The organism is Aurantimonas sp. 22II-16-19i, from assembly GCF_002088275.1.
Taxonomy (GTDB): domain Bacteria; phylum Pseudomonadota; class Alphaproteobacteria; order Rhizobiales; family Rhizobiaceae; genus Jiella.
Genome location: NZ_AQQS01000004.1, coordinates 55,684 through 112,045, shown reverse-complemented (window position 1 = coordinate 112,045; position 56,362 = coordinate 55,684). Strand labels below are relative to the sequence as shown.

Sequence of the window (56,362 nt, the reverse complement as noted above, 5' to 3'; positions counted from 1 at the left end):
GCAGGCCGCCACACCGGCCACCACACCAGCACCCGGGCGTGACCTTTCGTCACCCCCGATTGCCGGGGATCAACGGAAAAAGGTGAGCAGGGTGAACGCAATGCGAATGATATAAACCGATTGGTAAGCGAACGCGGCTTAACCTCCTCGTCATCAAAAGGGCCCAACCAGAGGTTAGTCCCCGCATCCCGGCCGATCGATAGCGGAGGGAACGAAACCTCGCCGTGCCAACAACACGATCGAAGAGTTTTTGCGTGCCATTCGAACTGACGCATCTGAGAAGCACCGCCCGAACCCTGTCCAGGATGCTCGCCATCGCCATCGTCGGCACGGGTCTGTCGCTTGCCGGCGGGATGGGTGACGCTGGCGCCGCCAATCCGAAATATGCCGGTTTCGTGATCGACGCGAACAACGGCAAGGTTCTCTACCAGGACCGCGCCGACGAGTTGCGTTATCCCGCGTCGCTGACCAAGATGATGACGCTCTACCTCGCCTTCGAGGCGCTGAAGGGCGGCAAGATCAAGAAGACCGACAAGATGCCGGTCTCGGCCTATGCCGCCGCCCGGCCGCCCTCGAAGCTCGGGCTTCGCGTCGGCAGCACGCTGACGGTCGACGAGGCGATCAGTTCGCTGGTGACGCGCTCGGCCAACGATGCGGCCGTCGTCATTGCCGAATTCCTGGCGGGGTCGGAAGCGGCGTTCGCCCGGCGAATGACCGACAAGGCCCATCGCCTCGGCATGACGCGCACCGAGTTTCGCAACGCCAATGGCCTGCCGAATTCCGAGCAGAGAACGACCGCCCGCGACATGGCGACGCTGGGCATCGCGCTGCGCGAGCACTTCCCGGAATATTACGGCTACTTCTCCATCCGCTCCTACAATTTCCGCGGCCACCGGATCGGCAACCACAACCGCGTCCTCAACCGCTACGAGGGCGTCGACGGCATCAAGACCGGCTATATCAACGCCTCCGGCTTCAACCTCGTCTCGTCGGTGAAGACCGAGGGCAAGAGCGTCGTCGCCGTCGTCATGGGCGGCACCTCGGGCCGCTCGCGCGACGACCACATGGTGGATCTGCTGAAGCGCACCATGCCGAAGGCCAGCCGCCGCGACGGCGGCCCGCTGATCGCCGCCGCGCCCAATCCGAACGTCCAGGTGGCGGCCGCCATGCCGGATCTGCCGAAGCGCGGGCCCGTGCCCGACTTCCGCCCCGGCGCCGGCGGCATCTCGATCAACGACCGGATCGCCATGGCCTATGGCAGCGACGAGGGCGACCAGGTCGCGGCGCGCATGCCGATGCCGACGGCAAGGCCGCTGATGGGCCGCGACGCGATCAGGGCCGCCCTCACCGAAGAGCGCCCGGGCCGGTCCGGCGCGGCGGCGGCGATCCTGCCGCTGGCCCGTCCGGCCGCCCAGCGGGCGATGCCCCAGACCAGCGCCTCGCTCCTGCGCGAAGCCTCGGTCGACGGCGAGGCCACCGGCTCGATCGATCGCAACACCGCGGCCAAGGTCGTGCAGCAGCAGACGCCCTCCTCGCCCTGGGTCGTGCAGATCGCGGCGACGGATTCAGTCTCCCAGGCGATGGCGATGCTGAAGAAGGCCAAAAGCGCCGCAGGCTCCGAGTTGGCGACGGCCGAGCCCTTCACCGAAAGCGTCGACACCGGTGGCAGCACGCTCTACCGGGCCCGGTTCGCCGGCTTCGGCAGCAAGGACCAGGCGTGGAAGGCCTGCGCGGCGCTGAAGCGCAGCTCCTACAACTGCTACGCCGTCGCGAACTGAGCTTCATTCCCGCCGCCGCGCGGCGGGACGAAATCTAAGAGAACGCGCGGGGCATGACGCCCTGGCGGGGACGGCGCAGGCGTCGGCGGCAAGGCCCGGCGACGACGGCTGGCGCAGTCCGGCAACCGGTCGAACGGCATGACGCCGAATTGCCGGAGAAGACGACGCTTTCGAAAGCCCGTTCACCGGGCGCCCATGGGGGTGGGTGAAGGCGACGATGGCGCCGGGGGGAATTCGTCCACCCGGCCGTTCCGGCGGCGGTCCCGGCACTGCGGGCCGCCACCCTGTGTAGAGTTGCGAGGGGAAGTCATGTCGATCGAGAACCGAAATCTCACCGTTCCGCCCCGTTCCGGCCCCTGGCCGGATGCGGTGCCGGCTGGGGTCCATCCCCTGCAGCAGGCGGCGCTGCGTCTCGGCGAGGCGCGCGACGGCCGCTCGCGGATAAAGGCCAAGGAACTCGTCGGCCTCCTGTTGTCCTATGGCGCCCGCGCCTGGCGCTCGTCGCAGCCGGTGAGCCACACCCGCATCCGGGCGCTGGCGCCGACCGGCACCACCGCGGTGCGCATCCGCTTCCGCTGAGGGCGGCGCGGCCAGCCGGTTGCCGCCGCCGGTTCCTGCCGGCAGCGTCAGAAGACGCCGAGTTCCTGCAATGCGGCGGAGAGTTCCGGCGGCAGGCCGTCGCCGGCCTCGCCGAACGTCCTGACATCGCCCGGCGCATCCTCGCTCTTGAGGTACCGCCAGCCCTGGAATGGCCGCTTCGGCTGCTGGCGGGTGAGCACCAGCGTCGGGTCGAGCAGGATGCGGCAGCGGCCGATGCCGGTCTCGTCGGTGAACGGCTCGATCCCGGCGATCGCCTGACGGGCCTGCACGCTGCCGCGAATCACCCAGTAGAGCGAGCCGCCGTCGACGAGCTCGTCGATGCGCTTCGGCACCATGCGGGTGACGTGCCAGTGTGTTGCCGCACCGGACGTCGCCAGGCGATGCGCGATGAAGGCCGCGAGGTCGTCCACGCTGTCGGCGCCGACGCAGAGCTTGAGAAGATGAAGAGCCATGGCAGGGTTCTGGCGAACTGCGCCGTTCCTGCCAAGGCCGGTTCGGCGAATGGCCACCGAAATCGATGCCGGAAATCGGCGCCGGATACCGGAAGGCAATCGGCGACGGCGGTCGGCAACAGGCCGCCCGGCGAGCACGAGTGGCCGCGCTACGCGCCCAGCGGCCGCAAGCCGCAAGCCGGCCGCACGAGAAGCCACGCGCGAGCGCGATCCGCCGAATGTCGGCCGATGTCCAGCGCAATGAGACTCTTGGGGGAATTTGGTCCGGCTGGCGATGCGGCGGCGGTCTTCGCGGCCTCGCGCCCAGTCCGGCTATCGCCTCAGTTGGCCGCGATCGCGACCGTCTCCGCACTGGTGCAGAGGAAACCGAGCATCATCAATGCCGAAAAGATCGCGACCGTCCAAAGGGTCACGCCCCAGCACGACTTTCGTACGCTGTCATCCATGATCAGAAACTGTCCTGAACCCCAGAAACCAAGCAGGCGATCATTCCCCCCGATCGCGAGCTTGGGCGTTAATTATCGCTTAACATCGACCGCTACAAGCCGGTCCACGCTAAATTTTCCCGTACTGTAGCGGGCTCGCCTTGCACAGGGCTTAACCGGTGCCGGTCTCCCGTTGCAACCGGATGCGCGATACACTTTCACGACGGCGGGTCGGCGACGCCGGCCCCCACCCCGGCCCCCGGGGGGACGGGCGCCCTTCGCTGTGCCGCCTGCCCGCCTGCCCGCCTGCTCGCCTGCTCGCCTGCGACGAAAGTTGCCACCGGAGGATCTGCAGACATGCCCCTTGCCGCTGCCGACACCGTCGCCGTCGTCCTGTTCCTCGTGGCCTGGACCCTCTACAACTTCATGGTCGAGCGGCAGGCGCGCGCCGGCAACGGCCTGTCCGGGGCGATGAACGTCCAGCGCGGGGTGTGGATGCGGGCGATGCTGACCCGCGACCTCAGGATGATCGACACGGCGATCATGGCCGGCCTGCAGCAGGGCACCGCCTTCTTCGCCTCGGCCTGCATCTTCGCCATCGGCGGCTGCTTCGCCCTGCTCGGCTCCGCCGAGCGGATCTCGGCCATCGCCGCGGACCTGCCGTTTTCCGGCGGGCTCGACAAGCCGCTGGTCGAACTGAAGCTGTTCGGCCTCGTGGTGATCTTCTGCTACGCCTTCTTCAAGTTCGGCTGGTCCTACCGGCTGTTCAACTACTGCTCGATCCTGATCGGCGCGGTGCCGATGCGCGACGAGGCGGCCGCAGACATGGCCGCCGCCGAACGGGCGGTCGAGCGGGCCATCATCGTCAACCAGATCGCCGGCCGGCACTTCAATTCCGGGCTGCGGGCGATCTTCTTCTCCGTCGCCTATCTCGGCTGGCTGCTCGGCCCGCTGGTCCTCGTCGGCTCGACCGCCTTCGTCGTAGCGATCCTGCTCAACCGGCAGTTCCGCTCGCCGGCGCTGAAGATCCTGCGGGCGTGACCGTTGCGCCTGCCGGCGCGGGAAACAGCGCGTCGGTCCGGCCCTGCAGCCGGTAGGCGAGAAGGCCGAGATATTCGCGAATGGCGAAATGCACCTTCTCGACGTTGCGCACCGAGGCGCTGGAAGGCCGCCAGACCTCGGCGCCGCCGGGCGTGCGATAGTCCACCGGATAGGGCAGAACCTCGAAATCCGCCTGGCGGAAGCAGCCGACGGCCCGCGCCATATGGAAGGCCGAGGTGATCAGCAGCCAGGTCTCGCCAGGCTTCGGATCGGCGAGTTGTCTCGCGAAGACGGCGTTCTCGAAGGTGTCGCGGGCCTTGTCGTCGAGAATCAGGCGGTCCGGCGACAGGCCGGCACCGAGGAAGAATTCCTTCGCCGACAGGGTCTCGGCAATGTCCTGCGCAAGGATCGCGGCGTCGCCGCCGGAAAACAGGATCTTCGCCTCCGGGTAGCGCCGGGCGAGGATCAGCGCCTCGGTCGCCCGGTCGGCCGCCTCGTTGAATTCCGAGCGGCCCCGCGTCCTTGCGATCCTCGTGTCGAAGGCGCCGCCGAGAACGACGATGCCGGCGATCTTCTCGGGCAGGTCCGGCCGGGGAAAGCGATCCTCCAGCGACGCCATCATCAACAGGCCGAGCGGCGACAGGCTAACGACGGCAAGGCTCGCGAGCGCCAGCGCGACGAGCGTCAGCCCCGACCGCTTCCACCGCAAAAGGACCAGCAGCAGGCCGAGACCGGCGAGAAGCAGGATGGCGACGAGGGGCTGGACGAGAAACCAGACGATCTTGGCGACGACGAAGAACAGGATCTTTCACTCCGGGCGGCGGCCGGGCGTTCGTCGCCCGGCAGGGGCGGTCCGACCATAGCCGCCGCGCCCCGCCCATGCACCGGCGGGATGCGACTTCGCGGCGGCTGTTGCTAGAGCGCCTCGGATGGAGCCGTCTTCGCCGGGCCGGCGGGTCGCGCCGATTGTCGCCGCGCCGTCCTCGTCCCGGCGCTTGCGTCCCCGTCGTCGATCGGCGCTGCCGCCTCGCCCGTCCGATCATCCGGCGCAGCGGCCGGAGCAGCGCCCTCCCCCGCCAGCGTCACCGGCGTCTTCATGAGGATCTCGCGATGCGGGAAGGGAATGGCGATGCCATTCGCCTTGAAGGCGTCCCAGAGCGCCAGAAGCACCTCGCCGCGCACATTCGTGAGGCCCGCCTGCGGATCGCGGATCCAGAAGCGCAGGACGAAATCCAGCGACGAATCGCCAAAGCCCGTCAGCCAGCAGACAGCCGGCTTTTCCGCCACCACGCGCCCGACCGACGCCGTCGCCTCCTTGGCGATCCGGGTCACCTCGTGCGGGTCGGAATCGTAGGAGACGCCGAAGGTGACGTCGATCCGCACGAGGTCGTTGGAGAACGACCAGTTGATCACCTGGTTGGTGATGAAGTCCTCGTTCGGGATCAGGTACTCCCGCCCGTCCCGGGTAATCACCGAGACGAAGCGGGCGCGCAATTCGCGGATCCAGCCGAAGGTGTCGCCGAGCGAGATCGTGTCGCCCGGCTTGATCGACCGGTCGGTCAGGATGATGATCCCGGAGATGAAGTTGGAGACCACCTTCTGCAGGCCGAAGCCGAGGCCGACGCCGAGGGCGCCGGAGAGGACGGTGAGCGCCGTCAGGTCGACGCCGACCGCCGCCAGACCGACGACGCAGGCGACGAAGATCAGGCCGACCTTCAACAGCTTGCCGATCAGCACCCGCAGCGCCGGCGTCAGCTCCTCGCTGCGCTTCACCCGGGTGTCGAGGAAGTTGCCGGCGATCGAGGCGAGCCAGAGGGTGACGGCGAGGACGACGAAGGCCTTGATGACGAAGAGCAGCGAGATGCGGGCGTTGCCGATGTCGATGGCCGTCGCGTCGAGCACCCGCGAGACCGGATCGGCCAGATCGAGGATCGACAGCGCCGCGACGATCCAGGCGCCGGCGGCGATGATCCGGGCGGCGAGCCGGTTGCGCACGATGCGCGAGGCGACGGTGATGACGAGATAGGCCAGCGCCAGATTGAAGACGACGCGGATGATCGAGGATCGCGGCCCGCCGGCGGCGCTGTCGACGAGGGTCAGCAGCCAGACGCAGACGGTGAAGTAGACCAGCGTCATGCGCCGGCGGATGGCGACGATGATGCGCAGCAGGCTCGGGGCGGCGCGGATCTTCCTCGCCTGCGCCTCGATCGGGGCGCGGGTCCAGCGGTCGAGGAGATAGGCGACGAGGGCGCAGGCCGCGATCGCCGCGAACTGCGCCAGGGACGACGGCTGATAGAAGAAGGCGAGGACCGAATTCGCCCATCCGGCGGCTTCGGCGGCGAGCTTCTGCAGCGCCGCCCCGTCCATCAGGTGCGATCCCAGTTCGGCGCGAAGGAGGGATCGACCAGCCGCTCGTTGCGCCGGGTCAGCGCCGTGATCGCCGCCTGCTCGTCCTCATAGAGCTCGAAGTCGAAGATCTGCAGGTTCTCGGCCAGGCGCTCGGGCTTGGACGTGCGCGGAATCGCCCCGACCCCGGCCTGCTCGATCTCCCATCGCAGCACGATCTGCGCCGGCGACTTGCCATGGCGCTCGGCGGCGGAGCGGATCACCGGGTGGTTCAGCACCTCGCCGCCCCGGCCGATCGGCGAATAGGCGACCAGCCCCATGTCGTGCCGGCGGCAGGCGGCCAGCACCTGGGCCTGCGGCAGGAAGGGGTGATATTCGACCTGGTTGCAGACCAGCGGATGGTCCGACATGGCCGCCGCCTCGTCGAGCAGTGTCGAGGTGAAGTTGGCGACGCCGATGTGTCGCGCCAGCCCGTCGTCGACGGTCGACGAGAGGGCGTCGATGGATTCCTCCAGCGCGACGTCCGGGTTCGGCCAGTGGATCAGCATGAGGTCGACGGCGCCGAGGCCGATCCTGTCGATCGAATCGGCCGCGGCGGCCTTCAGATCCTTCTCGGCGAGATCGGTCCACCAGATCTTCGTCGTGACGAAGATGTCGCCGCGGGCGATGCCGCTCTTGCGGATGCCCTCCCCGACCTCGCGCTCGTTGCCGTACATGCGGGCGGTGTCGATGTGGCGATAGCCGGCCTCGATGGCGCGGGCCACCATGTCGACGCAGGCCTCCCCCTCCAGCGTGTAGGTGCCGAGGCCGATGGCCGGGATCCTCGCCGTGCCGGCTTCGATGAACTTCATGATTCGCCTCTCTCGCGCGTTCGGGCGCCGTCGCGGCGCTTGTCGAGAGGAGAAATAGGCGCGGCCGATCGGGTTCCATCAGGGGAAGCTTGCCGACGTTCGGGGCGCCGGCCGTTGCCGCCCGGGACGAGCGGATCGACTTCGCCACCGTCATGCGGCACGCCGTCGCTTTGCCGACACGATCGGACGCTGTAGAGGCAGGCCTCGCGAGACAAGAGGTCGTCGAAGTGCAACAGAACGCCAATCCATCGGCCGCAGGCGCCGCCGGGACCGTCCCGGCCGCAAGCCCGGGCGACAATCCCGTCGCCCGCGGCCGCATCGCGATCATCGACATCGCGCGGGCGCTCGCCATCGTCGCGATGGCGATCTTCCACTTCACCTGGGATCTCGAGCACTTCTCCTATCTGCCCGAGGGGCTGACGGGACAGGGCGGCTGGCGGATCTTCGCCAGGTGCATCGCCTCGAGCTTCCTGTTTCTCGTCGGGTTCTCGCTGGTTCTCGCCCATGGCCGCGAGATCCGCTGGCGGAAGTTCCTGGTGCGGCTGGCGCAGGTCTCGGCCGGTGCGCTGGCGGTGACGGTCGCGACCCTGTTCGCGACGCCCAACAGCTTCGTGTTCTTCGGCATCCTCCAGCACATCGCGCTCGCCAGCCTCCTCGGCCTCGCCTTCCTGCGGCTGCCGGCCCTCGTCACGGGGCTCTGCGGCATCCTCGTCGTCGCCGCGCCCGTCTTCGTCAGCCTTCCCGGCTTCGACAGCCGCTGGCTCGCCTGGATCGGCTGGTTCTCAGACACCATGCCCCTGTCGAACGACCTCGTGCCGATCTTCCCGTTCTTCGGCGCGGTGCTCATCGGCATTTCGGCCGGCCGTCTCGCCGTGGATCGCGGCTTCGTCGCGGTGATGCGCGGCTGGAACGACAGTCTGGCGAGGCTGCGGCCGCTGGAATTCGCCGGCCGCCATGCGCTGGTCATCTATCTCGTCCACCAGCCGCTGCTCTACGGCCTCGTCGCGCTTTTCACCCTCGTCGCGCCGCCGGACCGCGACGCGATCTTCCTCGGCGACTGCACCCGGGCCTGCCTCGCCAGCCAGGACGCGGCCTTCTGCGCCGCCTATTGCGGCTGCGCCGAGCGGCGGCTGAAGGAGGAGGACCTGTTCGACCTGTTGATGAAGAACGATGCCGGACCGGGCGATCTGACGCGCATCCGGCAGATCACCACCGCCTGCAGCTTTGACCCGGCGGGCTGACGCTTTCGATCGGGCGTCGCCGCGACGGGGCGTCGCCGCAATGGGGAGGTCAGCCCGACCGCGACGTCTGGCCGACGCCGAGTTCGGCCATGCGGGTGAGGCAGGCCTCCTCGGCGGCCTCGAGCTCGCCCAGCATGTCGTCGATGTCGCGCTGCTTCTGCTCGAGTTCGGCGCGCCGCTCGGCCACCTTGCGCAGGATCGCCCGCAGCTGCCCCGCCTCACCCGGCGGCTCGCGATACATCTGGACGATCTCGCGGATTTCCGAGATCGCGAAGCCCAGCCGCTTGCCGCGCAGGATGTTGCGCAACAGCTGGCGGTCGGAGGGTCGGAACAGCCGCGTGCGCCCGCGCCGGATCGGATGGATGAGACCCTCGTCCTCGTAGAAGCGGATCGTCCGGGTCGAAATGCCGAATTCGCGCGTCAGCTCGGTGATCGTGTAGTGTTCCCGCATGGTTCCCCGGCTGCAAGCGTGCCCCCCGAACATGCATGCGTCACGACTTACGTAAAAGTCAAATGTCGACGCAGCACGGCAGCCCTGCGCGGTGGCCGGGCCGCGAGCCGGTTGCGGGGGGTCGGCGCGGCGCTGCCGGATGCCGGCACTGCCAGGACGGCGGCCTTGCCATCGGTCCTGATCGTTCATACCGTCGGAGAAACCGGAGCAAATTCCATGGCAGATGCCGAGACGATCAGCGTTGCGCTGACACCCGAGATGGCCGCCACTTTGCACGAGGTCGTAAGGAGCGGCGAATATGCCTCCGCAAGTGACGTGATGCGAGAGGCCCTCCGGCAGTGGCAGATCCGGCGAACCGAGCGCGACAAGGCGATCGAGGAACTGGGACGGCTGTGGGACGAAGGCGTCGCAAGTGGCCCCGCCCGAGACGGAGAAGCGGCTTTCGCCCGGATCAAGGCTTCGCTCGACGCCAAGACGTGCGGCCGGAGCTAGGTCTTGGCGTTCCGTCTCACGCCCCAGGCCGAGATGGACATCGAAGAGATCGCTTCATTCATCGCGGTGGACAGCCCGTCGGCCGCCGCCGGCTGGTACGAGAAGATGCTGAGACGCTGCCGCCGGCTCGGAGAGATGCCCGGCCTGGGCGTGTCGAGGCCGGAGGTGCGGGGCGGTCTCCGCAGCCTTGCCGCAGGCAATTCCCTCATCCTGTACCGCCAGGCGGCGGATGGCGCCGCAGAGATCGTCCGCGTCGTGCATGGCGCACGGAAGTGGCAGGATCTGCTCGACGGATGATCCGGTCGCTAGAGCATGATCCCGAAAAGTGGGAACCGGTTTTCGGGACAGATCATGCGGCCAGAAGAGGAGTGAGCGGGATGATGATCGAAGCTGATTTCATCCCGCTCTAGGCCCTCGCGCAGTCACCGCGCCTCTTCGCCGCGGACCAGATGGGCGAGCATCACCGCTCGCCGCTCGCCCACCGAAGACCTCAGATCCCGAACCACCAGCTCGCGAGGCCGAGAAAGGCGAAGAAGCCGACGACGTCGGTGACGGTGGTGACGAAGGTGCCCGAGGCGATGGCCGGATCGGCGCCGAAATGGTCGAGCACCAGCGGGATGAGGATGCCGGCGAGAGCCGCCGCCAACATGTTGACGATCATCGCGATGGCGATGACCTGGCCGAGCCCGATGTCGTTGAACCATACGGACGCCACGACGCCGATGACGATGGCGAACAGCGCCCCGTTGAGGAGGCCGATCATCACCTCCCTGCGCACGATGCGCCCGGCATTGTAGATGTCGATGTCGCGGGAGGCGAGCGCCCGCACTGTCACCGTCATGGTCTGGGTGCCGGCATTGCCGCCCATCGAGGCGACGATCGGCATCAGGACGGCCAGCGCCACCATCTCATGGATCGAGGCGTCGAACAGGCCGATCACCAGGGATGCGAGGACGGCCGTCGCCAGGTTGATCAACAGCCAGAGGAAACGCGAGCGCGCCGCCGTGACGACGGTATCCGAAATCTCCTCGTCGCCGACGCCGGCCATGCGGCGGATGTCCTCCTCCGCCTCCTGCTGGACGATGTCGATGACGTCGTCGATCGTCAGGATGCCGACGAGCCGTTCGTTCTCGTCGACGACCGCGGCCGAGAGCAGGTCGTACTGCTCGATGATCTGCGCCGCCTCTTCCTGGTCCGTCTCGGCCGGGATGGCGTGGCGCGTCTCGTGCATGATCTCGTCGATCTTGGCGGGACGGCGGGTGCGCAGGATCCGGTCGAGATCGACGGCGCCGAGGAGCTTGAAGGTCGGATCGACGACGAAGATCTGGGCGAAGGATTCCGGCAGGTCCTCCTCGTCGCGCATGTAGTCGATGGTCTGGCCGACGGTCCAGTAGGGCGGCACGGCGACGAACTCCGTCTGCATGCGCCGGCCGGCGGATTCCTCGGGATATTCGAGCGAGCGCCGCAGACGAAGCCGCTCGCGGAACGGCAGCTTGGCGAGGATCTCCTTGCGGTCCTCCTCGTCCAGATCCTCCAGAATGTAGACCGCATCGTCGGAATCGAGCTCCCGCAGCGCCTCGGCCACCCGCTCGTTCGGCATCGCGTCGATGATCGACAGGCGGATCGCCTCGTCGACCTCGGTCAGCGCGGTATAGTCGAACTCGTCGCCCATGAGCCGGACCAGCGACTGACGTGCGTCGTGGCCGAGATTGCGCAGGACGTCGCCGAGCTCGGATTCGTGCAAGGGGACGATGGTCTCGCGCAGGAAGGCGGCGTCCTCCGCCGCGATCGCTTCCTTGATGCGGTCGAGGAAGTCCTCGGCGAGATAGCCGTCCTCGTCGTAGATCCCGGTGCGTTCGGGCACGGGCGCGTCCAAGACATGCTGCGGATCAGCCATGTTGCCCTCCCCGGTGATCGCTGGAATCCATTGGTCGACGTGTTCGCCGCTCCCGCGTCTAACGCAAGCGGCGGCAAACAAAAATGGGCCTTGGAACGATTTGCCGATCGGCGGCGCACACCCCATGTCGGGAGGGGGCCGCCAAGGGCGCGGCGCGCCTTTCCCGCGGGGGCCCGTGCCATCCTTCGGACGTATTGGGGCTCGATAAGCGGGACCGACCATAGCGCCCCGGCGAGCAACCGGAACCGGCCCTCGCAGCGTCCGGAGAACAGCCCGCAGCATCCCGTCGTCGAGCCAGTGCCATCGCCATGCAACGTCCCTCCCCCGCTCTCGCCGCCACCCGCTTCGGCCTCGGCCTGCGTGCGAGCCCTGTCGACCTGTTCGGCGCCGATCCCGTCGCAGCGCTGCTCGACGAGGCCGCGGGCGAATCGGAGCGTCCCCCCGATCGGGATCTCGCGCCGACGAGGAAGATCCTCTTCGACGTCCAGTCGTTCTTCGCCCGCCAGCGCGCGGCGAACCAGGCAATGGAGAAGTCCGGCGCCGATGCGGCAGGGATGGCGGCGGGTATGCCGACGGGGATGCCGGCGGGGATGCCGGCGGGAATGATGGAGCGACCCGCTGCCATGGGGTCCGGCAAGGACGCCGCGCCCGAAGCGGCGCCGGCAAGGCCGGAGCGGCCGCATCTGGCCTATTTCAACGCCGAGTTCGAGGCGCTGATCGCCCGGATGAACGACGCGCCCATCGGCTTCTTCGAGCGGCTCGTCGGCTTCTGGTCGAACCACTTCGCCGTCGAGGCCGACCGCAGCTTCACCACCAAGGCGACCGTCGGCGCCTATGAGCGCGAGGCGATCCGCCCGCATGTGCTCGGCCGCTTCGAGGACATGCTGCTGGCGGTCTCGCAGCATCCGACGATGCTGTCCTATCTCGACAACTTCCTCTCCGCCGGCACCAACAGCCGCCTCGGCAAGAACGGCCGCTACGGGCTCAACGAGAATTACGGCCGCGAGATGCTGGAGCTGCACACGCTCGGCGTTGCCGGCGGCTATGATCAGAGCGACGTGCGGGCGCTTGCCAATGCGCTGAGCGGCTGGGGCATCGTGCGCAACCTGAAGCGCAAGGACTACGGCACCTTCGCCTTCTTCAACGCCATGCACGAGCCCGGCCCGGTCACGGTGCTCGGCAAGCGCTATCCGCAGAAGGGCGAGGCCCAGGCTCGCGCCATCATCGCCGATCTGGCGCATCATCCGGCGACGGCGCGCCATCTCGCCTTCAAGCTGGTCCAGTCCTTCGTCGCCGACGAGCCGCCGAAGGGTCTCGTCGCCCGGCTCGCCGACGTCTACATGAAGACCGGCGGCGATCTCGGGGCGCTGGCGAAGGCGCTGGTCACCGATCCGGCGTCCTGGGAGGCGCCCCGCGCCAAGCTGCGGACACCGCAGGAATTCGTCTGGGCGGCGCTCCGGGCGATCCCCGCCACGACGCAGTTCAACGACGTCCGCCGCGGCCTGACGATCCTCGGACAGCTGCCCTGGTCGCCGATCTCGCCCGCCGGCTATCCCGGCGATTCGCGCTACTGGCTGGCCGCCGACGCCATGACCAACCGGCTCGACTACGCTCAATTTCTCGCCGCCCGCACCCGCCCCGAGGATCCGCAGATGCTGACGGAGGCGGCGCTGGGAGACCTCGTCAGTGCTCCGACGCGGGAGGCGATCCGGCGGGCCGAGAGCCCCGCCCAGGCCTATGCCTTGCTGCTGATGAGCCCCGAATTCCAGCGGAGATAGCGCCATGCAACGCTGCAGCTACCCCACCATCAGCCGCCGCCGCCTGCTCGCCGGGGCCGGCGTCGTCGCCGCCTGGGCGGCGATGCCGAGGGTCGGCTTCGCCGGCACGCGCGATCCGCGCCTCGTCGTCGTCATCCTGCGCGGCGCGCTCGACGGGCTTGCGGCGGTGGCGCCGATCGGCGATCCCAACTACCGCTCGCTGCGCGGCGCCCTGGCGCTGGGCGAAGGCGGCAGGGACGTCCTGCCGCTGGACGGCGGCTTCTTCGCGCTGAACGACGCGATGCCCAAGCTCGCCGGCTATTATCGCAAGGGCGAGGCGACGATCGTCCACGCCGCCGCGACGCCCTATCGCGACCGCTCGCATTTCGACGGACAGAACGTGCTCGAAAGCGGCCTCGAGGGGCCCTCCACTTCCGTTCGCAGCGGCTGGCTGAACCGCGTCGCCGGCGCCCTGCCGGCCGGCGAACGGGTGGGCACCAGCCCGGGCCTTGCCATCGGCCCGACGATCCCGCTGATCCTCGCCGGTCCGGCCGGAACGCTGACATGGTCGCCGCAGACCTTCAACGCGGCCCGCGAGGACACGGCGCTGCGCCTCGCATCGCTCTACGGCGAGACCGACCAGGAGCTCGCGAGGCTGCTGACCGAGGGGCTGGAGACCGACAGGATGATGGCCGGCACGCCCTTCGACGTCGAGAAGGGACCGGCCCGGGCGTTTCGCATCCTCGCCAACGGCGCCGGCAAGCTGCTCGCCAAGGCGGACGGCCCGCGCCTCGCGACGATCAGCTACGAGGGCTGGGACACCCATGTACAGGAAGGCGCCGACAACGGCCGCCTCGCCAAGAATCTGGCCGCTCTCGACGTCTCCCTGGATGATCTGGCGCGAACCCTCGGCCCCGCCTGGAGCGACACGGTCGTCGCCGTCGTCACCGAATTCGGGCGCACGGCCTGGGGCAATGGCGGTGGCGGCACCGACCACGGCACCGCCACCACCGCCTTCCTCCTCGGCGGCGCCGTCAAGGGCGGCCGGGTCATCGCCGACTGGCCCGGCTTGCGTCAGGCCGATCTCCAGGACGGCCGTGACCTCAGGCCGACGACCGACCTGCGCGCCGTCCTGAAGGGCGTCCTCCGGGACCATCTCGGCCTGTCGGAGAAGGTTCTGGCCACCGACGTCTTCCCCGGCAGCATCGGCGTCCGGCCGATGGCCGGGCTGGTCGCCTGACGAGGCCGTCGTCCCTCCCAGGGCTGGCGCTGCGCCCGCAGCGACGCGAACCTCGCGAAAGCGATCCCGCCCTTGCCCGCCGCGCCGGACCCGAACAGTCGAGGCCGACTGCGTCTTGTCCCGTGACAGGCGTCTTTTCACCGGCCGCCAGCTGGGATATTCATCCCCTTGAAGGGACGATGGTCTCGGCGTGATGGCATGCGGCGGCACCGGCATCCCCCGGCGCCCCTGCGCTCTCGACGACGCGATCGCGGCAGTTCGGATCGCCCATGGCAAGCGGCGGTTCACGGCGGTGAAGGGGACGGCATGAGCGCAACCACGAAGGATCTCGACGGCGCGATCAATTCCATCGGCGAGCGGGTCAGCGAGATCTGCGAGTTCCTGCAGGATCTGGAAGACGGCAAGCCGGTCGATCCCGAGGCCCTCGCCGAAGCCCAGCATGACTGCCGCAACGTCAGCCAGTCGATGAACTCGCTGAAGCGCGTCGTCAACCGCGTGCCGAGATGACGGCCCCGGCTTGACGCCGCACCGTCCCGGCCTCCATGAAGCAGATCCCGGCTCCGGACGAGTGCGGGATCGGAGGCATCCGGGGCGAGCCGTCGGCGATCGCCGGTGTGACGGCCGGTGTCCCGAATGACGGTGATCGACGCTCTGCGAGCCTTCGTCCTCCCGGACTCGCACGTCGCCCGGGTTGAGTGAGATGGATCGATGAACGCAATGGTCGCGACGGACATCGCCACGAGGGTCTGGAACCACACCTTCAAGCTCGATCCGATCCTGCGCAGCCTCCTCGATACCGATTTCTACAAGCTCCTGATGCTGCAGATGGTGCGGGGCCGGCATCCGGACGTTTCGGTCACCTTCTCGCTGATCAACCGCTCCCGCAACGTCCGCCTCGCCGACATCGTCGACGAGGGGGAACTGCGCGACCAGCTCGACCATGCGCGCTCCCTGACCTTCTCCAAGCGCGAGATGATCTGGCTCGCCGGCAACTCGTTCTACGGGACGAAGCAGATCTTCCGGCCGGACTTCCTCGAATGGCTGGCCGATTTCCGGCTGCCGGAATACGAGCTGCGGCGGGTCGACGGCCAGTTCGAGCTCGACTTCCACGGCCCCTGGACCCACACGATGATGTGGGAGATCCCGGCGCTGGCGATCATCAACGAGCTGCGTTCGCGCGCCGTGATGCGGACCTTCAAGCGCTTCGAGCTCGACGTTCTCTATGCCCGGGCAAAGGCCAAGATGTGGGAGAAGGTCGAGCGGCTGCAGGCGCTGCCGAACCTTCGGATCACCGACTTCGGCACGCGGCGGCGGCACTCCTTCCTCTGGCAGCGCTGGTGCGTCGAGGCCCTGAAGGAGGGGCTGGGCGAGCGTTTCATCGGCTCCTCCAACGTGCTCCTCGCCATGGAGACCGACCTCGAGGCGATCGGCACCAACGCCCACGAGCTGCCGATGGTGATCGCCGCTCTCGCCGGGAGCGACGCGGAGCTGCGCGAGGCGCCCTACAAGGTGCTCGAGGAGTGGCAGAGCTATTACGGCGGCAATCTCCTGATCGTCCTGCCCGACACCTTCGGCACCGGCTCGTTTCTCGCCAGGGCTCCGGCCTGGATCGCCGACTGGACCGGCTTCAGGCCGGATTCGGCCCCGCCGATCCAGGGCGGCGAGGAGATCATCGCCTGGTGGCGGATGATGGGTCAGGATCCGCGCGAGAAGCTGCTGGTGTTCTCCGACGGGATGGATGCCGACACCATCGAGCGGACGTATCGCCACTTCGACGGCCGGGTGCGGATGAGCTTCGGCTGGGGCACCAATCTCACCAACGACTTCCGCGGCGTCGCCCCCGAGCCGATGGGCGGGCTCGATCCGATCTCGCTGGTCTGCAAGGTGGCGCGGGTCGACGGCCGGCCGGCGGTCAAGCTGTCGGACAATCCGGCCAAGGCCAGCGGCGATCCGGAGGCGGTCGAGCGCTACAGGCGGGTGTTCGGCGAGACGCCTTACGAAGCCCGCGCCCTCGCCGTCTGAGGCCGTCCCTCACGCAAGGTGAAGCGCAAGGGCACGCCGCCGCCGAGGCCCGCGCCTGCCCGGCTCCCATGTCTGCTGGCGTTGACGGCGTTCCAACGCCCGTCCATTCCGGCGATCGGTCGAACGCGCCGCAGCGCTTTCGCGAAGCCTTCACACAGATCGCGCAAGACCCGGCGTCGCCGGCCCGCTGAAGCGTCGTGTCACGTCTCGGCGCCCGCCTCGTCGCGCCTCGTCGCGCCGGCACGGCACGATCCCGCAGGCCCCGATCCCCACGAATATGGGCCGAAGGCCCGACTGCCCGGCGCGGCCCGTCCCGCCCCATGACAATTCCCTTGCCTATTATAATCACGGTTATTATATGGGCGTCATGACCGATCACAAGTTCCCCCCTCTCGGGCCGAGCCTCGGCTTCCTCCTGAACGACGCCGCACGTCTGATGCGCCGACGCTTCGAGCAGCGCAGCCGCGACATTCCGATGACCTCGGCCCAGATGCGCATCATCGCGCGGCTCGCCCGCAACGAAGGCATCAGCCAGGCCGCTCTTGCGGCGATGGTCGACCTCGAGCCGATGACGCTGTGCCGCCACATCGACCGCATGGCCAGCGGCGGCCTCGTCGTGCGCGAGCCCGATCCCAACGACCGGCGCGCCCGCAAGCTCTACACCACCGACAAGGCGCGCGCCCTGATCCAGCCGATGTTCGTCAAGGCCGAGGCGATCTTCGAGGAAGCCCAGGCGGGGCTGGACCCCGAGGCCCGGGCCCGCTTCTTCGAGGCCCTGACCCTCATCGTGAAGAACCTGTCCGATCCCGATGCCGGCCCCGACGCCAGCCTCGATGCTGCCCCCGAAAAGGCCGCCGATCTGGCCTCAAGAGCGGCGGTCGAGGCCGACGGACGCATGGCGCAACCCCGCCGCGACGCGGCAACCACCGAGGAGGAAACGGCATGAACGTCCGGGCCGGGAAGGAGGATCTGGCCGACGCGCGACCGATCCCTTCCGAACAGTCCCCGAGCATCGAGCGGGCGGCGGATGCCGACAAACCCGCCTCCGGCGATGCGGCCAAACCGGCAGCCCCGCAGCCGTCGGCCCGGCGCCACCCGTTGCGCAAGCTCCTGATCGTCTCGGTTCCCCTGCTCCTCGCCGTTGCCGGCGGCTATTACTGGGTGACCGGCGGGCGCTACGTCGAGACCGACGACGCCTATGTCCATCAGGACCGGGTGACCGTGATGCCGCAGGTCTCCGGGCAGATCGCCGCGGTCGACGTCGCCGAGAACCAGGCGGTCGGGGCCGGCCAGGTGCTGTTCACCATCGACGACAGCTCCTACCGCGCCGCCGTCGAACAGGCGAACGCCAATCTCGAAAGCGCCAGGCTGACGGTGGAGAAGCTGAAGGCCGCCTATCAGCAGGCGGTCGTCGACGCCCGCACAACCGGTGATTCGGTCGCCACGGCCCGGGCCACCTTCGAGCGCCAGCAGGCCCTGGTGAAGCACGGCGTCGCCTCCCAGAGCACCTTCGACGACGCCCGCCTCGCCCTGCAGAAGGCCGAGGGCGACCAGGCCAGCGCCCAGCAGGCGGTCTTGTCGGCGAAGGCGGCGCTCGCCGGAAATCCCGACATCGCGACGGACGACCATCCGACGGTGATGCAGGCCCTCGCCGCGTTGCATTCCGCCCAGCTCGATCTCGACCACACCGTGATCCGGGCATCGGAACCCGGCGTCGCCAGCCAGACGACCCGGCTCCAGGTCGGCCAGTACGTGACGCCGTCGACCTCGGTGATGGCGATCGTCGAGGCGGGCGACAGCTGGGTCGACGCCAACTACAAGGAGACCGACCTCACCCACATGCGGCCGGGCCAGCCCGTCACCGTCAGCTTCGACGCCTATCCGGACGTCTCGCTCGACGGCGTCGTCGGCTCGATCGGCGCCGGGACCGGTTCGGAATTCGCGCTCCTGCCCGCCCAGAACGCCACCGGCAACTGGGTCAAGGTGGTCCAGCGCGTCCCCGTGCGCATCCATATCGACGAGAAAGCCGATGTGCCGCCGCTGCGCGCCGGCATGAGCGCCGACGTCACCGTCGACACCGGCCGGGTCCGCGGCTTTCCGGACGTCCTGCAGCCGGTCGCCACCGCCCTCGGCCTCGACAGCTGGATCGACGGCGAGAACGCCGTCGCCGCCAGACGGGACGGCGGCGGCGCGACGCTTGCCACGGGCCCCGCCGCGAGCGATGCGGCGACGCCGACACAGGGAGGGGCCGCCGGCGCGACCTTCTCGCAATGAGCGCCGCCGGCGAGGCGGCGCCCGTCGATCCGACCAATGTTCCCTTCAAGGCCCTGATCACCGTCTCGATCATGCTCGCGACGGTGATGCAGGTCCTCGACACGACCATCGCCAACGTCGCCCTGCCGAACATGCAGGGCTCGCTGCAGGCCTCGCAGGACCAGATCAACTGGGTCCTGACTTCCTATATCGTCGCCGCGGCGATCATGACGCCGGTGACCGGCTGGCTCTCGGACCGCTACGGCCTGCGCCAGGTGTTCATCGCCTCGGCGGCGGGCTTCGTCGCCACCTCGATGGCCTGCGGCCTCTCCACCAGCCTGGAAGAGATGATCTTCTTCCGGCTTCTGCAAGGCGTCTGCGGCGCTGCCCTGGTCCCTCTGTCGCAGACCGTGCTCCTCACCATCAACACCCGGGAGCAGCATGGCAGCGCGATGGCGATCTGGGGCGCCGGCATCATGGTCGGGCCGATCGTCGGCCCGACGCTCGGCGGCTGGCTGACCGAGACCTTCAACTGGCGCTACGTCTTCTTCGTCAACCTGCCGATCGGCGCTCTGGCTCTCGCCGGCATGATCCTCTTCCTGCCGAACACGCCGAAGCGCCGGCGCGGCTTCGACTTCTTCGGCTTCGCCATGCTGTCGCTGTTCATCGGCGCGCTGCAGCTGTTCCTCGACCGCGGCGAGCAGGCGGACTGGTTCTCCTCCGCCGAGATCTGGATCGAGCTCGGCCTCGCCATCACCGGCATCTGGGTGTTCACGCTGCACATCACCGGGCGCGAGCAGGCCTTCATCGACCCGAAGATCTTCACCGATCGCAACCTCGTCATCGCGCTGATGATGATCTTCGTGGTCGGCATGATCCTGCTCGCCGGGCTGGCGCTGCTGCCGCCCATGTTGCAGAACATCCTGAACTATCCGGTGGTGACGACCGGCATCGTGCTCGCCCCGCGCGGCGTCGGCACGATGATCTCGATGCTCGTCGTCGGCCGCCTCGTCGGCCGGGTCGACACGCGGATCCTGATCGTCACCGGCCTTTGCCTGACGGCGATCTCGCTGTGGCAGATGTCCGGCTTCTCGATCACCATGGACGAGACGCCGATCATCGTCTCGGGCGTCGTCCAGGGGCTGGGGCTCGGGCTGGTCTTCGTGCCCCTGTCGACCCTCGCCTTCGCGACGCTGGAGCCGCGGTTCCGCGCCGATGCGGCGGCGCTGTTCTCGCTGATGCGCAACATCGGCTCGTCGGTCGGCATCTCGATCGTCTCGGTGGAGCTCGCCCGCAACATGGTGATCTCGAAGGCCGACCTCGTCTCCCACATCACGCCGTTCGCTGCGAGCTTCACCACTGTCGCGAACAGTCTGCCCCTCGACCAGACGACCATGATGGCGGTGCTCGACCAACAGGCCTCGGACCAGGCGGCGATGGTCGCCTATGTGGACGACTTCAAGCTGATGATGATCATCACGCTCTGCGCCATCCCGCTGCTGGCGCTGATGAGCCCGCCGAAGAAGCAAGGGCCGGCGGGCGGCGGCGACAGCCATGCGGCGGTGATGGAATAGGCGCCCGGCTACAAGATTCGTACATCTCCTTTCGGACACGAACGAGCGGCCGCCTGTTCTCCGTAAGGACGTCGCAGGGCATCGACGTCGCAGAACCGGTCGAAGCAACAAAGCTTCGTCATCCCGGGCTTGACCCGGGATCCATTCCTCTGCCCTGGAGCCAGCCAATCGCTCCAGAAGATTCGACGACTTCGGATTGGTCTGTCGCTGTGGCGTCGATGTTTTGGAATGGATCCCGGGTCAAGCCCGGGATGACGAAGCTTGGATCTTCGCGACCTTCATCCGGCACCGATGCCGCCAGCACGAACTGCCGACGAAGAACCGGACAAGATGTGTGAATGCGGTAGGGACGCGCCGGCAGATTCGCGCCATGGCTGGAAAAGGCTCGGAACCCGGCCCCGCGGCTCGGGCCGTTGAGGCGTCTGCGAGGCTTCAGCGCGCGGGAGCCGCGGCTCGCCGGGGCCTCAGCGCGTGCGCGCGTGAAACGACGTGTCGATGCCGAGGGTCTTCATCACCGAATAGGGCGGCCGGCGCATGCCCTCGCCATTGGTCGCGGCACGGCCCGTGAGGCGGGACGAGGCGACGTGGTCCATGGCAATTGCCGTGAGGCGCGAGCGGTGCATCTTCTGAGACTCCAGCAAACCGTATGTTCTTATGATGCAGTGCACATAAACGGTAAAACTTGTCTGAAGAAGAGTCCCCGGCTCAGGACTGCCATGCGCCAGGGACATAACGTCATGGTACTGTCATGCAGGCATCCGATGGCGCGCCGTCGTCATGCTGCGGCGCACCATCCGCTGCCGCCGGCGGCGGGAAGCCGCGGCCGCCGCGCTCAGAAGCCGCCGGGCGAATACTTCCTGTCGAGCGCGTCGATCGCCTCGACATTCGGCCCCGACGAACTCTCGGGATCGAACTTCGAATCGAGGTACTTCTCGACGATCGCCTTGGCGAGTTCCGGGCCGATGACCCGGGCGCCCATGGTGATGATCTGGGCGTTGTTGCTCTTGGCCGCGCGCTCGGCCGAATAGGTGTCGTGGGTCAGCGCCGCCCGGATGCCCGGGATCTTGTTCGCCGAAATCGAGACGCCGAGCCCGGTGCCGCAGCACAGGATCCCGCGCTCGGCCCTGCCCTCGCGGATCGCCACGGCCGCGCGCTCCGAGGTCGAGGCGTAGCGCTCGCCGGAGGTGTCGCCGGAGGGGCTGCAATCCTCGAAAGTGACGTCCTCGCGGGTCGAAAGATAGTCCGCGATCGCCTTGACCAGCGGCTGGCCGGCGCTGTCGCCGCCGATGATGATCTTCATGTCCGTCTCCCAGATCCTTTCCGGCCCCGTGCATGGGCCGGCAGCGACACCTGACTCCGCAAGGCCGGAAGGTCAATGTCGTCCGGGCCGATGCGGCCGGGATCGTGGCAGCTGCCGCGTCCCTAGAGGCCGGGAGGCGTCGCTGTCGCCGGAGCGGCGCTCCCCGGGATCGCCCCGCGGCTTCCGGGTTCGGGCAGCCCCCTACCAGGCGCAGATCTTGGTGTTGGTCTCGGGATTGGCCCAGCAGGCCGGATCGTCGCGCTGGCGCACGAACATGCCCGGCAGCGAGATGTTGCGATTGCCGAGATTGACGAAGGCATAGGCGAAGCCGGGTGTGTCGATGTTGACGATATAGGTCGCCGCCGGCCCCTCGATCTCGAAGCTGCCCTGCTGGTCCGTCGTGCGGAATTCGCACGGGAAATAGCCGTCGTCGGTGGCATAACAGCGCGCCGGCTTGGCCTCGGCCGGTCCCGCCGAAAGCCCCATGCCCGCCAGTCCCGCCGCGACGACGCCCGCCGCCGCGACACGTCTCATCCGATCGATCCGCATCTCGTCCTCCCTGAGGGTCCCGGGATCGACCTTAACCTGTCCTCGGCACCTTGGGGAATGGCGATCGCTGCCGTTTCGACAGGTCGCCACCCCAAGGGACCCGATGTTCCCGTGACGGCCTCGGTTCGCGTCCGGATATCGATCCCGAGCCCCGGCCGCGCCCGAAACGCAGAAGAGGGCCGCGTTACCGCGACCCTCTTCCAACATCACCAACGCCCGATGCTTCGCCCTTGCGGCGACATCACCGGAGAGCGACGGCGATCACCGCGTCAGGCGCTTGTAGGTCGGGCGCTTCGGATTGACCGATTCCGGGCCGAGGCGGCGGATCTTGTCCTGCTCGTAGTCCTCGAAGTTGCCCTCGAACCATTCGACATGGCTGTCGCCCTCGAAGGCGAGGATGTGGGTGGCGAGCCGGTCGAGGAACATGCGATCATGGCTGATCACCACGGCGCAGCCGGCATATTCCTCCAGCGCGTCCTCGAGCGCGGTCAAGGTTTCGGTGTCGAGGTCGTTGGTCGGCTCGTCGAGCAGGATGACGTTGGCGCCGGACTTCAGCATCTTGGCGAGGTGCACGCGGTTGCGCTGGCCGCCCGAGAGCGTGCCGACCTTCTGCTGCTGGTTGGGGCCCTTGAAGTTGAAGTTGCCGACATAGGCTCGGCTGTTCATCTCGTATTTGCCGAGCTTCATGATGTCGACGCCGCCGGAGATTTCCTCCCAGACGTTGTGGTTCGGATTGAGGTCGTCGCGGCTCTGGTCGACATAGCCGAGATCGACGGTTTCGCCGATGTCGATCTTGCCCGAGTCGGGCGTCTCCTGGCCGGTGATCATCTTGAACAGCGTCGACTTGCCGGCGCCGTTCGGCCCGATGATGCCGACGATGCCGCCGGCCGGCAGCTTGAAGGAGAGGTTCTCGATCAGCACCCGGTCGCCGAAGCTCTTGGTCAGGTTCTCGACCTCGATCACCTTGTTGCCGAGGCGCTCGCCGGTCGGGATGACGATCTTGCCGTCGGCCGGCTTTCTGTTCTCGGCGGCCTCGACGAGCTCGTTATAGGCCTTGATGCGGGCCTTCGACTTGGTCTGGCGGGCCTTCGCGCCTTGGCTGATCCACTCGCGCTCTCTGGTGATGGCGCGCATGCGGGCGTCGTCCTCGCGGCCCTCCTGCTGCATGCGCTTCTGCTTCTTCTCCAGATAGACGGAGTAGTTGCCCTCGTAGGGCACGCCGTGGCCGCGATCGAGCTCGAGGATCCAGCCGGTGACGTTGTCGAGGAAGTAGCGATCGTGGGTGACCATCAGCACCGAGCCCTCATACTCGCGCAGGTGCTTTTCGAGCCACAGGATCGTCTCGGCGTCGAGATGGTTGGTCGGCTCGTCGAGGAGCAGGATGTCGGGCTTCGACAGGAGCAGCTTGCACAGGGCGACGCGGCGGCGCTCGCCGCCGGACAGCGGCTCGATCTCGGCGTCGCCCGGCGGGCAGCGCAGCGCGTCCATCGCCATCTCGACCTGGTTCTCCAGGTCCCAGAGGTTCTGCGCGTCGATGATGTCCTGGAGCTTCGCCCCCTCCTCCGCCGTCTCCTCGGAGTAGTTCATCATCAGTTCGTTGTATCGGTCGAGCACCGCCTGCTTCTCGGCGACACCCTCCATGACGTTCTCGAAGACCGTCTTGTCGTGGTTGAGATGCGGCTCCTGCGGCAGGTAGCCGATGGTCGCGCCCTCGGCGGCCCAGGCCTCGCCGGTGAACTCCGTGTCGACGCCGGCCATGATCTTCAGAAGCGTCGACTTGCCGGCGCCGTTCGGGCCGAGAATGCCGATCTTGGCGTCGGGGTAGAAGGAGAGGTGGATGTTGTCGAGAACCTTCTTGTTCCCGTAGGCCTTGGAGAGGCCGGACATGTGATAGATGAACTGGCGTGCCATGGCGCGCTGCCTCTTTCGTGTCGAAGAGTTTGAAAAGTTGCGCCGTCTCTAAGCCATCTGAAGCCGCGGAGCAACGTCGCAGGCGGGCGGCCGCGACATCTTCGACACTGTCCGTCCACGACGCGGCGACCGACATCCGCCGCGTCGCGTTGGCCGTGGTTCGCCGCAAGGGACGGGCGGCAGATGCGCGATCTGCCGCCGCGTCCGCTCGCCCGAAGCGGTTACTCGCAGTCCGACACGACGATCTTGCAGGACTTGTTGCCGCACTGGTCGAGCGCCGCGGACTGGGCCGCCTTCTCGCTCTTGCCCCAGCCGATGCCGAAATAGTCGGCCGAGCCGGCATAGGCGCCGCAGGTATCGAAGCGCACGACGACCTTGCAGTTGGTGTTGCCCTCGTCCTTGCAGTTCTGCAGCGCGGCATCGCCGGCCGCCTCGCGGGTCGAATAGCCGGTCGCCGTGCCGTAGCCGACGTCGCCGGCCTTCATGCCCTCTGCGTCATCGACCGCGATCGCACCGGCGGCAAGGCCGGGTGTCCCGTAGACCGACGCGAGGAGGGCGACGGCCAGCGCGCATGCGTGCGACATTCTCATTCTCTGGATACCTTTCGAGAGAGCCCGGACGCGAATGTCCGGCGGAGCCTGTCTTAGGACTCGTCCCGGCAGGTTCAAATGTCCGACGGTCCCGTTTCCTTGTCCGTCAGTCCGGCTGGCTTCGCGTCGGCGACCGGCTGCGGCCAGCGCCGGAGCGACTTCGGCGTCGATCCCGGCCGGGTTCCCGCCTGGCCCTGCCCCGGCCGCGGAGCGCTTCCTTAACCACGCCGACAGGCGAACAGAGCCGAAGCGAACGAAAAGACGTGCGAAACCGGCACCCCGGCGCCCGCCATTAACCCTTGCGAGGCCCCGGCGGCGTTGGCCAGGCACCGGACGATCGAGCCATCCGGTCCGCCGGCGCCGCCGAAGCGACCCACCGGTCGGTCCTGCGTCGCCACGGGCAGGCGCCCGTCCCGGTGGAGCGGCATCGCCTGCAAGTCCCGACAGGCCGGGCGGTTCGCCGGTGCCGCGGCAGGCGCCGGGGCGTCCGGAGCTGCGGCGCCGGCGCGGCCCGCGCCCCGGCATACTTGCCGATCGATGAACGGCCGCCGCGCAATTTGCGCCATGCCGTGCATCTTTCTCTAAGTATATCCCGTCTCTCAATTGCGTATCATTTGAATAGAATTGCGCTTCTGCATTTTCGCCGGAAGTAAAATCCGCCTGTCAATCTCCTCCCAACGACGGGGAGAATGACAATGAACAAGATCAAGAAGCATCTCGGCCTGGCGCTCGGCGCGATCGGCCTTCTCGCTTCGGCTTCGCTGGCGCAGGCGGCGGCTTCCTCGCCGATGCCGACGACGGGCTACACCTCGCAGCCGATCGGCCACTATGAATTCTGCAAGCGCTACGCCGCGACCTGCGGGGCCAATGCCGGCAAGGCCGCCCTGAAGCTGACCCCGGCGATCTGGAAGCGCATCGTCGACGTCAACGTCGCCGTCAACAGCAACGTCTTCCCGCGCACCGACCAGGACATCTACGGCGTGCCGGAGCACTGGGCCTATCCGACGGCGGAAGGCGACTGCGAGGACTTCGTGCTGCTCAAGCAGTACATGCTGGAGCGCGAGGGCATCCCGGCCTCGGCGCTGCTGATCACGGTCGTCAAGCAGACCAACGGCGATGGCCATGCCGTCCTGACGCTGCGCACCGACCAGGGCGACTTCGTCCTCGACAATCTCGACAACAAGATCCTCGCCTGGCAGTCCACCGAGTACACTTATCTGAAACGCCAGGCGGTCGACAACGCCGGCAAATGGGTCGGCATCGTCGACGACCGCAACCTCCTGGTCGGCAGCGTTCGCTGACGAAAGGTCCGCGGCACCGGTGCGGCAGCGGCAGTCTCGCCGCCCGCCCTGCCCCGGAGGGAACCAACACGATCGCCCGGGGCGTCCCGTCCCGTCCCGGGCGTTCCGGGGGCTGGTCGTCCTTCACCGGACGGCCGGTCCCCGGTCTTGCTCCTGCGGCGGCCTTTCGTGGCGACCCCAGGCCTTTTGCCTATTTGAGATCCTCGCCTATTCCAGATCGATGTCGAGGATCGTCATGGTGAGGTGGTAGGACAGCTCGCCCTCGTCGGTATCCTTGGAGATCAGGCCGACGAACTCGCCGGCGACATAGACCTCGGCGGAATCCGCCTTGCGAGGCATGCCACGCACGGACAGATCGACGCCCTTGAAGGTCTGCTTCAGATAGGCTTCGAGTTTTCGGATTTCGGCGGGATTCACGGGCGGCTCCTGGATGGATCGGAGGTGCGGTAGCTAGGGCGCACCCCCCGAATATCGATGAAATGGCCGGCGCTGCCGGCCGGTCGGCGCAGTCGGGCAGGCCGACCGTTCACGCCGCGGTGTCGTCGCTTCGCCCGTCCCGCGTCAACCCCCTCGTCCGGCAAATACCGGTCCCTTCCCCATCGGCCGAGGCCGCGGGGCAGCGCTGCCGGGGCTCCGGCCAAGGCGTCGAGGCGGTCGCGGGACCGGCGAGACCGGGGGCGGGCCCTACAGGGCGGCCCCCTTTGCGCCGGATGGCGCTCAGTCGCCGCGTTCGAAGCTCTGGTCCATCTCCCGCGCCGGTTGGTCGCAGAGCGTGTGGCCGATCACCTTGGCGGGAACGCCGGCGACAGTCGTCTGCGGCGCCACTTCCTTCAGCACCAGCGATCCGGCGGCGATCTTGGCGCAATTGCCGATCTTGATGTTGCCGAGCACCTTCGCCCCGGCCCCGATCAGGACGCCGGAGCCGATCTTCGGATGGCGATCGCCGAATTCCTTGCCGGTGCCGCCGAGGGTGACGTTCTGCAGGATCGAGACATTGTCGCCGATCGTCGAGGTGAAGCCGACGACGAGGCCGGTGGCATGATCGAGGAAGATGCCCCGCCCCATCCGCGCATTGGGATGGATGTCGGTCTGGAACACCGCCGAGGAGCGCGACTGCAGATAGAGCGCGAAGTTCTTGCGGCCGCTCATCCAGAGCCAGTGGGCCAGGCGATGGGTCTGGATCGCGTGGAAGCCCTTGAAGTAGAGCAGCGGCTCCAGATAGCGCTCGCAGGCCGGATCGCGGTCGTAGACCGCCTGGATGTCGGTGCGCACCGTTTCGGCAAAGCCGTGATCGGCGGCGATCATGTCGTTGAAGGCCTGGGAAATCAGCACCGCCGGAACGTCCGGATGGTCGAGGCGCTGGGAGATCCGGTGGACCAGCGCGGCCTCGAAGCTCGGCTGGTTGAGGATGGTGGCATGGATGAAGCTCGCCAGCACCGGCTCTTCGGCCGCAACCGTCGCCGCCTCGTCGCGGATCGCGGCGAAGATCGGATCGACGGCCTGGATCTTCTCCTGGCTTCGGCTGCCTGCAACGCTCATGGCGCTCTCCCGCGGCGTGACGTCGGTCGCCGGCCTGCCGAAGGGCAGATCACCGGCGGATCGTTTCGAGGACATTTAGCCCCTCCGGCCGGCCCCGTGAAGGGTCGGCCCGCTCAACACTCGGTCACCGGGTCTCCCCGCCCGGCGAATCGGGGCTCCGGCCGCTGCGAAGATCGCTCGCACAGGCCCATGAGGCGGGCGAAACCGCTCGGGCGACGGAGCTATTGCCGCAGGAACTCGCTGACCCGCAGCTTGAACCGGCGATCGCCGACCGAGAGCATGTGGTCCCGCCCCTCGATGGCGAGCACCTCCGCATTCGGCATCAGCGCGGCCAGCGGTTCGGGCGCGCCGGCGATCTCGTCCTCGGTGCCGACGCCGATCAGCACCGGCTGGACGATGCGGCCGACATCCGCCTCGCTCAACTCGTCGCGGGAGGTCTCGATGCAGGCGGCGAGCGCCAGCCGGTCGCTCTTCGTCTTGTCGGCGAAGGCCCGGAACATCCGGCCCTTCGGATCGGTGACGTCGTCCAGCGACGGTGCCCGCAGCGCCGCGGCGATGGGGTCCCAGTCGCCGGTGCCCTCGACGAGGGCGATGCCGAGGCCGCCGAGAATCAGCCGCTCGACCCGCGCGGGCTCGCCGAGCGCCGCGAAGGCCGAGACCCGGGCGCCCATCGAGTAGCCGAAGAAGGTGGCCGAGGCGACGCCCAGATGGTCGAGGAGGGCGAAGCAGTCCGACGCCATCTTCTGCGGCGTATAGAGCGACGGGTCGTGCGGCTTGTCGCTGGCGCCGTGGCCGCGATGATCGAGGGCGGCGACGCGGAACCCCGCCTCCGTCAGCGTCTTGACCCAGCCGGGCTCGATCCAGTTCACCCGCATCGAGGAGGCGAAGCCGTGGACGAGAAGCACCACCGGCGCTTGGCTGTCGCCCTCGTCGAGAAAGGCGAGGCTGAGCCCGTCATTCGTGAAGTGGCCTGTGGTCATCGCGGATCGTTCCCTGCTCGTCGCGTCTTCGAGATGTCTGCCCCTTGTCGATAACGCGCCGGCCGGCCGCTGGCACCCCCGTTCTTTTGCCCCCTGTTCATTTGCGAGGCGTCGCACTATGGTCCCGCCGCATCAAAGGCAGGACGTTTTCGAAGGTTTCGAGCAAACATGGCCGGTCATCCGATCCCGTATTTTTCGAACGACGCCGGGCACGCCACCATCTCGGTCGGCGTCAAGGAGTTCATGTGCTGCGGCGCCAACCCGCCCCATGACCACCCCCACGTCTTTCTCGACATGGGCGACGAGCCGGAGATCGTCTGCGGCTACTGCTCGACCCTTTACCGCTACGACGCCTCGCTGAAGCCCAACGAGACCGTTCCCGCCGGCTGCCTCTTCGTCGAAGCCGCCTGAGCGCCGACGGCAGCGGCCTCGCGCCGACCGTCGACCGGCCCGTGAGGGCTCGCCCCATCCGCCACGGCGCGAGGCGCTGTTCCCCATGATCGCCCGCCAGTCTCCCAGCATCGCCATCGTCGGCGCCGGCATCGGCGGGCTCGCGGCCGGCCTCTGCCTTGCCCGCGTCGGCCTTGCCTCGACCATCTTCGAGCGTGCCGAGACGCTCGAGGAGGTGGGCGCCGGGCTGCAGCTGTCGCCGAACGCTTTGTCGGTCATGGACCGGCTGGGCCTCCTTCCGGCGTTGCGGAAGGTCGGTGTCGCCGCCGACCGGGTGGAGCTTCTCGGCCATCGCAGCGGCCGGCGGATCGCCGAAGTGCCGGTCCATTCCGCCGACGGCACCCCTTATCTCTCCATCCACCGGGCCGAGCTGCAGGCGGTGCTTGTCGCCGCCGTCCGCGCCGAGCCGGCGATCACGCTGACGCTCGGCGCGGAACTTCGGCAGGTGGCGAGCGACGACGCCAAGGTGGAGATTTCCTCCGGCGACGGCGGGCCCGAGCGCTTCGATCTCCTGGTCGGCGCGGACGGCGTCCGCTCCACCGTCGCGCGCCTTTCCGGCCTTGCGCCGGCAGCGCCCACCGGCGCCACCGCCTGGCGCATGACGATCGCCGGCGACGCGGCATCGGCCTTTGCAGGGCCGGGCGGCAGCCGGACCGCGCCCGCCGGCATCCGGGCCTGGCTCGGACCGGCGCGCCACGCCGTCGTCTATCCGGTCCGCGCCGGCCGTGCCGTCAATCTCGTGCTGATCGCGCCGAGCCGCGCGCCCGGCTCCGGCGAGCAGGACGACACGCAGGACCTGATCTCCGGGTTTTCGCGCTGGGACCCGCGTCTCGCAAGCCTCATCGACACGGCGCCGACGCCGACGCCGTGGCCGCTGTTCGGCGCGCCCACCGAGCGCCCCTATGTCCTCGGCCACGATCGCGTCGTCCTTCTCGGCGATGCCGCCCATGCGATGGCGCCCTATGCGGCGCAGGGCGCGGCCATGGCGATCGAGGATGCCGCCGTGCTGGCCGCGGCGCTGGCTGAAACCGACGATCCGCGCCGGGCCGCCCGGCGCTACGAGGCCGAGCGCCGGCTGCGGATCGACAAGGTGCGCGGCCGCGTCGGCTTCCACCGCCTCGTCTACCACCTGCCGGCGCCGTTCTCGCTCGCCCGCAACGCCGTCCTCGCCCTGCGACCGCCTGCCGCACTGCGGGCCGATCTGTCCTGGCTCTACGACTGGCGCGCCCCCGCCCTCGACCCGCGGCGTCCAGGCTGAACGGCGCCGCCGTGGCCACGTCGACGGAACACCTCGTCGCTCCCGGTCGTTTCCGATGACCTGAACCGCGCCGAGGACGGGCGAGCCATCGCCCGCGGGAGACCTCAGCGGTCGCCGCGCCCGAGCGCGGAACGGTTCTGCAAGGGACGCAACGCGAAGGTCACGTATTTCATGTCGAACATCAAACGCCGCGGCAAGCTCATCGGCGTCGCCGCCCTCGCCGCGTCGACGGCCCTCACCGGGCCGCTGGCGGCGCCGGCCTCCTCCGCACCGGCGATCCACACGGTTGCGGCAACCGTCGAGGCGCCGGACAGCGCGCCGGCCGGCCGCGCCACGCAGGGCGTCCGCCTCGCCCAGGCAGCGCCGGAAGAAGTACCGCCCCCGCCGGAGGCCGCCGAGCCGGCACCCGAGCCGGCAGCTCCGCCAGCGGAGGCAGAGGCACCGGCAGCGGAACCGGCTCCTGCGCCGGCTCCTGAACCCGAGGCCCAGCCCGAGCCTGCGCCCGCTCCGGAACCGGAGCCCCAGCCCGAGCCGGAAGCGAGCGAGCCTGCTCCCGCCGAACCGGCACCCGCTCCGGAGCCTGCTCCGGCTCCCGCACCGGAAGAGGCGGCTCCCGCTGCCCCTGAGGCCGAAGCTGCGCCGGCGGCCGAACCCGCTCCCGCCGCCGAGGAAGCGCCAGCCGATCGCGCTCCGCAGGCGGAGGAGCCGGCACCGGCTGCTCCCGAAGCCCGCGACGAGGCGCCCGCCCCCGACGGCGCCGACGATGAGGCGCCCCCTGCCCCGGACGCTCCGGATGCGGCTGCCGAGGAACGCCCGGCCCCTGCTGGCGAGGCCCCCTCGCCGCGGTCCCGGCCGGCCAACGAGCCCGTGCCGTCCGACAAGCCCGGCCAGGACGAGCCGGGAACGCCGGTGCCCGAGGCAGCGCCCGCCAATGGCGACGCTGCGCCGGCTGAAGCGCCTGCGCCGGCCGAGGCTCGGCCCGGTGCCGAACAGCGCCCCGGCGAACGCGGCGCCGACCGGCCGCGACGCGGGCAGCGCGATGGTGACCGGGACGGCGCCGAGCGTCCGGGCGAACCCGCCGCAGAGCGGCCGGCAGAGGGTCAGCCGGTCCCCGCCGAGGCTCCCCAGGGGGCAGAGGACGAGGCACCGGACGAGGCGGCCGAGCGGCCTGCCGAACGCCCCCAGCCCGTCCCGGCGGCGACCCAGAACGAGCCCGTCGCCCCTGATGGCATCGATGCCAGCGACGCGCGGGTGCAGCAGCTGGCCGAACCGGTCGAGATCGCCCCGATCACCGAGGAACAGGGTGAGCGGATCGAGGCCCCGCGCCGCGGCGGCCGCGATCGTGACGGACGGGACCGGGATGGTCGCGGCGAAAACGGCCGCGACGCCGATGCGCGCGGCGGCGACCGGGACCGCGAGGCCGGCGATCGCCGCGGGCGCGGGGATGGCGACCGGCCGAATGTCGAGGTGGTCCGGCGCGACGACGACGGGCGGCAGATCCTGTCGATCATCGGCGCCGGCGTCGCGGGGGCCGTTGCCGGCGGTGCCGCCGCCTATTTCATCAAGGGCGACGACCGCGAGCGCCTGACGCGCAATGCCGAAGAGACCTATTACGAGCGTCTGCCCCGCGGCCGGACGCGCCAGACGATCGTGCGCGACAACGGCGTCCAGATCGTCACCGTCACCGACAGCTACGGCGACATCCTGCGCCGCTCGCGGGTGATGCCGGACGGCCGTGAGGTGGTTCTCTTCTACGACCCCTACGAGCAGAACGACCGCCGCCCCCGCTACGACCGGGATCCCGGCCGCGACCTGCCGGAGCTGACGATCGGCATCCCGCGGGACGAGTACATCGTCGACATCGACCAGCCCGACGAGGCGGTCTATCTGCGCACCCTCGTCGCTCCGCCGGTCGAGACCGTCGAGCGGATCTACTCGGTCGACGAGGTGGTCCGCTCCGAGCGCATCCGCGACAAGGTGCGCCGCATCGACCTCAACACGATCAACTTCGACTTCGGGTCGGCGGCGATCGCCCAGAACCAGGTCGGCAACCTCGAGGCGCTCGCCGATGCGGTCAAGGAAGTGGTCGACAAGAACCCCGGCGAGACCTTCCTGATCGAGGGCCACACCGACGCCGTCGGCAGCGAGATCTCCAATCTCGCGCTCTCCGACAAGCGGGCGGAGTCGGTCGCCTCGGCGCTGACGGAGTATTTCGACGTGCCCCCGGAGAACCTCGTGACCCAGGGCTATGGCGAGGGCTATCTGAAGGTCGACACCGAGGGCGAGAACCGCGAGAACCGCCGCGTCACGGTTCGCCGGATCACCCCGCTGGTGAAGCCGGTGCAGACCTCGGGCAACTGACGGTCCGACGTCTGGGGCGAGCGGTTCGCGCCGCTCGCGCCGGGCGCGACCACCATCGATCGGACATGCCGGGCCGGCGCTTTCTCCTGAAGCGTCGGCCCGGCCATTTGAAGGCGAAGGCATCATGAGCAAGACAGAGAAAACCACCATCGTCACCGGCGCCGCCTCCGGCATCGGCCGCGCCATCGCGCTGCGGCTCGCCGGCGAGGGCGGCAGGGTGCTGGCGATGGACACCGATGCGGCGGGCCTCGCCGACCTCGCAACGGCACAGGCCGAGGCCGAGGCCGGCAGGATCGCCACGCTCGCCGGCGATGTCGCAAGGGAAGAAGACGTCGCGTCCTGCGTCGCCGAGGCAATGCAGCGCTTCGGCCGCATCGACGCGGTCGTCTGCAATGCCGGGATCATGAAGCGCGTTCCGGCGGCGGAGCTGTCCTATGAGGACTGGCACCGGGTGCTCGACGTCAACCTCTCCCAGAGCTTCCTCTTCGCCAAGCATGCCGGATCCGAACTGCGCAAGGCGAGAGGAGCGATGCTGCTGGTCTCCTCGACCCGGGCCTTCATGTCGGAAGCCGACACCGAGTCCTATTCGGCGACCAAGGGCGGGCTCTTCGCCCTCGCCCATTCCCTCGCCGTCAGCCTGTCGCCAGAGGTCCGCGTCAACGCGGTGGCCCCCGGCTGGATCAACGTCTCGGGCGAGGCCTTGCGGCCGGTCGACCACCAGCAGCATCTGGTCGGGCGGGTCGGCGAGCCGGACGATGTCGCCCACGCGGCGAGCTTCCTCCTCGACGGCGAGAAGGCCGGCTTCATCACCGGGCAGACGCTGGTGATCGATGGCGGCATGACGCGCCAGATGATCTACGCCCATTGAGGAGAGGCACCGGCCGCCATTTCGGCGCGGCCGGGCTTGCCCTCATGCCGTCTCTCGCAGCCGCTGCCCTGCACCGGGACCCGCCTCTGGCGCTCCGCGCAGGGATCAATCCTCGTCGTCGTCCTCGGTGTGGCGGGGCTGCTCGGCGGAGAGGAAGTCGCCCAGCGCCTTCAGCGGTTCCACATAGCCGGCGAACACCTTGATGCAGACCATCAGCGGCACGGCGAGGAACATGCCGACGACGCCCCAGATCCAGCCCCAGAAGGCGACGGACAGGAAGATCGCCGCGGCGTTCATCTCCAGCCTGCGGCCGACGATCATCGGCGTCAGGAACTGGCCTTCCACCGCCGTGCAGGCGAGATAGAGGAGCACCGGCACGGCCGCGGCCGACAGGTGGCCGAACTCGGCGAGCGCGATCACGCCGACCAGCGCCATGCCCATGATCGAGCCGATATAGGGGATGAAGTTGAGGAGCGTCGCCAATGCGCCGAAAACGATCGGCGTCGGCATGCCGACCCACCACAGGCAGGTGCCGACGGCGATGCCGAGACAGATGTTGATCAGCGTGATGGTGAAGAGGTAGCGCGACAATTCGCGCTCGATGTCGTGGGCGATGTGCAGCGCCCGCTTCTTGTCCGACATGGTCGGCATCGACCGCACGAGCTTCTGGTAGAACAGATCGCCCGAGGCGAGAAGAAAGTACAGGAAGATCAACGAGAAGGCGATCGAGGCGATGATCTGCGGCGCCGTCTGGGTGACGTTGTCGAGGAGGCCGGGATTCTTGACGACCACCTCCCGCGGCTCTTCGTCTTCCGACTGGCCGGCATTTTCCTCCGTAGCCGCGCTGCGCACTTCCTCCTGCGCGGCCTGGAAGCGGTCCAGCCGATCGCGCACCGACCGCATCTCGTCGTCCACGGCCGCGGCATAGCGCGGCGCGTCGTTGACGAGATTGGTGATCGGATCGCTCAGCATGTAGAAGCCGAGCGTCAGGGTCATCAGCGAGCCGACCACCAGCACCAGGGCGGAGAGCGGCTCCCAGATCTTCAGCCGTCGCCGCAGGAACCGGACAATCGGGCTCATCACCAGCGCAAAGAGCAGCGCCAGGATCACCGGCAGCAGAAAGCTCGCCGTCAGATAGAGCGCGCCGAAGAGCAGAATGAAGAAGATGCCGATGACGGCCCAGCGGGGGCCGGTCTCGAAGTTCTGCGTGTTGACGAGGCCGATGGTCGGGGAGATCGTCGTGGAGCGCTGCTCGCTCCGCCTGCTGGCTTCTTTTTCCGACGACAAGTGATCCCCCGAAACCCGAATTTCCCCCCTCAACGGAGCTTGATCTTCAAGGTTCCGCAAGCCCATGGTGACCACGTCAAACGCGCCCGCCGGCCGGCGGTCGCACCGCCCCGCCGCGAGGCGAGAGGACGGCCCGTGCGTGGAGCGAGCCGCACCCCGTGGAAGCCGCGCGGCCGGGCCGGCCGCCGGCGCGGCAGCGACCGGCGAACCGTCGGCGGGACGGCGTCAGCGCCCGACCGGCACCGGCCCGGATGTCACCATCTTCAGCTTCCAGTCGGCCGCAGGCGTGTCGTCGAGCTTCAGCTGGCTGGTCAGATAGGCCAGCCGGTCGCGGTCGGTGCCCTTGGCCGTGCAGAAGCGGTCCTGCAGGTAGAAGGGCGGGATCGCCTGATAGTAGAGCGTCGCCTCGACGCTCGCCACCGGCCGCGGCAGGCTCGCGAGATCGATCTCGTAGTTGACCGTGTCGCCGCCGCCGGACTGGTAGTCCGGATCGTCGCCGATGGCGACGGAGCCGGTGTCCTCGGCGAGCGCCGTGCCCTTCGAGCCGAGCGCGTTGGCGATCTTCACGCGTTCTTCGAAGCCCAGATAGCCCGACGGCAGGATGCGGTTGTCCTTCACATGGCTGCAGATCGACAGGAAGCTCGTCGTCAGCTGCCCGGCGGGCGCCGCGTCGTGGCCACAGGCATTCGCGGCCTCCCCTGCCCCGGCCCCGGCTCCAGCCAGCGGCGGCGTCGAGACCAGCTCCTGGTAGATCTGGGCCTCGCTCTGGCTGGTGATCGTCTGATAGTGCGGCTGGTGGCGCCGCTCCAGCGGCGCGATGCGGGCGGAACAGTCCGGCTGCCACCACAATTCGCCGGCGACTGGCTCGCCCGCAGCGTCGACGATGACGCCGGCGGCATTGGTGCCGCCCGAGGTCCACAGCGCCTTGCCTTCCGCATCGAGCGCCTTGAACTCGACGAAGGCCCGCCGGAAACCGACCCCGGAGGGGAACTTGTGGCCGGTCTTGGAGTCGATGCGCACGGCGGCGCTGAGCCGCCCATCCGCCTCCGACACATCCGTCACGGCGATCGAGGCCGTCAGGGTCTTGGCGTTCTCCATCATCTTGTCGCGGGTCGTGTCGATGTTGTCGATGCCCTTGGAGACCAGCATCGGGTCCTGCACGGCGATGCCGAGGAAATCGGGGAACTGGTCGGCCATCTCGATCAGGAAGACGTTGAGGCCGACGAGGGTGTGCAGGGCGAAGTTCTTGCGGCGCTCCAGATCGATGGCGTCCGCCCCGAGGCCGTTCTCGACCTGCGGGAAATTGCTGTGCTCCTGGATGCCGGCGATCTTCGAGACCAGCGGCTGGCCGGTCTCGTCGTGGCTCTTCATGTGGCAGTCCTGGCAGCTCGCGGCCTTGGGCCCGGCGCCGCCCGGCAGTTCGCCATTCGCCGTCACGCCGGTGCGATAGTCGCTGAAGGCCCATTCGGGATAGGTCGTCTGCTCGAAGGTGTAGCCGAGGATCTTGCCGTCATCGAGCACCGGCAGATGCACCGTGTGGCAGCTGCCGCAGAGATCGGACTTCAGGAAGGTATCGTCATGGCCGGGCGTGATGCCGAGGGCATTTCGCATCGGCACCTGCTTGGGGTCCTCGAACGGCCCCTTCAATTCGTCGGCGGCACCGACGAAATAGCTGCCGGTGAAGGTGCGGGCGAAGCCCTCCGCCAGCTCCTTCGGGTTGAGCTGGTCCTGGCGCTCGGCGATGCAGCTGTTGGCCGGGCTGGCACGCGCCGCCTCGACGTCCGCATCCTTGAAGACGGCGTGGTGGCAGGCGGTGCAGGAGATGCCGTCGCGCGCGAGCGCGCCGAAATCGGCGTGCTGCGCCGACGGGTTGTTCGGCGGATAGGGCACGGCGTCCGCCATGGAGCGCTCGAAGTTCGGACAGCCCTCGCCTTTCAGATGTCCGTCGAGCTGGAACTGGCGCTGGCCCTGGATGCCGTGGCAGCCGAGGCAGATCGACTGGACCTCGTCGGAGACGCCCGGATGGAAGGTCTGGGTCTCGCTGGCGAGCTGCGAGAAGAAGATCGGGTCGCGGCCGGCGAGCCCCATCGGCGACGTCCGCCAGGTCCCGTAGGGCGACATGTTGATCAGCTTCGAGCCGTCCGGATTGTGCACCGGATCGAGCGGCGCAGGCTTCGTCATGTCGAACTGCAGGCCGGTTCCGCCGGCGTCGTGGCAGCCGACGCACTGGTCCGACGTCAGATACTGGCTCTTTTCGGTGGTCTTGGCGTGTTCCTTCACCCAGACGACGTCGTAGCTCGCCGACGGCATCTGCAGCCCGGCGACGTCCTTGGGGAGCTCAGCGAAGACGTAGTCGAAGAGCGCGGCGACGTCCGGATTGAGCTCTTTCGGCGCGGGCTTGGGATCATCGACCGCCGGCGCGATCGCCGTCAGCGCCTCGTGATGCGGCTCGGAGCCGAGGTCGAGGGCGAAGTCCTGCGACAGGAAGCTGATCGGCTCGCCGGGCTCGCCCGCGATGTTGGAGAGGCTGGAGAAGGTCGAGTTGTTCGCTGCCGAGGCGTGGCAGTTCAGGCAGTACTGGCCGAAGCCCTGGTAGGGCAGGCCGTTCGAGGGGCGCGGCGGCCAGTCGATGTTGGCGGTGCGATCGTCGCTCCAGCCGTACCAGCCCCAGTACCAGCCGTCATGGGAAGCCTTCGTGTCGCGCACCATGAAGGCGGCGCCGCTGGTCGGCTTCAGCAGCAGCGGGTCTTCCTTGGCGCAGAGCGCGGCGGGCGCCGGATACATTTCCTTGACGATCATCGCGCCGTCGGGCACCGGCGGCTCCTGCGCCGGCCGGGCGGCTTCGTCCGCCGGCCGGGCCTCCTTCAGCCAGGCGTGAAACTCCGGCGAGTACCAGATCATGACGGGCGCATGGGTGCCGCGATCGCCGCCGACCCAGGCGCCGTTGATCAGGCTCGCGACATACGGCCCGGTATCGCGGACATATTTGTCGTGGACCCAGCCGGCCGCCTCGTCGCGGTGGCAGAAGTTCGAGAAATACTGGTCGAGGGCCGCCTCGTATTCGTTCAGCGGCAGCGCGGCCGGCGCCCTGACGACCGGATCGAGCCGCTTGCACAAAGCGAGGTCGGTCGGCACCTGGGCCGTCGTCTGCAGCGCCGTGCAGGCTGCCCCGGCGGACGAGGCGGATATCACGGTGAAGGCGAGCCCGATGAGAGCCCGCGTGAATTTGCCTGCCATGTCGCCTCCCTGCCGGCCGAATCGTCGCCGTCGGGAGATTACATCAATTTGGAATCATTAGAAGTTGATTTCGGGGCTCGAATGCCGGGCATACTTTCGAAATCATGAAGATCTGCCGCATCCGGTTACTTCTATCGCAACGGAGATGACGGCAGATCATGCTTCAACGGGGCGCGAAAACAACAACTTGCCGGAATCAGTGCAGGATCTGCGACAGGAAGAGCTTGGTGCGCTCGTGCTGGGGATTGGTGAAGAAGGCGTGCGGCTCGTTCTCTTCGACGATCTGGCCGGCATCCATGAAGATCACCCGGTTCGCCACCTGCCGCGCAAAGCCCATCTCGTGGGTGACGCAGAGCATGGTCATCCCCTCCTCGGCGAGACCGACCATGACGTCGAGAACTTCCTTGATCATCTCCGGGTCGAGCGCCGACGTCGGCTCGTCGAACAGCATCACCTTCGGGTTCATGCAGAGCGAGCGCGCGATGGCGACGCGCTGCTGCTGGCCGCCGGACAGCTGTCCGGGATATTTGTGCGCCTGCTCGGGGATCTTGACGCGGTTGAGATAGTGCATCGCGACCTCTTCGGCCTTTTTCTTGGGCATCTTGCGAACCCAGATCGGCGCGAGGGTGCAGTTTTCCAGAATCGTGAGATGCGGGAAGAGGTTGAAGTGCTGGAACACCATGCCGACCTCGCGGCGCACCTCGTCGATCTTCTTCAGATCGTTGGTGAGCTCGATGCCGTCGACGACGATCGAGCCCTTCTGGTGCTCCTCGAGCCGGTTGATGCAGCGGATCGTGGTCGACTTGCCGGAGCCGGACGGGCCGCAGATGACGATCCGCTCGCCGCGCCGGACCGTGAGGTTGATGTCGCGCAGGACGTGGAACTCGCCGAACCACTTGTTGACGCCGATCATCTCGACGGCGATCTCGTCGGAAATCTGCATCTTGGTCGGCTGGGCTTGCGGGGCGCCGGTTTCGGTCTGGAGGCTCATGTCGGGATTTCCTTGCGATGTCAGCTCTTGTGGCCGGTGTCGAGACGCCGCTCGGTGTAGATCGAGTAGCGCGACATCGAGAAGCAGAACAGCCAGTAGATGAAGGCGGCGAAGATCAGGCCGGTGGCCGGCGTCGAGGGCGTGATCCAGGCCGGATCGTTGAAGCCGCGGCGCACCGTGCCGAGGAGATCGGCGAGGCCGATGATGTAGACGAGGCTGGTATCCTTGAAGAGGCCGATGAAGGTGTTGACGATGCCGGGGATCACCAGCTTCAGCGCCTGCGGCAGGATGATCATCCGCATTTTCTGCCAGTAGGTCAGCGCCATGGCGTCGGCGCCCTCGTACTGGCCCTTCGGGATCGCCTGCAGGCCGCCGCGGATCACCTCCGCCATGTAGGCGGCCGAGAACAGCGCGACGCCGACGCAGGCGCGCAGCAGCTGGTTGAAGGTCACGCCCTCCGGCATGAACAGCGGCAGCATGAAGTTCGCCATGAACAAGACGGTGATCAGCGGCACGCCGCGCCAGAACTCGATGAAGATCACCGAGAGGAGCTTCACCGCCGGCATGTCGGAGCGTCGCCCCAGCGCCAGCAGGATGCCGAGCGGCAGCGACGCCGCGATGCCCGACAGCGCCACGACGAGGGTGAGCATCAGCCCGCCCCACAGATTGGTCGGCACGTGGGTGATGCCGAAATTCGCCGACATCAGGAAGACGAAGACGACCACCGCCAGCGCCGGATAGAACATCCGCGCGACATTGCCCTCCCCCCGCCGGGCCATGAAGCCGGCGAACAGCACCGCGCCGAGCGCCGCCAGCGCCGCGAGGAAGGAGATGAAGGACAGGACCGAGAAGCGGAAGTCGAGGAACACGACGGTCCGCGCGTCGATGAAGCTCGCGGCGAGGATCGACGCGAGCGACAAAAGGGCCGCGCCGATCGCGATCTTCACCGGCAGCGAATGGGTCCCGACCTGCGGTTCGGCCGAGACGTCGGCGATGGTGAAGCCGGCGGCCAGGAGGAACAGCAGCGCCAGCCCGCCGCCCGAGAAGGAGAACTGCCCGCCGGTGAGCAGCACCAGCGTCACCACCGGATAGACGCCGAACAAGAGAACCGCGTTCAGCCGCTTGTAGGGCACCTTCGGGATCGCGATGCCGGCGACGAGGATCACCAGGGCGACGAGCAGCACGTCCACCCGCCAGCGTTCGTCGAGCGGATAGACGCCGTAGATGAACTGGCCGAACTTCGCCTCGATGAAGGCCCAGCAGGCGCCGCCATGGCCGCCGCCCTCGACGAGGCACGCCTCGCGGTCGTTGCCGGTGAACACCGCGTCGAGCACCGCCCACTGGAAGAGGTTCCACGCGCCCCACAGGACGAGGGCGCCGGCGGCGATCGACAGGACCGAATCCAGCGGCGTGGCGAAGAGGTTGCGCCGCACGGTGCCGAACGCGCCGACCTCGCTCGCGGGCGGCGGCAGCGCCGACTTCTGCTCCTTCGAGACGAACCGGAAAACCTGTTCTTCCATTTTTCCGTTCCCCTCAGCGCTCGACCAGCGCCATCTTCGAATTGAACCAGTTCATGAACACCGAAACCGACAGGCTGATGGTGAGATAGACCACCATCCAGATGCAGACGATCTCGATCGACTGGCCGGACTGGTTGAGCACCGTCGAGCCGACCGCGACGAGCTCCGGATAGCCGACGGCGAGGCCGAGCGAGGAGTTCTTGGTCAGGTTCAGATACTGGCTGGTGAGCGGCGGGATGATCACCCGGAAGGCCTGCGGCACCACGACGAGGCGCAGCGACTGGCCGCGCGTCAGCCCGAGCGCCGAGGCGGCCTCGTTCTGGCCCTTCGACACCGACATGATGCCGGCGCGCACGATCTCGGCGATGAACGCGCCGGTATAGATCGACAGGGCCAGCCACAGCGCGATGAATTCCGGGCGGATCTGGAAGCCGCCGGCCAGATTGAAGCGGTTGGCGATGGGAAAATCCAGCGTCGCCGGCATCCCGGTGACGAGGAAGACCACCACCGGCAGGCCGACGATCAGCCCCAGCGCCGTCCACAGCAGCGGCTTGCGCTCGCCGGTGGCCAGCTGCAGCTTCCTGTTGCGCCTTGCGATGAAGACCGTGGCGACGATGCCGACGACGAAGGCTGCCAGCGACGCGAGGGCCAGCGCGCCGAAGATGATGCTCGGTATCTGCAGGCCGCGGTTCGTCAGGTAGATACCGGCGGAGTTCTCCTCCAGGCCCCGCGGGCCGCTGAGCACCGACAGGACGCCGAAATACCAGAACAGGATGACCAGCAGCGGCGGAATGTTGCGGAAGGTCTCGACATAGACCGTCGACAGCATGCGGATCAGGAAGTTGCGCGACAGGCGTCCGATGCCGACGACGAAGCCGAGGATCGTCGCCAGCGCGATGCCGGCGGCCGAGACGATCAGGGTGTTGGCGATGCCGACGAGGATGGCCTGGCCGTAGGTCGAGTTGGCCGTGTAGCCGACCGGCGTGATGGCGATGTCGAAGCCGGCCCGCGACCACAGGAAGCCGAAGCCGGAGGCGATGTTCGCGTCGGCGAGGTTGCGGGCGGTGTTGGAGACGATCCACCAGCCGAAGGCGGCCAGGGCGACGATCAGGCTGACCTGGATGACGATGCTGCGCACCGTCGGATTGGTGAGGATCGAGGATCCGGATGTGGCGCGAGGGGCGGCCTCTGTCTCGACGCTCATGGCGACGAACTCCTGTGACGCAGAAAACCGCAAATGGCAGCCCTCGGGATCCGTGCGATGCGGCACGCCCCTTGCGCAAACGACCCGTGGTCTGACGGTTTCGCCATGGTCTCAGAAGCGGACGCCCCGAAACCGGGGCGCCCGCATGACGTCTTTCGGCTCAGCGAACGGGCATGCCGTACTGCAGGCCGCCATTGGTCCAGAGGGCGTTCTGGCCGCGCTGGATCTTCAGCGGCGTGTCGACGCCGATGTTGCGCTCGAAGATCTCGCCGTAGTTCCCGACGGCCTTGATGATGTTGACCGCCCAGTCCTTGGACAGGCCGATCGAGGCACCGAAGTCCTTGTCCTCGCCGAGCAGGCGACGGATCTCGGGGTTCTCAGAGGTCTTCATCTCCTCGACATTCGCCTGGGTCACGCCGAGTTCCTCGGCGTCGAGCAGCGCGAAATGCGTCCACTTGACGACGTTGAGCCACTGCGAGTCGCCCTGGCGGACGGCTGGTCCGAGCGGCTCCTTGGAGATGATCTCCGGCAGGATCACGTGGTCGTCCGGGCTGCCCATCTCGAGGCGCGAGGCGGCGAGGCCCGAGGCGTCGGTGGTGAGCACGTCGCAACGGCCGCTGTCATAGGCCGAGTTGACGTCCGACTGGGACTCGATGACGACCGGGTTGTATTCCATCTTGTTGACGCGGAAGTAGTCCGACAGGTTCAGCTCGGTGGTCGTGCCGGACTGGACGCAGACGGTGGCGCCGGAGAGCTCGAGCGCCGAGTTCACGCCCAGCTCCTTCTTCACCATGAAGCCCTGGCCGTCATAGTAGTTGACGCCGGCGAAGGCGAGGCCGAGCGTGGTGTCGCGGTCCATCGTCCAGGTGGTGTTGCGCGCCAGCATGTCGATCTCGCTGTTCTGCAGCGCCGGAAAGCGCTGGACGGCGGAGAGCGGCGAGTACTGCACCTTGGAGGGATCGCCGAAGACGGCGGCGGCGACGGCCTTGCAGTAGTCGACGTCGAGGCCCTGCCAGGCGCCCTGGTCGTTCTGGGAAGCAAATCCCGGCAGACCCGTGTTGACGCCGCAGCGAAGCTGGCCGCGTTCCTTCACGGTCTGAAGCGTCTGGGCGGAGGCAGCGCCGCCAGCGAGCCCCGCGATCGTCAGGCCGAGCACGGCGGTCAGGAGCTTGGATTTCATCAGGAAGCCTTCCCCATTTGGGTTATCGTTGTAACTTGGACCGGGTCGCAGTTCATGCGACACGGTGGCAGCGGCGCCGCTTGATCTCCAGCACCATCGCCAACCGCCGTAATTCCATGACAAAAAATTAATCAGGTCAAGCTGCCGGTTTTTTCTTTTGCAATGCAAACCGGCGAAAAAATCAACTCTGCAGACAAAGTAGCCATGAGGACGAACAGTTGACCACGGATCGCTCAAAATCCCGGCAGGCCGGCCCCAACACCCTTCTCGCGCATGGGCCCTACGATCCCCGGTCGATGCACGGATTCGTCAATCCGCCGGTGATTCACGCCTCGACGGTGCTGTTCGAATCGACTGACGCGATGAAGAACCGCAAGTCGCTGCCTTATACTTATGGACTACGCGGCACCCCCACGACGAGTGTGCTGGAAGATGCGCTGAGCGAACTCGAGAATGCCCATGGCACGATTCTCGTGCCCTCGGGCCTCGCGGCGATCTCGATTCCCCTCTTCGCCTTCCTCGGTGCCGGCGATCACTGCCTGATCGTCGATTCGGTCTATTCGCCGACCCGCCAGTTCGCCAACGGCACCCTCGCCCGCATGGGCGTCGAGATCGAGTATTTCGATCCGCATGTCGGCTCCGGCATCGCCGCGCTGATGAAGCCCAGCACGAAGGTGGTGTTCCTCGAGGCGCCGGGCTCCAACACCTTCGAGATGATGGACGTGAAGGCGGTCTGCGAGGCCGCCCATGCCGGCGGCGCCGTCACCATGCTCGACAACACCTGGGCGACGCCCCTGTATTTCCGGCCCCTCGAGCACGGCGTCGATCTCTCCATCCACGCCCTGACGAAATATCCCGGCGGCCATTCCGACGTGATGATGGGCTCGGTCTCCGCCACCGAGGCGACCTTCAAGCAGCTGCGCGAGACCCAGCTGCAGATCGGCGTCAACGCCGCCCCGGACGACACCTACCTCGTCATCCGCGGCCTGAAGACGATGGGGATCCGGCTGGAGCGCCATCAGGCCTCGGCGCTGGAGCTGGCGACGTGGCTGGAGGCCCGCGAGGAGGTCGCCGAGGTGCGCCATCCCGCCCTGCCCTCCTTCTTCGACCGGACGCTCTACGAGCGACAGTTCACCGGCTCCTCCGGCCTGTTCTCGTTCCTCCTGCCAGGCTCCTTCCGGCGCGCCGCCGCCTTTCTCGACGCGCTGGAGCTCATCGGCCTCGGCTATTCCTGGGGCGGCCACGAGAGCCTCGCCGTCGCCGTCGACCTCTCCGACCGCACCATCGCCAGAGGACCGGCGGACGGCACCTTCATCCGCCTTCAGGTCGGGCTCGAGGATGTCGCCGACCTCAAGGCGGACCTCGAACGCGGCTTCACGGCGGCGCGCCAGGCCGGCTGAAGCCGGGCCGCTCAGCCGCCGGCCGTTCCTTCCCATGACGTTGCGCGGCAAAGCGAACTTGCTGCGCAAGCGGCGACTTCACGTCATGGTTAGGCCCCATTGCAGCTACAGGAAATTCTGCCGAGATAAGCTCGAAACGAATGCGCGAGGGGGCCGGGCGACGACCGGCCCCGAGCAGGGCGGGACGACGCTGAGACGCGACCGGCCGGCCGGCGCGACGCCGCAAGGCGCATGAACGAGAGGAAGCCGCATCCAGATGGCCAAGATCATGACCTTCATCCGCAGCGCGGGCCGCCGCGCCCTGCTCGCCGGGGCGACCGTCGCCCTCCTGCTGCCCGCCGCCGTTTCCGGCGCAAACGCCCAGGCCAGCGCCGCCGCCCAGAAGATCGCCGACCATTTCGCCGCGATCCCATCGATGCATGGCGACTTCGTCCAGTTCGATTCGAACGGCCGCCAGTCGGAGGGCAAGTTCTACATCGAGCGGCCCGGCAAGGTCCGCTTCGACTACACGAACTCGCCGCTGCGGGTGATCGCCGACGGCTCCAACGTCGCCATCAACAACAAGAAGCTCAACACCTGGGACACCTATCCCCTGTCCCAGACGCCGATGAAGCTGCTGCTCGACCGCCGGATCAACCTGTCCGAGGCCAACATCCAGAGCATCAAGGAAGACCCGGACCTGACGACGATCGTCATGGGCGACAGCTCGGTCTTCGGCAATTCGCGCATCACCATGATGTTCGACCCGGCCTCCTCCGACCTGAAGCAGTGGACCATCCGCGACAAGCAGGGCAAGGAGACGACGGTGATGATCTACAACGTCCAGGAGGGCGGCAAGATCCAGGAATCGGCCTTCAAGATCCCCTATACCGCGATCCAGCAGGGCCAGACCGGCAACCGCTGAGGCGGCTGCCGGCTCCGGCGGCCGTCAGAACATGCGGCCGCCGTTCGGCACGCCGTGGCCGGGCGAAAGCAGCACCACTTCGCCGGTCTCGTCCGGCACGCCGAGGGTCAGCACCTCCGAGCGCATCGGGCCGATCTGGCGCGGCGGGAAGTTGACGACGGCGATCACCTGGCGCCCGACCAGCTCGTCCGGCGTGTAGTGGACGGTGATCTGGGCGGAGGACTTCTTCACCCCGATCTCGCCGCCGAAATCGATCATCAGCTTGATCGCCGGCTTTCTCGCCTCCGGAAACGGCGCCGCCTCGACGATGGTGCCGACGCGGATGTCGACCTTCAGGAAGTCGTCATAGGTGATGTCCGGCGCGCGTTCGCTGGTCATGTCTGGCCCCTCTTTCGCATCTGGCGGAATTCGCGTGTCCGGCTGAGACTGCGGCAGGTTTGGCGCTTGCCGCAAGCCGTCCGGCGACACCGATCGCCGCTCATCCCCGGGACAGTTCCTCGGCGCGGTCGCGCGCGGCGCGCATCGCCTCTTCCATCAGCCGCGCCAGCCGCTCGTCGTCCATCAGCACCTCGAGCGCCGCCTGGGTCGTGCCGTTGGGCGAGGTGACGTTCCGGCGCAGCTGCGCCGGCGCGTCGCTGGAGCGGATCATCAGCTCGCCCGCCCCCGCCACCGTGTGGCGGGCGAGGCGCATGGCGAGATCGGGGGCGAGGCCGAGGGCCTCTCCCGCCTTCGCCATGCATTCGGCGAGGTGGAACACATAGGCCGGGCCGCTGCCGGACACGGCGGTGACGGCGTCGATCAGACGCTCCTCGCCGACCCATTCCACCGGCCCGCTCGCCTCGAGCAGCGCCGTCGCCGCGGCGCGTTCCGTCTCGCCGCAGCGAGCATTGCCATAGGCGCCGGTGACGCCCCGGCCGATCAGGGCGGGAGTGTTGGGCATGGCGCGCACCACCGGATGCGGCCCGAGCAGGGCCTCGATCGCCGCGATGGTGGTTCCGGCCGCGATCGAGACGACCAGCGTCTCCGGCCGCATCGCCGCCTTCAGGGGCGGCACGGCGGCGGTCATCATCTGCGGCTTGACGGCGAGGAGAACGATGTCGAACTCCCCCGCCGGCACCGACGGGCGATGGGTGACGCCCTTGTCGATCAGCGGCTGCAGCGCCGGCCCGACGGCCGGATCGACCACCGTGACCTTCTCGGCCGCCAGCCCCTTGTCCAGCCAGCCGCCGAGCAGGGCCGAGCCCATGTTGCCGCCGCCGAGAAGGAGAATGCGCGCGTCGATCATGGGTGCCTGCCTCCGGAAGCTCCGGGCGATCGCTCTCGCCCTTTCCGGGACATCCCTAGACCGGCGGAAACGTCCGCGTCCAGCCGCAAGGCATCGGGCGCGGCGGCCGGCACGCGTCGCCAGTGGGCCGGCGCGCGACCGTCTCGTAGCGGCCGCGCAAGGCCGCCGCGATCACGCACACTGCGACGCTTGCGCCGCGATCAGGCCTCGCCGACGGTCTCGAACATCGTCGCCGCCAGCGCGTCCTCGGCCGACTTGTCGGCCCAGATGACGAACTGGAACGCCTGGTAGAAGCGCTCGCAGCTTTCCAGCGCCATGGCGAGCATGCGCTCGGCCTGGCCGCTGGTGGCGTCGAGACCGTTCGACAGGAGCAGGGAGTGGCGGAACATCACCGCGCCTTCCTTGCGCCACAGGTCGAAATGGCCGACCACCAGCTTCTCGTTGATGCGCGCCAGGAGCCGCTGGATCTCGTCCTGCCGGTGGGGCGGGACCTTCAGATCGAAGGCGCAGGCGAGATGCAGCGCCTCCATGTCGTCGATCCAGGAAAACGACACCGAATAATCGGTCCAGACGCCTGCCACCGCCACTGCCAGCTCGTCCTCGCAGGAGCGCTCGAACGCCCATTCCCGCGACGTCGCCACCCACTCGATCACGTCGACAGGGTTCGACTGTCGCATGACTGCCATTTCGTCGAATTGCATGCTGATTCCCCGTAAGATGCCTGGAAGCTGAATAGGCGGGCAGCCGCCCGCCGCGGCAGCCACCCGCAGGGTCATCCATTCGCCGCCGCCGACGAATCACCCTTGAGAATCAGCATACAGACGGGGAGTCTTCACGCTAAGGGCGTTAACCGTTTTTTCATGTTGATGGATTTTGCGGCGCGGAAATCGGCGCGGGCCGGAAGCTTAAGCGACTCTGCGATCACGACTTTCGGAATCGGGCTTTGCCGGCGCGCCGCCGCCGAGCCTGTCGATAGCCTGTGGATAAGCGCCGGGCGCCACTGCAAGCGACGCTCCCATCCTACGGCGAGCCCAGCAAATTTTGCTTCGCAAGGCTGACCGACCCCGGAGGGAACCGGCAGAACTGCGTCTGCCGGCAGCGCCGATCAGACGCCCTCGCCACCGCCGGCGAGCTTGGCTTCGATGTCGGCGAGCCGCTTCTTCAGCGCCTCGTTCTCCATGCGCGCCTTCATCGCCATCTCGCGCACCGCCTCGAATTCCTCGCGCTGGACGAGATCCATCTGGTTGAGCAGGCGCTCGCCCTGGGTGCGGAACAGCGTCTCCACCTCGCGGCGCACGCCCTGGGCGGTGCCGGCCGCGTCGGTCATCACGCGGGCGAACTCGTCGAGAAGGCGGTTGGGGGCTCGGTTCGGCATCGTCGTCTCCGGGGTTCTATAGGTTTCACCGCAGGTAGAGGCGCGCCGTCCCTTAGACAATAGTGGCGCCGCCTTATCTGCCCGCTCGGCCCCTCCCCCGCGCCGGTGTTTGCGCCGGTGTCTGCGCCGGTCCGCGCCCCGGTCCGACGGCCGATTGGACGGCATTCGGCCGCGCCGCGCGGCCTGTGGTCTTCAAAGCGTCGCCGCTTCGGCCTATGAGAGCGTCGCGCAGGGCCGTTCGTATGGCGGCCGCGCCGAACCGCAACGCACGACGAGGCCAGCTTCGACCATGCTCTCCCTTCAGACCTTCGGCGTGCTGGCCTATCCCAACATCGACCCGGTGTTTCTCGAGATCGGACCGATCAAGCTGCACTGGTACGGCCTCGCCTATGTCGCCGGCATCCTCTGCGGCTGGCTCTACGGGCGCTACCTCGTCGGCAATGCAAAGCTCTGGCCGAACGGCGTCTCGCCGATCACCAAGCTGCAGATCGACGACATGATCCTCTATCTCGTCCTCGGCATCGTTCTCGGCGGCCGGCTCGGCTACGTCATCTTCTACGATCCCATGCAGTATCTGGCCGATCCGCTCACCGTCTTTTCCGTCTGGGACGGCGGCATGGCGTTCCATGGCGGTCTCGTCGGCGTCACGCTGGCGCTCGTCCTGTTCTGCCGGCAGTACAAAGTGCCGTTCTACAGCCTGATCGACGTCGTCGCCGCCTCGGTGCCCTTCGGCCTGCTCTTCGGCCGCCTCGCCAACTTCATCAACAGCGAGCTCTGGGGCTCGCCGTCGACCGTTCCCTGGGCGATGGTGTTTCCGACCGGCGGCCCCGAGCCACGCCATCCGAGCCAGCTCTACGAGGCAGCGCTCGAAGGCGTGCTGTTGTGGATCATCCTCAGGATCGCCACCCACAGCTTCCAGTCGCTGCACCGGCCGCGGCTGACCGCCGGGCTCTTCATCTTCTTCTACGGCGTCGCCCGCATCCTCGTCGAAGCCTTCTGGCGCATTCCCGACGCGCAGCTCGGCTATCTCTACGGCGGCTGGCTGACCATGGGCATCATCCTCTCCCTCCCGATGCTGCTGGTCGGGATCTGGGCGATCGCGACGGCGAAGCCGGTGGCCTACGAGGCGAGCGGTCCCGACGACGCCGTCGCCAGCAACCGGGACCAGGCCCGCCATTGAACGACCTCGCCACACGGATCGCGGCGATCATCCGCCGGGAGGGGCCGATCGGCCTCGACCGGTTCTGGAACCTGTCGCTGTTCGACGCGAAGGCCGGCTACTACGCGACGAAGAACCCCTTCGGCCGGGCCGGCGACTTCGTCACCGCGCCGGAGGTCAGCCAGATGTTCGGCGAGCTGCTCGGCGCCTGGGTCGCCGCCGCCTGGGACGGGCTCGGCCGGCCCCGGCCGTTCCGCCTCGTCGAGATCGGCCCCGGCCGTGGCACGCTGATGGCCGACATGCTGCGCACCTTGCGACGGGCCGCGCCGCCCAGCCTCGGTGCCGCCAGCATCCACCTCGTCGAGACCAGCGAGACGCTCGCGGCGATCCAGTCCGAGACGCTCTCGCCCCTCGACCTGCCGATCCGGCGCCACCGCAGCCTCGCAGAGGTTCCCGGCGGCCCGGCGCTCGTCGTCGCCAACGAACTCTTCGACGCCCTCGCCATCCGCCAGTTCGTCTTCGACGGCGCGGCGTTCCGCGAGCGCTGCGTTGGACTTTCCGAGGCCGGCCAGCTGGAATTCGTTCTGTGCGAGCCCCTCGCCCCGCAGCCGCCGGCCGCCCTGCTGCCACATCCGCCGGCGGCCGGCGCCGTCCTCGAAGCCTCGCCGGAGCGCGACGCCCTCGCCGTCCGCCTCGCCGACCGGCTCGCCGCGGAGGGCGGTGCCGCGCTCCTCATCGACTACGGCCACGGCGAGACCGCCTTCGGCGACACGCTGCAGGCGATCCGGGAGCATGCCTATGCCGATCCGCTCGACCGGCCGGGCGGCGCCGATCTCACCAGCCATGTCGACTTCGGCCGGCTCGGACACATCTTCGCCGCGCGCCGTCTCACTGTGGCGCCGTTGGCCACCCAGGGCGAATTCCTGCTCGGCCTCGGCCTGATCGAGCGGGCCGGCGTCCTCGGAGCGCCGATGGACGCGGCCGGCCGCCGCCGGATCGAGGCTGCCGTCGCCCGCCTCGCCGGCTCCGGACCGGGCCAGATGGGGGCGCTGTTCAAGGTGCTCGCCGTCGCCAGCCAGCCACTTCGCCTGCCACCCTTTGCTCCAGACCCGTCGGATTGACTTCCCATGCCGCCTCGACCACCATCCGCCCCCATGGCGAACCCCATGATCGACGCCGAGCCGCTGAAGGACGAGGACGTGATCCGTGCGCCGGAGCTGTCGCACGACGGCATCGCCCATGGCTTCTTCGGCCGGCGTGGCGGCGTCTCCACCGGGCTCTATGACGGCCTCAACGCCGGCATCGGCTCGAAGGACGAGCCGGCCAGCGTCCATGGCAACCGCGCCCTCGCGATGGCGGTGCTGGGCGTTTCGCCAGACCGGCTCGCCACCCCCTGGCAGGTCCATTCGGGCGAGGCGATCGTCGTCGAGGCGCCGTTCTCGGGCGAGCGGCCGAAGGTCGACGGCATCGTCACCGCGACGCCCGGCCTTGCGATCGGCGTCGTCACGGCCGATTGCGGCCCGGTGCTGTTCGGCGACCCGAAGAACCGCGTCGTCGGCGCCGCCCATGCCGGCTGGCGCGGGGCGCTCGGCGGCGTCCTCGAAGCCACCATCGCGGCGATGGAGACGGCCGGCGCCGACCGCCGTTCGATCACCGCGATCCTCGGCCCGACGATCACCCAGCCGAACTACGAGGTCGGCCTCGACATGATGGCCGCCTTCCTCGACGGCGACCCGGCGCGCGAGCGCTTCTTCAAGCCAGGAAACGGCCCGGACAAGCGGCAGTTCGACCTTCCCGGCTTCATCGTCGCGGTGCTCTCCGAGGCCGGCGTCTCGGCCGGCTTCGTCGGGCGCTGCACCTATGGCGAGCCGGACAGTTTCTTCTCCTTCCGCCGCACCACCCATCGCGGCGAGCCCGACTACGGCCGGCAGCTCGCGGCGATCGCCCTGCGGGATTGATCACGATGATTCATTTCGAACGCGACGAATTCGACGAGCGCCGCGCGCGCCTCCTCGACGAGATGGCGAACCGCAAGCTCGACGCCATGCTGCTGTTCTCGCAGGAGTCGATGTACTGGCTCACCGGCTACGATTCCTTCGGCTTCTGCTTCTTCCAGTGCCTGGTGCTGAAGTCCGACGGCGAGATGCAGCTGCTCACTCGCTCGGCCGATCTGAGGCAGGCGCGGCACACCTCGATCCTCGAGGCGATCGTCATCTGGCGCGACCGCGGCAATGCCGATCCGGTCATCGAGCTGCGCAACCTCCTCGGCGACATGGGCCTCCTCGGCGCCCGCATCGGCGTCGAGTGGCTGACCCACGGGCTGACCGGCCAGGCCGGACTCGGCGTCAACGAGCGGCTCGGCTCCTTCGCCGCGCTGAAGGACGCCTCCGACCTCGTGCCGATGCTGCGGGCGGTCAAGAGCGAGGCGGAGATCGCCTATGTGCGCGAGGCGGCGCTGCTCGCCGACGAGGCCTTCGAGGAGGCGCTGCCGCTGATCGTGCCGGGCGCCGACGAGGCGGAGATCCTCGCCGCGATGCAGGGCCACGTCCTGAAGCGGGGCGGCGACTATCCGGCCAATCCCTTCATCGTCGGCTCGGGTCGCGACGCGCTCCTCTGCCGCTACAAGTCGGGCCGTCGCAGGCTCGACGCCAGCGACCAGCTCACCCTCGAATGGGCCGGCGTCAAGGCGCAGTATCACGCCGCCCTGATGCGCACCGTCATCCTCGGCGAGCCGACCGACCGGCATCTCGAACTCCATGCCGCCGCCCGCGAGGCGCTCAGCGCCGTCGAGGCGGTGATGCGGCCGGAGCATTCCTTCGGCGACGTCTTCGACGCCCATGCGGCGGTGATGGAGGAGCACGAACTGGTGCGCCACCGTCTCAGCGCCTGCGGCTATTCGCTCGGCGCGCGCTATGCGCCGTCCTGGATGGACATGCCGATGTTCCATGTCGGCAACCAGGCCGTCATCCAGCCGAACATGACGCTGTTCGCCCATATGATCATCATGGATTCCGATACCGGGACCGCGATGACCCTCGGCCGCACCTATCTTACAACCGAGACCGAGCCGGAGCCTTTGTCGCGGCTCTCCCTCGACCTGACGGTGGTGCGCTGACCGGGTGAGCGAAAACGCAAATGCGACATGAGGCATGTCGCAAGCGGACGATTCTCGCAGACTTTAACGATTTCTTCCGATCGCGGCGGCAAGATCGGGCTTGCTTCGATGCCGAAGACGGCCGGAAGGAGATCGCCCGTGGCAACGAAAATCGTCAGATGCGGCCCGCTCGTCGTCGCCGGCGTCGGCGCGGTGCTGTCCGGCTGCACCGGCGCCGACATGTCGATCGCCATGGGACCGAACGGTCCGGTCCCGCCGGAGAGCATCGGCTCAGTGTCGAGCTACGGTGCCCCTCCGGCTTCGGCCTCGACGTCCGCCCTGGCTTCCGCGTCGCCCCTCGCCGCGAGCCCGTCCGGCAGCGTCGGCTCGGCGCCGCTGCCGCCATCGCCCATCGAGCAGGGGTCCCTCGCACCGCCATCCAGCCGGATGGCGAGCGCGCCGTCGTCGAACATGCAGTGGCAGGTCGGCCCGGCGCCCGCCGGCTATCCGCAGGCGGCGCCGCCCGCTCCCGTCCGCACCCAGCTGGCCGCCCTCCCCGAACCAGAGCCCCAGCCCCAGGCCGAGCGTCTGGCCGACACCGGCTACGCGGCAGACACCGGACCTTCGGGGGGCAACTCCGACTATGCCCAGCCGGCGCTGGAGGAACCCGCCTCGCCGGATTATCCCCAGCAGGAACAGGCAGCGCTGGCACCCGCCGCCGACGCCGGGCCGCTGCGGCCGGCCTCGATGCGCGGCGGCGAAGCCCCTGCGAGCGCCGCCCGCGAGGTGCAGTTCCTGCCCGTCGTCGGCGCCCCGCAGCGTGAGGCCGAGCTTCTCGCCCGCGCCCTGTCGGAGGAGTCGCAGAAGGCCGGCGTCTCGATCCGGCCCGCCGGCGGCCCGGTCGCCCCGATCCGCCTGAAGGGCTATTTCTCCGCCTTCACCGACGGCGGCGATACGATGCTCGTCTATGTCTGGGACGTGCTCGATTCGAGCGACCAGCGCATCCGCCGCATCCAGGGGCAGGAGCGCGTCGCCGGCACCAATGCCGATCCCTGGGCGACGATCGATCTCGACACGATGCGCAAGGTCGCCCAGGAGACGATGCGGCAGGCCGCCGGCCTCGGCGCCGACGTCGGCTGACCTCTCGAACTTGCCGCGACGAGCGGCGACGGCCGCGGCATCCCCCAGCGGCGGCGGTGCCTCGCGTCCCGCTGCCGCAAGGCGGAGGCGCCAGCGCGCCGCTTCGGCGCGCCCGGCGGCCTGGCCACGCGGCCCTCGCCAGCGCCGCGAGCAGGCCGCCGGCGGATTAGCAAAGCGGAAAGCACGCGCCGATTTCTCGGCCTGCGATGCCGCAGCGCAGCTGAGTCGGGTTGAAGTTTTGGCGAAGGCTGCTAGAGCCTCCAGCGCAGATCGCAGGATGACGGGCCGCGGGAGCCGCGCTCATCGCAACGATCTGACGGTCGCGCCCGACGCCAACTTCGGTATGCGGGGCGAGATCGAGTTTGGCGGCGCCCAGGGTCGCGGGCGGCAGCGACGTTGGCAGCGTTGTCGATCCGCCTGCCTGCGATCTGGCCCGGAAGGAATGGCAGCTTGCGCAACAAAGATATCACCGCCTCCCGATCGACTGGAAAGAAAGCGATGAAGCTCTTCAGCGGCAATTCCAACCGGTCACTGGCGGAATCGATCGGCAACTATCTCGATCTGCCGCTCGGCCAGGCGATGGTCCGCCGCTTCGCCGACCAGGAAATCTTCGTCGAGGTCCAGGAGAATGTTCGCGGCGAGGATGTCTTCGTCATCCAGTCGACGTCGTTCCCCGCCAACGACCACCTGATGGAGCTCCTGATCATCATCGATGCGATGCGCCGGGCCTCGGCCCGCCGCATCACGGCGGTGCTCCCCTATTTCGGCTACGCCCGGCAGGACCGGAAGGCCGGCGGCCGCACCCCGATCTCCGCCAAGCTGGTCGCCAACCTCATCACCGAGGCCGGCGCCGACCGGGTGATGACCCTCGATCTCCATGCCGGCCAGATCCAGGGCTTCTTCGACATCCCCACCGACAACCTCTTCGCCGTGCCGCTGCTCGCCCGCGACATCAAGGAACATCAGGATCTGAAGAACCTGATGGTGGTCTCGCCGGATGTCGGCGGCGTGGTGCGCGCCCGGGCGCTGGCCAAGCGGCTCGACGCTCCCCTCGCAATCGTCGACAAGCGCCGCGACCGGCCGGGCGAGTCGGAGGTGATGAACATCATCGGCGACGTCACCGGTCGCAACTGCATCCTCATCGACGACATCATCGATTCCGGCGGCACGCTGTGCAACGCCGCCGACGCCCTGAAGAAGGCCGGCGCGACCAGCGCCTCGGCCTATATCACCCACGGCGTCCTGTCGGGCGGCGCCGTCGCCCGCATCGCCGCCTCCAGCCTGACGGAACTGGTGATCACCGATTCGATCCAGCCGACCATGGCGATCCGCGGCGCCGAAAACATCCGCGTCGTCACCACCGCCAACCTCCTCGGCGAGGCGATCGCCCGCACGGCCTCCGAAGAATCCGTCTCCAGCCTCTTCGACTGATTCCCGGCGACTGATTCCGGGCAAGTCATGCCGTCCGCCCCGCGCTCCGCGAGGCGCCGGCGGGCGTGGCACGGATGCACCGCAGCACGACCAATGCCCCGCCGGCTGCGGAGCCGTGACCGCGTGCGCCACGCCCTCATGACGGAGCCGAAGCACCGGCGCGGCAGCGGCTTGAACGGGTCGGGGCGACGCCGGATCGCGGCCGATCGCCCCTGGCGCCACCGCACGTCGGCGTGAACCGCCGCGAATTTAACGCCTCGTTAACCGTGGCGGGTGTCCTTCGACGCGAGACCTTCTCGCAACTGCGAAGACGAGCGAACCATGCAGATCAACGCACCGATGCAGACGCGCCCGGGTCCGGCGCCGACGCCCCATGGCAAGCGCCGCCGCCGCGCCGCCGGCATTGTCTCGGGGGTGGCCGCCGCGGCGATGGCCCTGCCGATCGCCCTGCCCGCCGACGCCGATGGCCTCGACGATGCCAGCCAGTCCGTCGCCGTCGCCGCCATCTCCCGCCAGAACGCGCTGGCGCTGCGGCTGACGAGCGGCCAGACCAACAACATCAAGACCCATCTGGAGGGCCTGCGGAAGGATGCCTGCGGCCCGGTCGCCGTGCGCCTGTCCCTCGGCCAGACCAGCGCCACCGAGGACTGGGAGCGGCTGATCACCGACGCCGACGACGCGTCCCGCTGGAAGACGCTGCAGACGGCGACCACCACCGATCGCTGCGCCAATACCGCAAGAGCCTGGACCGGCGGCTCGCTGACGTTGTCGAACGACGGGCCGGATGCCTCCGGCCGCGGCTTCGAGCGTGTCGAGAGCAGCCTCGCCGCCGGGCTCGACGCGCGGCTGGACGCTGATCTCGCCGTCGGACTGGCGCTTGGCGTCTCCAACGGCGATACCATCGAGAACCAGGGGAAGGTGCGCGGCAGGGCCGCGCTCGGCTCCCTCGCCGCCTATGCCTCCTATCATCCGAGCGAGGCCTCCTTCGCCGAGGCGGCGGTGGGCATCGCACGGCTCGACCTCAGCGACCGCGTCGACGGCGGTGCGGACGATGTGTCCGCAGGTGCCGACCCCGACGCGTTCGGCGGCTTTGCGACGGTATCCGTCGGCCGCCTCGAGCAGATCGGCAGCCTGCGGGTCTCGCCCTATCTGAAGGCCGCCGGGCAGATGGTGCGCCTCGCCGCCGCGCGCCAGGAGATCGGCTCTTCCAGCTACCGGACCGGCGGCCGGTATTCCGCCAGTCTCGCCGGCACCATCGGCATCGACGCCTCGCTGGCGCTGCGCCGGCTGCCGGACTGGATCGCGGTGACGCCGAAGGCCGGCGTCGAGGTCGGCTATTCGCTGAACCGCCAGTCCGCGGCGGCCGTCACGGCGGCGGCGGGGCGGATGGGCGGCCAGAGCGCCGGGCCCGTCGCTGGCAGCGTGCCGGGCTCGTTCAGCACCAACCGGACCCTCAGCCTGGACGTCGGCACTTCCGTCCGCCTGTTCGACGAGTTGTCGCTCGATCTCGACGTGGAGACGCGGCCGATCGAGAACGGCCGGCCCAAGACCCTGCGCCTCTCCTCGAGCTGGAGCTTCTGAGACCGCGTCGATCGGACCTCGAGGGGATCTTGCGCAGCGGCCGACCG

At 68.4% G+C, this 56,362-nt stretch carries 52 protein-coding genes; 27 read left to right on the top strand and 25 right to left on the bottom strand.

Features of this window, described 5'->3' with window-relative positions:
* The first annotated feature begins 254 nt into the window (after positions 1–254).
* Both ATO4_RS05820 and ATO4_RS05815 read left to right on the top strand, forming a co-directional pair.
* On the top strand, positions 255–1,778 hold the full coding sequence (locus tag ATO4_RS05820; protein ID WP_245308590.1) for a D-alanyl-D-alanine carboxypeptidase: 1,524 nt from the start codon (positions 255–257) through the stop codon (positions 1,776–1,778).
* A gap of 309 nt (positions 1,779–2,087) precedes the next feature.
* Complete coding sequence (locus tag ATO4_RS05815) at positions 2,088–2,357, top strand: hypothetical protein (RefSeq protein WP_083590489.1); 270 nt, start codon at positions 2,088–2,090, stop codon at positions 2,355–2,357.
* Between the two features lie 47 nt (positions 2,358–2,404).
* On the opposite strand, the gene ATO4_RS05810 is transcribed toward ATO4_RS05815, so the two are convergent.
* Together ATO4_RS05810 and ATO4_RS28640 are read right to left on the bottom strand one after the other, a co-directional pair.
* Entirely contained in the window at positions 2,405–2,830 is a 426-nt protein-coding gene (locus ATO4_RS05810) for a DUF1489 domain-containing protein (RefSeq protein WP_083590488.1), read from the bottom strand.
* Between the two features lie 320 nt (positions 2,831–3,150).
* Positions 3,151–3,276 (bottom strand): hypothetical protein, encoded by a 126-nt coding sequence (locus tag ATO4_RS28640; protein ID WP_280940481.1) that lies wholly within the window; start codon positions 3,274–3,276, stop codon positions 3,151–3,153.
* Between the two features lie 336 nt (positions 3,277–3,612).
* Here ATO4_RS28640 and ATO4_RS05805 point away from each other — a divergent pair, with 336 nt between their 5' ends.
* Complete coding sequence (locus ATO4_RS05805; protein WP_083590487.1) at positions 3,613–4,296, top strand: DUF599 family protein; 684 nt, start codon at positions 3,613–3,615, stop codon at positions 4,294–4,296.
* Here the strand turns inward: ATO4_RS05805 and ATO4_RS05800 are convergent.
* The 3 genes from ATO4_RS05800 to ATO4_RS05790 form a co-directional block, all read right to left on the bottom strand.
* Entirely contained in the window at positions 4,250–5,005 is a 756-nt protein-coding gene (locus tag ATO4_RS05800; protein ID WP_245308589.1) for a YdcF family protein, read from the bottom strand. The genes ATO4_RS05805 and ATO4_RS05800 overlap by 47 nt on opposite strands.
* A 206-nt stretch (positions 5,006–5,211) precedes the next feature.
* Positions 5,212–6,663, bottom strand: a complete 1,452-nt coding sequence (locus ATO4_RS05795; RefSeq protein ID WP_083590485.1) for a mechanosensitive ion channel domain-containing protein — start codon at positions 6,661–6,663, stop codon at positions 5,212–5,214.
* The gene (locus tag ATO4_RS05790; RefSeq protein WP_083590484.1) at positions 6,663–7,493 is read right to left on the bottom strand and encodes an aldo/keto reductase; all 831 of its coding nucleotides are present in this window, start codon (positions 7,491–7,493) and stop codon (positions 6,663–6,665) included. The genes ATO4_RS05795 and ATO4_RS05790 overlap by 1 nt, the downstream gene beginning before the upstream one ends.
* Before the next feature lie 227 nt (positions 7,494–7,720).
* Between ATO4_RS05790 and ATO4_RS05785 the strand changes: the two genes are divergently transcribed.
* Positions 7,721–8,734, top strand: coding sequence for a heparan-alpha-glucosaminide N-acetyltransferase (locus ATO4_RS05785; protein WP_245308588.1), 1,014 nt, complete (start codon positions 7,721–7,723; stop codon positions 8,732–8,734).
* A 49-nt stretch (positions 8,735–8,783) separates the two neighbouring features.
* Here ATO4_RS05785 and ATO4_RS05780 read toward each other — a convergent pair whose 3' ends face one another.
* Positions 8,784–9,185 carry a MerR family DNA-binding transcriptional regulator gene (locus tag ATO4_RS05780; RefSeq protein WP_083590483.1) on the bottom strand — a complete coding sequence of 134 codons (402 nt, stop codon included), beginning with the start codon at positions 9,183–9,185 and terminating at the stop codon, positions 8,784–8,786.
* 216 nt (positions 9,186–9,401) lie between these two features.
* Between ATO4_RS05780 and ATO4_RS05775 the strand changes: the two genes are divergently transcribed.
* Complete coding sequence (locus ATO4_RS05775; RefSeq protein ID WP_083590482.1) at positions 9,402–9,677, top strand: type II toxin-antitoxin system ParD family antitoxin; 276 nt, start codon at positions 9,402–9,404, stop codon at positions 9,675–9,677.
* Positions 9,678–9,680: 3 nt separating this feature from the next.
* The gene (locus tag ATO4_RS05770; RefSeq protein WP_083590481.1) at positions 9,681–9,974 is read left to right on the top strand and encodes a type II toxin-antitoxin system RelE/ParE family toxin; all 294 of its coding nucleotides are present in this window, start codon (positions 9,681–9,683) and stop codon (positions 9,972–9,974) included.
* A 193-nt stretch (positions 9,975–10,167) separates the two neighbouring features.
* Here ATO4_RS05770 and mgtE read toward each other — a convergent pair whose 3' ends face one another.
* Complete coding sequence (gene mgtE, locus ATO4_RS05765) at positions 10,168–11,574, bottom strand: magnesium transporter (RefSeq protein ID WP_083590480.1); 1,407 nt, start codon at positions 11,572–11,574, stop codon at positions 10,168–10,170.
* A gap of 308 nt (positions 11,575–11,882) precedes the next feature.
* On the opposite strand from mgtE, the gene ATO4_RS05760 reads away from it, so the two are divergent.
* The 7 genes from ATO4_RS05760 to ATO4_RS05730 all read left to right on the top strand — a co-directional run bounded on the left by ATO4_RS05760 (position 11,883) and on the right by ATO4_RS05730 (position 20,420).
* On the top strand, positions 11,883–13,352 hold the full coding sequence (locus tag ATO4_RS05760) for a DUF1800 domain-containing protein (RefSeq protein WP_083590479.1): 1,470 nt from the start codon (positions 11,883–11,885) through the stop codon (positions 13,350–13,352).
* Between the two features lie 4 nt (positions 13,353–13,356).
* On the top strand, positions 13,357–14,571 hold the full coding sequence (locus tag ATO4_RS05755; protein ID WP_083590478.1) for a DUF1501 domain-containing protein: 1,215 nt from the start codon (positions 13,357–13,359) through the stop codon (positions 14,569–14,571).
* A gap of 306 nt (positions 14,572–14,877) precedes the next feature.
* Positions 14,878–15,078, top strand: a complete 201-nt coding sequence (locus ATO4_RS05750) for a hypothetical protein (protein WP_083590477.1) — start codon at positions 14,878–14,880, stop codon at positions 15,076–15,078.
* A gap of 210 nt (positions 15,079–15,288) precedes the next feature.
* Entirely contained in the window at positions 15,289–16,593 is a 1,305-nt protein-coding gene (gene pncB, locus ATO4_RS05745) for a nicotinate phosphoribosyltransferase (RefSeq protein WP_083590476.1), read from the top strand.
* Positions 16,594–16,951: 358 nt separating this feature from the next.
* Positions 16,952–17,539: a MarR family winged helix-turn-helix transcriptional regulator gene (locus ATO4_RS05740; protein ID WP_083590475.1), complete on the top strand. Its 588-nt coding sequence runs from the start codon at positions 16,952–16,954 to the stop codon at positions 17,537–17,539.
* Positions 17,536–18,867, top strand: a complete 1,332-nt coding sequence (locus tag ATO4_RS05735; protein WP_083590474.1) for an HlyD family secretion protein — start codon at positions 17,536–17,538, stop codon at positions 18,865–18,867. Before ATO4_RS05740 ends, ATO4_RS05735 begins: the two co-directional genes overlap by 4 nt.
* Positions 18,864–20,420: a DHA2 family efflux MFS transporter permease subunit gene (locus tag ATO4_RS05730; RefSeq protein WP_083590473.1), complete on the top strand. Its 1,557-nt coding sequence runs from the start codon at positions 18,864–18,866 to the stop codon at positions 20,418–20,420. The genes ATO4_RS05735 and ATO4_RS05730 overlap by 4 nt, the downstream gene beginning before the upstream one ends.
* Positions 20,421–20,884: 464 nt before the next feature.
* Here ATO4_RS05730 and ATO4_RS27630 read toward each other — a convergent pair whose 3' ends face one another.
* From ATO4_RS27630 to ATO4_RS05710, 5 genes are all read right to left on the bottom strand, one after another.
* A complete protein-coding gene (locus ATO4_RS27630) occupies positions 20,885–21,043 on the bottom strand; it encodes a hypothetical protein (protein WP_176222871.1) in 159 nt (52 codons plus the stop codon).
* A 209-nt stretch (positions 21,044–21,252) separates the two neighbouring features.
* Positions 21,253–21,720, bottom strand: coding sequence for an RpiB/LacA/LacB family sugar-phosphate isomerase (locus ATO4_RS05725; protein ID WP_083590472.1), 468 nt, complete (start codon positions 21,718–21,720; stop codon positions 21,253–21,255).
* Positions 21,721–21,921: 201 nt separating this feature from the next.
* Positions 21,922–22,254, bottom strand: a complete 333-nt coding sequence (locus tag ATO4_RS05720) for a hypothetical protein (protein ID WP_139802277.1) — start codon at positions 22,252–22,254, stop codon at positions 21,922–21,924.
* Between the two features lie 276 nt (positions 22,255–22,530).
* Entirely contained in the window at positions 22,531–24,180 is a 1,650-nt protein-coding gene (gene ettA, locus ATO4_RS05715) for an energy-dependent translational throttle protein EttA (protein ID WP_083590470.1), read from the bottom strand.
* Positions 24,181–24,401: 221 nt separating this feature from the next.
* Positions 24,402–24,764: a DUF4189 domain-containing protein gene (locus ATO4_RS05710; protein ID WP_083590469.1), complete on the bottom strand. Its 363-nt coding sequence runs from the start codon at positions 24,762–24,764 to the stop codon at positions 24,402–24,404.
* A 710-nt stretch (positions 24,765–25,474) separates the two neighbouring features.
* Between ATO4_RS05710 and ATO4_RS05700 the strand changes: the two genes are divergently transcribed.
* On the top strand, positions 25,475–26,071 hold the full coding sequence (locus ATO4_RS05700) for a transglutaminase-like cysteine peptidase (RefSeq protein ID WP_245308597.1): 597 nt from the start codon (positions 25,475–25,477) through the stop codon (positions 26,069–26,071).
* A gap of 207 nt (positions 26,072–26,278) precedes the next feature.
* Here the strand turns inward: ATO4_RS05700 and ATO4_RS05695 are convergent, their stop codons facing one another.
* The 3 genes from ATO4_RS05695 to ATO4_RS05685 form a co-directional block, all read right to left on the bottom strand.
* Positions 26,279–26,488 carry a DUF3126 family protein gene (locus tag ATO4_RS05695; protein ID WP_083590466.1) on the bottom strand — a complete coding sequence of 70 codons (210 nt, stop codon included), beginning with the start codon at positions 26,486–26,488 and terminating at the stop codon, positions 26,279–26,281.
* A 300-nt stretch (positions 26,489–26,788) separates the two neighbouring features.
* Positions 26,789–27,610 carry a serine O-acetyltransferase gene (gene cysE / locus ATO4_RS05690; protein WP_083590568.1) on the bottom strand — a complete coding sequence of 274 codons (822 nt, stop codon included), beginning with the start codon at positions 27,608–27,610 and terminating at the stop codon, positions 26,789–26,791.
* Positions 27,611–27,831: 221 nt separating this feature from the next.
* A complete protein-coding gene (locus tag ATO4_RS05685) occupies positions 27,832–28,590 on the bottom strand; it encodes an alpha/beta hydrolase (protein WP_083590465.1) in 759 nt (252 codons plus the stop codon).
* 168 nt (positions 28,591–28,758) lie between these two features.
* Between ATO4_RS05685 and ATO4_RS05680 the strand changes: the two genes are divergently transcribed.
* The 4 genes from ATO4_RS05680 to ATO4_RS05665 all read left to right on the top strand — a co-directional run bounded on the left by ATO4_RS05680 (position 28,759) and on the right by ATO4_RS05665 (position 33,527).
* The gene (locus ATO4_RS05680) at positions 28,759–29,001 is read left to right on the top strand and encodes a zinc-finger domain-containing protein (protein WP_083590464.1); all 243 of its coding nucleotides are present in this window, start codon (positions 28,759–28,761) and stop codon (positions 28,999–29,001) included.
* Positions 29,002–29,086: 85 nt separating this feature from the next.
* Positions 29,087–30,298 carry an FAD-dependent monooxygenase gene (locus ATO4_RS05675; protein ID WP_083590463.1) on the top strand — a complete coding sequence of 404 codons (1,212 nt, stop codon included), beginning with the start codon at positions 29,087–29,089 and terminating at the stop codon, positions 30,296–30,298.
* Positions 30,299–30,469: 171 nt separating this feature from the next.
* On the top strand, positions 30,470–32,659 hold the full coding sequence (locus tag ATO4_RS28635; protein ID WP_083590462.1) for an OmpA family protein: 2,190 nt from the start codon (positions 30,470–30,472) through the stop codon (positions 32,657–32,659).
* 124 nt (positions 32,660–32,783) lie between these two features.
* On the top strand, positions 32,784–33,527 hold the full coding sequence (locus tag ATO4_RS05665) for an SDR family oxidoreductase (RefSeq protein WP_083590461.1): 744 nt from the start codon (positions 32,784–32,786) through the stop codon (positions 33,525–33,527).
* Between the two features lie 105 nt (positions 33,528–33,632).
* On the opposite strand, the gene ATO4_RS05660 is transcribed toward ATO4_RS05665, so the two are convergent.
* From ATO4_RS05660 to ATO4_RS05635, 6 genes are all read right to left on the bottom strand, one after another.
* The gene (locus ATO4_RS05660) at positions 33,633–34,814 is read right to left on the bottom strand and encodes an AI-2E family transporter (protein WP_245308586.1); all 1,182 of its coding nucleotides are present in this window, start codon (positions 34,812–34,814) and stop codon (positions 33,633–33,635) included.
* A gap of 225 nt (positions 34,815–35,039) precedes the next feature.
* A complete protein-coding gene (locus ATO4_RS05655) occupies positions 35,040–38,051 on the bottom strand; it encodes a cytochrome P460 family protein (protein ID WP_083590459.1) in 3,012 nt (1,003 codons plus the stop codon).
* A gap of 196 nt (positions 38,052–38,247) precedes the next feature.
* Complete coding sequence (locus tag ATO4_RS05650) at positions 38,248–39,042, bottom strand: amino acid ABC transporter ATP-binding protein (protein ID WP_083590458.1); 795 nt, start codon at positions 39,040–39,042, stop codon at positions 38,248–38,250.
* 20 nt (positions 39,043–39,062) lie between these two features.
* Positions 39,063–40,562: an amino acid ABC transporter permease gene (locus tag ATO4_RS05645; protein WP_083590457.1), complete on the bottom strand. Its 1,500-nt coding sequence runs from the start codon at positions 40,560–40,562 to the stop codon at positions 39,063–39,065.
* Between the two features lie 13 nt (positions 40,563–40,575).
* Complete coding sequence (locus ATO4_RS05640; protein WP_083590456.1) at positions 40,576–41,766, bottom strand: amino acid ABC transporter permease; 1,191 nt, start codon at positions 41,764–41,766, stop codon at positions 40,576–40,578.
* 160 nt (positions 41,767–41,926) lie between these two features.
* On the bottom strand, positions 41,927–42,946 hold the full coding sequence (locus tag ATO4_RS05635) for an amino acid ABC transporter substrate-binding protein (RefSeq protein WP_083590455.1): 1,020 nt from the start codon (positions 42,944–42,946) through the stop codon (positions 41,927–41,929).
* A gap of 218 nt (positions 42,947–43,164) precedes the next feature.
* Here ATO4_RS05635 and metC point away from each other — a divergent pair, with 218 nt between their 5' ends.
* Both metC and ATO4_RS05625 read left to right on the top strand, forming a co-directional pair.
* On the top strand, positions 43,165–44,346 hold the full coding sequence (gene metC / locus ATO4_RS05630) for a cystathionine beta-lyase (protein ID WP_139802276.1): 1,182 nt from the start codon (positions 43,165–43,167) through the stop codon (positions 44,344–44,346).
* A gap of 256 nt (positions 44,347–44,602) precedes the next feature.
* Positions 44,603–45,250, top strand: a complete 648-nt coding sequence (locus ATO4_RS05625) for an outer-membrane lipoprotein carrier protein LolA (RefSeq protein WP_083590453.1) — start codon at positions 44,603–44,605, stop codon at positions 45,248–45,250.
* Positions 45,251–45,274: 24 nt separating this feature from the next.
* Here the strand turns inward: ATO4_RS05625 and ATO4_RS05620 are convergent, their stop codons facing one another.
* The 4 genes from ATO4_RS05620 to ATO4_RS05605 form a co-directional block, all read right to left on the bottom strand.
* Positions 45,275–45,628 carry a tRNA-binding protein gene (locus ATO4_RS05620; protein WP_083590452.1) on the bottom strand — a complete coding sequence of 118 codons (354 nt, stop codon included), beginning with the start codon at positions 45,626–45,628 and terminating at the stop codon, positions 45,275–45,277.
* A 100-nt stretch (positions 45,629–45,728) separates the two neighbouring features.
* Entirely contained in the window at positions 45,729–46,535 is an 807-nt protein-coding gene (gene proC / locus ATO4_RS05615) for a pyrroline-5-carboxylate reductase (RefSeq protein WP_083590451.1), read from the bottom strand.
* 200 nt (positions 46,536–46,735) lie between these two features.
* Entirely contained in the window at positions 46,736–47,236 is a 501-nt protein-coding gene (locus ATO4_RS05610; protein WP_083590450.1) for a YbjN domain-containing protein, read from the bottom strand.
* Between the two features lie 404 nt (positions 47,237–47,640).
* Complete coding sequence (locus ATO4_RS05605; RefSeq protein ID WP_083590449.1) at positions 47,641–47,910, bottom strand: accessory factor UbiK family protein; 270 nt, start codon at positions 47,908–47,910, stop codon at positions 47,641–47,643.
* A gap of 289 nt (positions 47,911–48,199) precedes the next feature.
* Between ATO4_RS05605 and lgt the strand changes: the two genes are divergently transcribed.
* The 7 genes from lgt to ATO4_RS05570 all read left to right on the top strand — a co-directional run bounded on the left by lgt (position 48,200) and on the right by ATO4_RS05570 (position 56,315).
* Positions 48,200–49,090: a prolipoprotein diacylglyceryl transferase gene (gene lgt / locus ATO4_RS05600; protein ID WP_083590448.1), complete on the top strand. Its 891-nt coding sequence runs from the start codon at positions 48,200–48,202 to the stop codon at positions 49,088–49,090.
* A complete protein-coding gene (locus ATO4_RS05595) occupies positions 49,087–50,190 on the top strand; it encodes an SAM-dependent methyltransferase (RefSeq protein WP_083590447.1) in 1,104 nt (367 codons plus the stop codon). The genes lgt and ATO4_RS05595 overlap by 4 nt, the downstream gene beginning before the upstream one ends.
* 45 nt (positions 50,191–50,235) lie before the next feature.
* Positions 50,236–51,027, top strand: coding sequence for a peptidoglycan editing factor PgeF (gene pgeF, locus ATO4_RS05590; protein ID WP_083590446.1), 792 nt, complete (start codon positions 50,236–50,238; stop codon positions 51,025–51,027).
* A 5-nt stretch (positions 51,028–51,032) separates the two neighbouring features.
* Positions 51,033–52,184: a Xaa-Pro peptidase family protein gene (locus ATO4_RS05585; RefSeq protein ID WP_083590567.1), complete on the top strand. Its 1,152-nt coding sequence runs from the start codon at positions 51,033–51,035 to the stop codon at positions 52,182–52,184.
* Positions 52,185–52,322: 138 nt separating this feature from the next.
* Positions 52,323–53,303, top strand: coding sequence for a hypothetical protein (locus tag ATO4_RS05580; RefSeq protein WP_083590445.1), 981 nt, complete (start codon positions 52,323–52,325; stop codon positions 53,301–53,303).
* Positions 53,304–53,801: 498 nt separating this feature from the next.
* Positions 53,802–54,734: a ribose-phosphate pyrophosphokinase gene (locus tag ATO4_RS05575; RefSeq protein ID WP_083590444.1), complete on the top strand. Its 933-nt coding sequence runs from the start codon at positions 53,802–53,804 to the stop codon at positions 54,732–54,734.
* Positions 54,735–55,055: 321 nt separating this feature from the next.
* Positions 55,056–56,315: an autotransporter outer membrane beta-barrel domain-containing protein gene (locus ATO4_RS05570; RefSeq protein WP_083590443.1), complete on the top strand. Its 1,260-nt coding sequence runs from the start codon at positions 55,056–55,058 to the stop codon at positions 56,313–56,315.
* The last annotated feature ends 47 nt before the right edge of the window (positions 56,316–56,362 follow it).

Coding starts and splice junctions, on each gene's coding strand:
- proC (WP_083590451.1), bottom strand. CDS start 46,535: ATGATCGACGCGCGCATTCTCCTTCTCGGCGGCGGCAACATGGGCTCG.
- ATO4_RS05675 (WP_083590463.1), top strand. CDS start 29,087: ATGATCGCCCGCCAGTCTCCCAGCATCGCCATCGTCGGCGCCGGCATC.
- ATO4_RS05730 (WP_083590473.1), top strand. CDS start 18,864: ATGAGCGCCGCCGGCGAGGCGGCGCCCGTCGATCCGACCAATGTTCCC.
- ATO4_RS05585 (WP_083590567.1), top strand. CDS start 51,033: ATGATTCATTTCGAACGCGACGAATTCGACGAGCGCCGCGCGCGCCTC.
- ATO4_RS05645 (WP_083590457.1), bottom strand. CDS start 40,562: ATGGAAGAACAGGTTTTCCGGTTCGTCTCGAAGGAGCAGAAGTCGGCG.
- ATO4_RS05720 (WP_139802277.1), bottom strand. CDS start 22,254: ATGAGACGTGTCGCGGCGGCGGGCGTCGTCGCGGCGGGACTGGCGGGC.
- ATO4_RS05570 (WP_083590443.1), top strand. CDS start 55,056: ATGCAGATCAACGCACCGATGCAGACGCGCCCGGGTCCGGCGCCGACG.
- ATO4_RS05795 (WP_083590485.1), bottom strand. CDS start 6,663: ATGGACGGGGCGGCGCTGCAGAAGCTCGCCGCCGAAGCCGCCGGATGG.
- ATO4_RS05680 (WP_083590464.1), top strand. CDS start 28,759: ATGGCCGGTCATCCGATCCCGTATTTTTCGAACGACGCCGGGCACGCC.
- ATO4_RS05665 (WP_083590461.1), top strand. CDS start 32,784: ATGAGCAAGACAGAGAAAACCACCATCGTCACCGGCGCCGCCTCCGGC.
- ATO4_RS28640 (WP_280940481.1), bottom strand. CDS start 3,276: ATGGATGACAGCGTACGAAAGTCGTGCTGGGGCGTGACCCTTTGGACG.
- ATO4_RS05815 (WP_083590489.1), top strand. CDS start 2,088: ATGTCGATCGAGAACCGAAATCTCACCGTTCCGCCCCGTTCCGGCCCC.
- ettA (WP_083590470.1), bottom strand. CDS start 24,180: ATGGCACGCCAGTTCATCTATCACATGTCCGGCCTCTCCAAGGCCTAC.
- ATO4_RS05625 (WP_083590453.1), top strand. CDS start 44,603: ATGGCCAAGATCATGACCTTCATCCGCAGCGCGGGCCGCCGCGCCCTG.
- ATO4_RS05780 (WP_083590483.1), bottom strand. CDS start 9,185: ATGCGGGAACACTACACGATCACCGAGCTGACGCGCGAATTCGGCATT.
- ATO4_RS05810 (WP_083590488.1), bottom strand. CDS start 2,830: ATGGCTCTTCATCTTCTCAAGCTCTGCGTCGGCGCCGACAGCGTGGAC.
- cysE (WP_083590568.1), bottom strand. CDS start 27,610: ATGAGCGTTGCAGGCAGCCGAAGCCAGGAGAAGATCCAGGCCGTCGAT.
- ATO4_RS05755 (WP_083590478.1), top strand. CDS start 13,357: ATGCAACGCTGCAGCTACCCCACCATCAGCCGCCGCCGCCTGCTCGCC.
- ATO4_RS05640 (WP_083590456.1), bottom strand. CDS start 41,766: ATGAGCGTCGAGACAGAGGCCGCCCCTCGCGCCACATCCGGATCCTCG.
- ATO4_RS05610 (WP_083590450.1), bottom strand. CDS start 47,236: ATGCAATTCGACGAAATGGCAGTCATGCGACAGTCGAACCCTGTCGAC.
- ATO4_RS05775 (WP_083590482.1), top strand. CDS start 9,402: ATGGCAGATGCCGAGACGATCAGCGTTGCGCTGACACCCGAGATGGCC.
- ATO4_RS05750 (WP_083590477.1), top strand. CDS start 14,878: ATGAGCGCAACCACGAAGGATCTCGACGGCGCGATCAATTCCATCGGC.
- ATO4_RS05805 (WP_083590487.1), top strand. CDS start 3,613: ATGCCCCTTGCCGCTGCCGACACCGTCGCCGTCGTCCTGTTCCTCGTG.
- ATO4_RS05620 (WP_083590452.1), bottom strand. CDS start 45,628: ATGACCAGCGAACGCGCGCCGGACATCACCTATGACGACTTCCTGAAG.
- ATO4_RS27630 (WP_176222871.1), bottom strand. CDS start 21,043: ATGCACCGCTCGCGCCTCACGGCAATTGCCATGGACCACGTCGCCTCG.
- ATO4_RS05740 (WP_083590475.1), top strand. CDS start 16,952: ATGGGCGTCATGACCGATCACAAGTTCCCCCCTCTCGGGCCGAGCCTC.
- ATO4_RS28635 (WP_083590462.1), top strand. CDS start 30,470: ATGTCGAACATCAAACGCCGCGGCAAGCTCATCGGCGTCGCCGCCCTC.
- ATO4_RS05685 (WP_083590465.1), bottom strand. CDS start 28,590: ATGACCACAGGCCACTTCACGAATGACGGGCTCAGCCTCGCCTTTCTC.
- ATO4_RS05635 (WP_083590455.1), bottom strand. CDS start 42,946: ATGAAATCCAAGCTCCTGACCGCCGTGCTCGGCCTGACGATCGCGGGG.
- pgeF (WP_083590446.1), top strand. CDS start 50,236: ATGATCGACGCCGAGCCGCTGAAGGACGAGGACGTGATCCGTGCGCCG.
- lgt (WP_083590448.1), top strand. CDS start 48,200: ATGCTCTCCCTTCAGACCTTCGGCGTGCTGGCCTATCCCAACATCGAC.
- ATO4_RS05735 (WP_083590474.1), top strand. CDS start 17,536: ATGAACGTCCGGGCCGGGAAGGAGGATCTGGCCGACGCGCGACCGATC.
- ATO4_RS05760 (WP_083590479.1), top strand. CDS start 11,883: ATGCAACGTCCCTCCCCCGCTCTCGCCGCCACCCGCTTCGGCCTCGGC.
- ATO4_RS05650 (WP_083590458.1), bottom strand. CDS start 39,042: ATGAGCCTCCAGACCGAAACCGGCGCCCCGCAAGCCCAGCCGACCAAG.
- ATO4_RS05575 (WP_083590444.1), top strand. CDS start 53,802: ATGAAGCTCTTCAGCGGCAATTCCAACCGGTCACTGGCGGAATCGATC.
- ATO4_RS05790 (WP_083590484.1), bottom strand. CDS start 7,493: ATGAAGTTCATCGAAGCCGGCACGGCGAGGATCCCGGCCATCGGCCTC.
- ATO4_RS05655 (WP_083590459.1), bottom strand. CDS start 38,051: ATGGCAGGCAAATTCACGCGGGCTCTCATCGGGCTCGCCTTCACCGTG.
- mgtE (WP_083590480.1), bottom strand. CDS start 11,574: ATGGCTGATCCGCAGCATGTCTTGGACGCGCCCGTGCCCGAACGCACC.
- ATO4_RS05710 (WP_083590469.1), bottom strand. CDS start 24,764: ATGTCGCACGCATGCGCGCTGGCCGTCGCCCTCCTCGCGTCGGTCTAC.
- pncB (WP_083590476.1), top strand. CDS start 15,289: ATGGTCGCGACGGACATCGCCACGAGGGTCTGGAACCACACCTTCAAG.
- ATO4_RS05605 (WP_083590449.1), bottom strand. CDS start 47,910: ATGCCGAACCGAGCCCCCAACCGCCTTCTCGACGAGTTCGCCCGCGTG.
- ATO4_RS05725 (WP_083590472.1), bottom strand. CDS start 21,720: ATGAAGATCATCATCGGCGGCGACAGCGCCGGCCAGCCGCTGGTCAAG.